This is a genomic window from Pantoea sp. GCM10028869, from assembly GCF_042666835.1.
GTDB classification, from domain to species: domain Bacteria; phylum Pseudomonadota; class Gammaproteobacteria; order Enterobacterales; family Enterobacteriaceae; genus Pantoea; species Pantoea leporis.
Map to the genome: position 1 here is coordinate 632,465 of NZ_JBHTGO010000003.1, position 55,567 is coordinate 688,031.

The 55,567-nt window shown below is 54.1% G+C and carries 54 protein-coding genes, 3 tRNA genes and 1 other RNA gene (2 of these 58 cut by a window edge); 31 read left to right on the plus strand and 27 right to left on the minus strand.

Features of this window, described 5'->3' with window-relative positions:
* The 4 genes in view from rsxD to nth are tightly spaced (at most 2 nt apart) and all read left to right on the plus strand, a layout consistent with a single transcriptional unit that may run on beyond the window.
* A protein-coding gene (rsxD, locus tag ACFQW4_RS10740; protein WP_101764527.1) for an electron transport complex subunit RsxD crosses the window boundary here: on the plus strand, nt 1-665 show its 3' portion. Its footprint begins 394 nt before the window's first position; 665 of the gene's 1,059 nt are visible here — the last part of the coding sequence; its start codon lies beyond the left edge, outside the window; it ends in the stop codon at nt 663-665.
* Between the two features lie 2 nt (nt 666-667).
* On the plus strand, nt 668-1,303 hold the full coding sequence (rsxG, locus tag ACFQW4_RS10745) for an electron transport complex subunit RsxG (RefSeq protein WP_101764528.1): 636 nt from the start codon (nt 668-670) through the stop codon (nt 1,301-1,303).
* The gene (locus ACFQW4_RS10750; RefSeq protein ID WP_008110261.1) at nt 1,296-1,997 is read left to right on the plus strand and encodes an electron transport complex subunit E; all 702 of its coding nucleotides are present in this window, start codon (nt 1,296-1,298) and stop codon (nt 1,995-1,997) included. The genes rsxG and ACFQW4_RS10750 overlap by 8 nt, the downstream gene beginning before the upstream one ends.
* Entirely contained in the window at nt 1,994-2,629 is a 636-nt protein-coding gene (nth, locus tag ACFQW4_RS10755; protein ID WP_137385695.1) for an endonuclease III, read from the plus strand. Before ACFQW4_RS10750 ends, nth begins: the two co-directional genes overlap by 4 nt.
* Before the next feature lie 141 nt (nt 2,630-2,770).
* Here nth and ACFQW4_RS10760 read toward each other — a convergent pair whose 3' ends face one another.
* Nucleotides 2,771-3,460: a CTP synthase gene (locus ACFQW4_RS10760; RefSeq protein ID WP_277974800.1), complete on the minus strand. Its 690-nt coding sequence runs from the start codon at nt 3,458-3,460 to the stop codon at nt 2,771-2,773.
* Nucleotides 3,461-4,113: 653 nt separating this feature from the next.
* Here ACFQW4_RS10760 and dtpA point away from each other — a divergent pair.
* From dtpA to gstA, 3 genes are all read left to right on the plus strand, one after another.
* Entirely contained in the window at nt 4,114-5,619 is a 1,506-nt protein-coding gene (gene dtpA, locus ACFQW4_RS10765) for a dipeptide/tripeptide permease DtpA (RefSeq protein WP_101764531.1), read from the plus strand.
* 147 nt (nt 5,620-5,766) lie between these two features.
* On the plus strand, nt 5,767-6,648 hold the full coding sequence (locus tag ACFQW4_RS10770) for a LysR family transcriptional regulator (RefSeq protein WP_377725250.1): 882 nt from the start codon (nt 5,767-5,769) through the stop codon (nt 6,646-6,648).
* A 99-nt stretch (nt 6,649-6,747) separates the two neighbouring features.
* Nucleotides 6,748-7,353: a glutathione transferase GstA gene (gstA, locus tag ACFQW4_RS10775; RefSeq protein ID WP_192234504.1), complete on the plus strand. Its 606-nt coding sequence runs from the start codon at nt 6,748-6,750 to the stop codon at nt 7,351-7,353.
* A 113-nt stretch (nt 7,354-7,466) separates the two neighbouring features.
* On the opposite strand, the gene pdxY is transcribed toward gstA, so the two are convergent.
* The 5 genes from pdxY to anmK form a co-directional block, all read right to left on the minus strand.
* On the minus strand, nt 7,467-8,327 hold the full coding sequence (gene pdxY, locus ACFQW4_RS10780; protein WP_377725252.1) for a pyridoxal kinase PdxY: 861 nt from the start codon (nt 8,325-8,327) through the stop codon (nt 7,467-7,469).
* 56 nt (nt 8,328-8,383) lie between these two features.
* Nucleotides 8,384-9,658: a tyrosine--tRNA ligase gene (tyrS, locus tag ACFQW4_RS10785; protein WP_008110275.1), complete on the minus strand. Its 1,275-nt coding sequence runs from the start codon at nt 9,656-9,658 to the stop codon at nt 8,384-8,386.
* A 140-nt stretch (nt 9,659-9,798) separates the two neighbouring features.
* Nucleotides 9,799-10,455 (minus strand): pyridoxamine 5'-phosphate oxidase, encoded by a 657-nt coding sequence (gene pdxH / locus ACFQW4_RS10790; RefSeq protein ID WP_101764536.1) that lies wholly within the window; start codon nt 10,453-10,455, stop codon nt 9,799-9,801.
* A gap of 20 nt (nt 10,456-10,475) precedes the next feature.
* Nucleotides 10,476-10,805 carry an MliC family protein gene (locus tag ACFQW4_RS10795; protein ID WP_192411930.1) on the minus strand — a complete coding sequence of 110 codons (330 nt, stop codon included), beginning with the start codon at nt 10,803-10,805 and terminating at the stop codon, nt 10,476-10,478.
* 9 nt (nt 10,806-10,814) lie between these two features.
* A complete protein-coding gene (anmK, locus tag ACFQW4_RS10800; RefSeq protein ID WP_192233669.1) occupies nt 10,815-11,936 on the minus strand; it encodes an anhydro-N-acetylmuramic acid kinase in 1,122 nt (373 codons plus the stop codon).
* 275 nt (nt 11,937-12,211) lie between these two features.
* Here anmK and slyB point away from each other — a divergent pair, with 275 nt between their 5' ends.
* On the plus strand, nt 12,212-12,679 hold the full coding sequence (slyB, locus tag ACFQW4_RS10805) for an outer membrane lipoprotein SlyB (protein WP_008110282.1): 468 nt from the start codon (nt 12,212-12,214) through the stop codon (nt 12,677-12,679).
* Nucleotides 12,680-12,719: 40 nt separating this feature from the next.
* Here slyB and slyA read toward each other — a convergent pair whose 3' ends face one another.
* Nucleotides 12,720-13,157 carry a transcriptional regulator SlyA gene (slyA, locus tag ACFQW4_RS10810; RefSeq protein WP_007892783.1) on the minus strand — a complete coding sequence of 146 codons (438 nt, stop codon included), beginning with the start codon at nt 13,155-13,157 and terminating at the stop codon, nt 12,720-12,722.
* Between the two features lie 151 nt (nt 13,158-13,308).
* On the opposite strand from slyA, the gene ACFQW4_RS10815 reads away from it, so the two are divergent.
* The 3 genes from ACFQW4_RS10815 to ACFQW4_RS10825 are packed head-to-tail and all read left to right on the plus strand — an operon-like array spanning nt 13,309 to nt 16,417.
* On the plus strand, nt 13,309-13,545 hold the full coding sequence (locus tag ACFQW4_RS10815) for a DUF1656 domain-containing protein (RefSeq protein WP_008110284.1): 237 nt from the start codon (nt 13,309-13,311) through the stop codon (nt 13,543-13,545).
* Nucleotides 13,546-13,551: 6 nt separating this feature from the next.
* Entirely contained in the window at nt 13,552-14,409 is an 858-nt protein-coding gene (locus ACFQW4_RS10820) for an efflux RND transporter periplasmic adaptor subunit (RefSeq protein ID WP_377725257.1), read from the plus strand.
* Nucleotides 14,410-14,416: 7 nt separating this feature from the next.
* Nucleotides 14,417-16,417, plus strand: coding sequence for an FUSC family protein (locus ACFQW4_RS10825; RefSeq protein ID WP_377725259.1), 2,001 nt, complete (start codon nt 14,417-14,419; stop codon nt 16,415-16,417).
* On the opposite strand, the gene ACFQW4_RS10830 is transcribed toward ACFQW4_RS10825, so the two are convergent.
* The 4 genes from ACFQW4_RS10830 to ACFQW4_RS10845 all read right to left on the minus strand — a co-directional run bounded on the left by ACFQW4_RS10830 (nt 16,418) and on the right by ACFQW4_RS10845 (nt 18,822).
* Complete coding sequence (locus ACFQW4_RS10830; RefSeq protein ID WP_101764541.1) at nt 16,418-16,885, minus strand: hypothetical protein; 468 nt, start codon at nt 16,883-16,885, stop codon at nt 16,418-16,420. It lies immediately after the preceding gene.
* A gap of 130 nt (nt 16,886-17,015) precedes the next feature.
* A complete protein-coding gene (gene sodC / locus ACFQW4_RS10835; RefSeq protein ID WP_354466024.1) occupies nt 17,016-17,534 on the minus strand; it encodes a superoxide dismutase [Cu-Zn] SodC in 519 nt (172 codons plus the stop codon).
* Between the two features lie 80 nt (nt 17,535-17,614).
* A complete protein-coding gene (locus ACFQW4_RS10840; RefSeq protein WP_377725263.1) occupies nt 17,615-18,511 on the minus strand; it encodes an aldo/keto reductase family oxidoreductase in 897 nt (298 codons plus the stop codon).
* Nucleotides 18,512-18,582: 71 nt separating this feature from the next.
* Nucleotides 18,583-18,822, minus strand: coding sequence for a DUF1289 domain-containing protein (locus tag ACFQW4_RS10845; protein ID WP_008110296.1), 240 nt, complete (start codon nt 18,820-18,822; stop codon nt 18,583-18,585).
* 228 nt (nt 18,823-19,050) lie between these two features.
* Here ACFQW4_RS10845 and eptA point away from each other — a divergent pair, with 228 nt between their 5' ends.
* The 5 genes from eptA to rnt all read left to right on the plus strand — a co-directional run bounded on the left by eptA (nt 19,051) and on the right by rnt (nt 23,757).
* Nucleotides 19,051-20,688, plus strand: a complete 1,638-nt coding sequence (gene eptA / locus ACFQW4_RS10850) for a phosphoethanolamine transferase EptA (protein ID WP_377725266.1) — start codon at nt 19,051-19,053, stop codon at nt 20,686-20,688.
* Nucleotides 20,689-20,727: 39 nt separating this feature from the next.
* Entirely contained in the window at nt 20,728-21,324 is a 597-nt protein-coding gene (locus ACFQW4_RS10855) for a TetR/AcrR family transcriptional regulator (protein WP_377725268.1), read from the plus strand.
* Nucleotides 21,325-21,373: 49 nt separating this feature from the next.
* Nucleotides 21,374-22,471: an alkene reductase gene (locus ACFQW4_RS10860; protein WP_350261855.1), complete on the plus strand. Its 1,098-nt coding sequence runs from the start codon at nt 21,374-21,376 to the stop codon at nt 22,469-22,471.
* Nucleotides 22,472-22,573: 102 nt separating this feature from the next.
* Nucleotides 22,574-22,981 carry a lactoylglutathione lyase gene (gene gloA / locus ACFQW4_RS10865; protein ID WP_007892766.1) on the plus strand — a complete coding sequence of 136 codons (408 nt, stop codon included), beginning with the start codon at nt 22,574-22,576 and terminating at the stop codon, nt 22,979-22,981.
* A gap of 107 nt (nt 22,982-23,088) precedes the next feature.
* The gene (gene rnt, locus ACFQW4_RS10870; RefSeq protein WP_377725271.1) at nt 23,089-23,757 is read left to right on the plus strand and encodes a ribonuclease T; all 669 of its coding nucleotides are present in this window, start codon (nt 23,089-23,091) and stop codon (nt 23,755-23,757) included.
* A 35-nt stretch (nt 23,758-23,792) separates the two neighbouring features.
* On the opposite strand, the gene ACFQW4_RS10875 is transcribed toward rnt, so the two are convergent.
* Nucleotides 23,793-24,128, minus strand: a complete 336-nt coding sequence (locus ACFQW4_RS10875; RefSeq protein WP_175501675.1) for a Grx4 family monothiol glutaredoxin — start codon at nt 24,126-24,128, stop codon at nt 23,793-23,795.
* A 364-nt stretch (nt 24,129-24,492) separates the two neighbouring features.
* On the opposite strand from ACFQW4_RS10875, the gene ACFQW4_RS10880 reads away from it, so the two are divergent.
* Nucleotides 24,493-25,287 (plus strand): C40 family peptidase, encoded by a 795-nt coding sequence (locus ACFQW4_RS10880; RefSeq protein ID WP_377725273.1) that lies wholly within the window; start codon nt 24,493-24,495, stop codon nt 25,285-25,287.
* Nucleotides 25,288-25,342: 55 nt separating this feature from the next.
* Here the strand turns inward: ACFQW4_RS10880 and ACFQW4_RS10885 are convergent, their stop codons facing one another.
* Entirely contained in the window at nt 25,343-25,432 is a 90-nt protein-coding gene (locus ACFQW4_RS10885) for a YnhF family membrane protein (RefSeq protein WP_007892756.1), read from the minus strand.
* A gap of 274 nt (nt 25,433-25,706) precedes the next feature.
* Between ACFQW4_RS10885 and purR the strand changes: the two genes are divergently transcribed.
* Entirely contained in the window at nt 25,707-26,732 is a 1,026-nt protein-coding gene (gene purR / locus ACFQW4_RS10890; protein WP_377725276.1) for an HTH-type transcriptional repressor PurR, read from the plus strand.
* On the opposite strand, the gene punR is transcribed toward purR, so the two are convergent.
* Complete coding sequence (gene punR, locus ACFQW4_RS10895; RefSeq protein WP_377725279.1) at nt 26,729-27,640, minus strand: DNA-binding transcriptional activator PunR; 912 nt, start codon at nt 27,638-27,640, stop codon at nt 26,729-26,731. The genes purR and punR overlap by 4 nt on opposite strands.
* Nucleotides 27,641-27,750: 110 nt before the next feature.
* On the opposite strand from punR, the gene punC reads away from it, so the two are divergent.
* Nucleotides 27,751-28,953: a purine nucleoside transporter PunC gene (gene punC / locus ACFQW4_RS10900; RefSeq protein WP_377725281.1), complete on the plus strand. Its 1,203-nt coding sequence runs from the start codon at nt 27,751-27,753 to the stop codon at nt 28,951-28,953.
* Nucleotides 28,954-29,255: 302 nt separating this feature from the next.
* On the plus strand, nt 29,256-30,404 hold the full coding sequence (gene cfa / locus ACFQW4_RS10905) for a cyclopropane fatty acyl phospholipid synthase (protein WP_110866031.1): 1,149 nt from the start codon (nt 29,256-29,258) through the stop codon (nt 30,402-30,404).
* Nucleotides 30,405-30,455: 51 nt separating this feature from the next.
* Here cfa and ACFQW4_RS10910 read toward each other — a convergent pair whose 3' ends face one another.
* Complete coding sequence (locus ACFQW4_RS10910) at nt 30,456-31,100, minus strand: riboflavin synthase subunit alpha (protein WP_101764552.1); 645 nt, start codon at nt 31,098-31,100, stop codon at nt 30,456-30,458.
* Nucleotides 31,101-31,297: 197 nt separating this feature from the next.
* Here ACFQW4_RS10910 and ACFQW4_RS10915 point away from each other — a divergent pair, with 197 nt between their 5' ends.
* From ACFQW4_RS10915 to ACFQW4_RS10940, 6 genes are all read left to right on the plus strand, one after another.
* Complete coding sequence (locus ACFQW4_RS10915) at nt 31,298-32,671, plus strand: MATE family efflux transporter (RefSeq protein ID WP_222233545.1); 1,374 nt, start codon at nt 31,298-31,300, stop codon at nt 32,669-32,671.
* Between the two features lie 134 nt (nt 32,672-32,805).
* Nucleotides 32,806-32,882: transfer RNA gene (locus ACFQW4_RS10920), tRNA-Val, on the plus strand.
* A gap of 3 nt (nt 32,883-32,885) precedes the next feature.
* Nucleotides 32,886-32,962, plus strand: a tRNA-Val gene (locus tag ACFQW4_RS10925).
* Between the two features lie 20 nt (nt 32,963-32,982).
* A tRNA-Val gene (locus ACFQW4_RS10930) sits at nt 32,983-33,059 on the plus strand.
* A gap of 342 nt (nt 33,060-33,401) precedes the next feature.
* Nucleotides 33,402-34,814: a pyruvate kinase PykF gene (gene pykF, locus ACFQW4_RS10935; protein ID WP_110866028.1), complete on the plus strand. Its 1,413-nt coding sequence runs from the start codon at nt 33,402-33,404 to the stop codon at nt 34,812-34,814.
* A 304-nt stretch (nt 34,815-35,118) separates the two neighbouring features.
* Nucleotides 35,119-35,355, plus strand: coding sequence for a major outer membrane lipoprotein (locus ACFQW4_RS10940; RefSeq protein ID WP_007892735.1), 237 nt, complete (start codon nt 35,119-35,121; stop codon nt 35,353-35,355).
* 75 nt (nt 35,356-35,430) lie between these two features.
* Here ACFQW4_RS10940 and ACFQW4_RS10945 read toward each other — a convergent pair whose 3' ends face one another.
* From ACFQW4_RS10945 to sufA, 7 genes are all read right to left on the minus strand, one after another.
* Nucleotides 35,431-36,417 carry a L,D-transpeptidase family protein gene (locus tag ACFQW4_RS10945; RefSeq protein ID WP_101764555.1) on the minus strand — a complete coding sequence of 329 codons (987 nt, stop codon included), beginning with the start codon at nt 36,415-36,417 and terminating at the stop codon, nt 35,431-35,433.
* A gap of 61 nt (nt 36,418-36,478) precedes the next feature.
* Nucleotides 36,479-36,895, minus strand: a complete 417-nt coding sequence (gene sufE, locus ACFQW4_RS10950; RefSeq protein WP_101764556.1) for a cysteine desulfuration protein SufE — start codon at nt 36,893-36,895, stop codon at nt 36,479-36,481.
* A gap of 20 nt (nt 36,896-36,915) precedes the next feature.
* Complete coding sequence (sufS, locus tag ACFQW4_RS10955) at nt 36,916-38,139, minus strand: cysteine desulfurase SufS (RefSeq protein WP_377725283.1); 1,224 nt, start codon at nt 38,137-38,139, stop codon at nt 36,916-36,918.
* A complete protein-coding gene (gene sufD, locus ACFQW4_RS10960; protein ID WP_377725285.1) occupies nt 38,136-39,413 on the minus strand; it encodes a Fe-S cluster assembly protein SufD in 1,278 nt (425 codons plus the stop codon). Before sufD ends, sufS begins: the two co-directional genes overlap by 4 nt.
* On the minus strand, nt 39,388-40,134 hold the full coding sequence (gene sufC / locus ACFQW4_RS10965; protein ID WP_377725287.1) for a Fe-S cluster assembly ATPase SufC: 747 nt from the start codon (nt 40,132-40,134) through the stop codon (nt 39,388-39,390). The genes sufD and sufC overlap by 26 nt, the downstream gene beginning before the upstream one ends.
* A gap of 34 nt (nt 40,135-40,168) precedes the next feature.
* Complete coding sequence (sufB, locus tag ACFQW4_RS10970; protein ID WP_101764559.1) at nt 40,169-41,662, minus strand: Fe-S cluster assembly protein SufB; 1,494 nt, start codon at nt 41,660-41,662, stop codon at nt 40,169-40,171.
* 7 nt (nt 41,663-41,669) lie between these two features.
* Nucleotides 41,670-42,044 carry a Fe-S cluster assembly scaffold SufA gene (gene sufA / locus ACFQW4_RS10975; protein WP_007892717.1) on the minus strand — a complete coding sequence of 125 codons (375 nt, stop codon included), beginning with the start codon at nt 42,042-42,044 and terminating at the stop codon, nt 41,670-41,672.
* A gap of 389 nt (nt 42,045-42,433) precedes the next feature.
* On the opposite strand from sufA, the gene ACFQW4_RS10980 reads away from it, so the two are divergent.
* Nucleotides 42,434-42,838 carry a hypothetical protein gene (locus ACFQW4_RS10980; protein ID WP_377725290.1) on the plus strand — a complete coding sequence of 135 codons (405 nt, stop codon included), beginning with the start codon at nt 42,434-42,436 and terminating at the stop codon, nt 42,836-42,838.
* Between the two features lie 30 nt (nt 42,839-42,868).
* On the opposite strand, the gene ACFQW4_RS10985 is transcribed toward ACFQW4_RS10980, so the two are convergent.
* On the minus strand, nt 42,869-45,922 hold the full coding sequence (locus ACFQW4_RS10985; RefSeq protein WP_377725293.1) for an FAD-binding and (Fe-S)-binding domain-containing protein: 3,054 nt from the start codon (nt 45,920-45,922) through the stop codon (nt 42,869-42,871).
* Between the two features lie 205 nt (nt 45,923-46,127).
* Between ACFQW4_RS10985 and ydiK the strand changes: the two genes are divergently transcribed.
* Nucleotides 46,128-47,240, plus strand: a complete 1,113-nt coding sequence (ydiK, locus tag ACFQW4_RS10990) for an AI-2E family transporter YdiK (protein WP_101764562.1) — start codon at nt 46,128-46,130, stop codon at nt 47,238-47,240.
* Between the two features lie 343 nt (nt 47,241-47,583).
* Nucleotides 47,584-47,691, plus strand: an RNA gene (gene rprA / locus ACFQW4_RS10995) — antisense sRNA RprA.
* A gap of 99 nt (nt 47,692-47,790) precedes the next feature.
* Here the strand turns inward: rprA and ppsA are convergent.
* The gene (ppsA, locus tag ACFQW4_RS11000) at nt 47,791-50,178 is read right to left on the minus strand and encodes a phosphoenolpyruvate synthase (protein ID WP_377725295.1); all 2,388 of its coding nucleotides are present in this window, start codon (nt 50,176-50,178) and stop codon (nt 47,791-47,793) included.
* 449 nt (nt 50,179-50,627) lie between these two features.
* Between ppsA and ACFQW4_RS11005 the strand changes: the two genes are divergently transcribed.
* Together ACFQW4_RS11005 and ACFQW4_RS11010 are read left to right on the plus strand one after the other, a co-directional pair.
* Nucleotides 50,628-51,455, plus strand: a complete 828-nt coding sequence (locus ACFQW4_RS11005; RefSeq protein WP_222181894.1) for a pyruvate, water dikinase regulatory protein — start codon at nt 50,628-50,630, stop codon at nt 51,453-51,455.
* A gap of 195 nt (nt 51,456-51,650) precedes the next feature.
* Nucleotides 51,651-52,697: a 3-deoxy-7-phosphoheptulonate synthase gene (locus ACFQW4_RS11010; RefSeq protein WP_137385667.1), complete on the plus strand. Its 1,047-nt coding sequence runs from the start codon at nt 51,651-51,653 to the stop codon at nt 52,695-52,697.
* Between the two features lie 7 nt (nt 52,698-52,704).
* Here the strand turns inward: ACFQW4_RS11010 and ACFQW4_RS11015 are convergent, their stop codons facing one another.
* From ACFQW4_RS11015 to ACFQW4_RS11025, 3 genes are all read right to left on the minus strand, one after another.
* Nucleotides 52,705-54,144, minus strand: a complete 1,440-nt coding sequence (locus ACFQW4_RS11015; RefSeq protein ID WP_377725298.1) for a YdiU family protein — start codon at nt 54,142-54,144, stop codon at nt 52,705-52,707.
* Nucleotides 54,145-54,242: 98 nt separating this feature from the next.
* On the minus strand, nt 54,243-54,986 hold the full coding sequence (locus tag ACFQW4_RS11020; RefSeq protein ID WP_377725300.1) for an EAL domain-containing protein: 744 nt from the start codon (nt 54,984-54,986) through the stop codon (nt 54,243-54,245).
* Between the two features lie 314 nt (nt 54,987-55,300).
* On the minus strand, nt 55,301-55,567 hold the 3' portion of the coding sequence (locus ACFQW4_RS11025; protein WP_101764568.1) for an NlpC/P60 family protein. It continues 192 nt past the right edge of the window; the window shows 267 of its 459 coding nt (coding positions 193-459); its start codon lies beyond the right edge, outside the window; the stop codon is at nt 55,301-55,303.

A 55,567-nucleotide genomic window follows, 5' to 3' on the forward strand; every position in this document is an offset into this window, starting at 1 on the left:
TGATCTCCTTCCCGGTGCAGATGACCAGCTGGCTGCCGCCCGATAGCCTGCAGGCGATTAAACCCGGCCTGCTGGATTCGCTCAGTATGATCTTCACCCATCACACGCTGGCCGGTGAAACCATGCAGCAGCTGCAGCTCGGCGTTGATGGCGTTAGCCAGGCGACACCGCTCGATACCTTTAAAACCGGCCTGCGTGCTGGGCACAGCGCTGAACAGCTGCTGGCGGAGCCGATCTACAGCGGCGTGTTAGCCGGTGTTGGCTGGCAGTGGGTTAACCTCGGTTATCTGCTGGGCGGTGCGCTGCTGCTGGCAAAGAATGCTATCCGCTGGCACATTCCGGTCAGTTTCCTCGTCTCGCTGGCGTTCTGCGCCACGCTGGGCTGGGTGTTCTCGCCGGAGTCGCTTAACTCACCGCTGATTCACCTGTTCTCCGGTGCCACCATGCTTGGCGCGTTCTTTATTGCTACCGATCCGGTGACTGCCTCCACCACCAATCGCGGCCGCCTGGTTTACGGCGCGCTGATTGGTTTACTGGTGTGGCTGATTCGCAGCTTTGGTGGCTATCCGGACGGCGTCGCCTTCGCGGTATTGCTGGCCAATATTTGTGTGCCGCTGATTGATTACTACACTCAGCCGCGCGTTTACGGCCATCGCAAGGATTGAAGATGATCGAAGCTATTCGTAAAAATGCGGTGACGCTGGCGGCCTTTGCGGTGATTACCACCGGCGTGACGGCGGTGGTTAACTATGTCACCAAGCCGACGGTGGAGCATCAGACCGCGCTACAACAGAAAAATTTGTTAGATCAGGTGGTGCCGACCGATCTGTACGACAATCACATCCAGCAAGAGTGTTATCTGGTGACCGATGCGCTGGCGCTGGGCAATGATCGCCCGCACCATCTCTATTTAGCGCGTAAAGGCGATCAGCCGGTGGCCGCCGCGCTTGAGACCACCGCGCCAGACGGCTATTCTGGGGCGATTCAGATGCTGGTCGGTGCCGATTTCCACGGCAAAGTGCTCGGCGTGCGCGTGGTTGAGCACCATGAAACGCCGGGCCTCGGCGATAAAATCGAACTGCGTATTTCAGACTGGATTAACAGCTTCAATGGCAAAGTGATCCACGGCGCGGATGACAAAAATTTTGCGGTGAAAAAAGACGGCGGTGAATTCGACCAATTTACCGGCGCAACCATTACGCCACGCGCGGTGGTCAACGCCACCAAGCGCACCGCGCTGCTGATTGAAACACTGCCAGCGAAGCTTGCTTCGCTGCCTGAATGTGGAGATGCAAATGAGTGAAGCCAAAAATTTACTGGTCGGCGGCCTGTGGAAAAATAACTCCGCGCTGGTGCAGCTGCTCGGTCTCTGTCCGCTGCTGGCGGTGACCTCAACCGCGACCAACGCTCTCGGTTTAGGCCTGGCGACCACGCTGGTGCTGACCATCACCAACAGCGCAATTTCCGCCTCGCGTCGTTGGGTGCCGGCCGAAATCCGTATTCCGATTTACGTGATGATCATCGCTTCAGTGGTGAGCTGCGTGCAGATGCTGATCAACGCCTATGCGTACGGTTTGTATCAGTCGCTCGGCATCTTTATCCCGCTGATCGTCACTAACTGCATTGTGGTGGGTCGCGCCGAAGCGGTCGCCTCAAAGAGCAGCATTCCGCTCTCGGCGCTGGACGGTTTTGCCATCGGCATGGGCGCAACCTGCGCGATGGTAACGCTGGGATCGATTCGTGAACTGATTGGCAGCGGCACGCTGTTCAACGGGGCGGATCAGCTGCTGGGGCCGTGGGCCAAAGCGCTGCGTATTGAAGTGGTGCACTTTGATTCGCCGATGCTGCTGGCGATGCTGCCACCGGGCGCGTTTATCGGCCTTGGCATGCTGCTGGCGGCAAAATACCTGATCGATCAGAAGATGAAACAGCGTGCGGCCACCCGTGCAGCAGCGCCTGAAGCGGAGCCGCAAGGCGCAACCGGGAAAGCGGTGTGAATAAAGAGAAACGCGCGCAGATCCTGACGCGCCTGCGTGATGAGAATCCGCATCCGACCACAGAACTGAACTTCAGCACGCCGTTTGAGTTGTTGATTGCGGTATTACTCTCCGCGCAAGCCACCGACGTCAGCGTCAACAAAGCTACCGCGAAGCTCTATCCGGTGGCGAATACCCCGGCAACGATGCTGGCGCTGGGCGTGGATGGCGTGAAGGAGTACATCAAAACCATCGGCCTGTTTAACAGCAAGGCGGAGAACGTCATCAAGACCTGCCGCATCCTGCTGGAACAGCACGGTGGCGAAGTGCCGGAAGATCGTGCGGCGCTGGAAGCGCTGCCGGGCGTCGGGCGTAAAACCGCCAACGTGGTACTGAATACCGCTTTCGGCTGGCCGACCATCGCCGTTGATACACATATTTTCCGCGTCAGCAATCGCACCCGCTTTGCGCCGGGCAAGAATGTGGAAGAAGTGGAAGATAAGCTGCTGAAAGTGGTGCCGGCGGCGTTTAAAGTCGATTGCCATCACTGGCTGATTCTGCACGGTCGCTATACCTGCGTGGCGCGCAAACCGCGTTGCGGATCCTGTCTGATCGAAGATCTGTGTGAATTCGATGCCAAAACCGAATTCTGAATCGCGGGCTCTGACACATCTGCTGCGTCACGGCAAATGTGCCCTTTTCAACTGCGCGCACTAAAGCTCATAGCGGGCCCCGGCCAGCGCACTCGCTGCTGGCTTAACTGACACGCATTACGCCATAGACCAGCTGCGTATTTAACCTGCGGCGGCCTGCAACCAGGCGACCACCAGCGGCGACAGCCGGTTTTGTAACGCCGCCCTTTCGGACTGGAACAAGGTGGCGACAAAGAACGGGTGATCGGTCAATTCAATGCCGCGCACGTCGCCTTCCAAATCCCATGACGTGATCTGCAGATTCTGCGTCGCCAGCGCGGCGCTGAACTCGGCGTTGACGCCAAAGTTGCAGTGGTAACCCTCATCGCTCTGTAACGCACCGTAAGCCCGAGCAATACGTGAACCCGGCTGGAAGGTCACGCTGCCACGCTGTTCCACCAGCGAACAGGCCAGTGGCGCAATCACCCAGCGACCGCTGGGATCGGTTTCCGCATGCGCCGCATCTTCCCAGCCCAGCACATTGCGCGCGTACTCAACGATGGCGTACTGAAATCCGCCGCACGAGCCCAAAAATGGCTTACCGCTTTCCCGCGCCCAGCGAAGGGTGGCAAACACGCCCGCATCATTGAGATAAGGACTGCCCGGAACCAGCCAAATCGCCTGGTAATCATTGAGGTTGTGCTGATTGAGTTCCGGCGTGGCGATCCAGTCGGCGCTGACGTTGAGTGAAAGGGTTTTTGCAGCGAGTTGTACAGCGGGAGGAATGGCCTGATGCGCAACGGCATTAGCACGGTAATCGCCAATCAGGGCGACACGAATCGACTTCATCATGACTACGTCCTTTCAGGGAAAAAAGGAGGTTACAGCAAAGTTAACCCGCTGTCTAAACGCCTTTAAACGTCGATTTATGCGGCTTTCGTTTCCACGCATTGCGCTTATGGACGCCTGTTTATCTGCCAAATAAGGTGTCAGACCGCGCTAATCTTCGCCAGATGTCAGCTACGCAAACGTTTTCTTCTTTTACCCTGATAATTAATTCGTGGTTTTGTGCGCAGGATCAACTAATTAGCGTTCTGGAATCTTTTGACTGCTTATTACGCTCACCAATCAAGCTGTTGTGCTTATATTGTGCACAACGGCAATAATAATCTCTGTATAAATTATGGTCTTTAGCGTTATATTCTGATAAATCCGCCATGAGCAGTTTATATCAGGAAAATAATCTTCCCGATCTGCATTTCACCTGTTTATCCTGATATAATGCCACTCAGCGAGATTTAACACTGATTTACAACTTTGTATAACGGCATTAACCCTACCTATTGCAAGTATTTCAGCGTGCAGAAAATGCTTGCCCTGTTGGACTGATTCAGCCAAATTAGTCGCCGTTTTTCCTTTCTAATAACAATGTTGCGCGGGATTACCCAGCCCGACGCAGACTTAATTCCTGTCGCAAAACAGGCTATGTTAAAACTGAGGTATACGTGTCAACTGCAAACAAACACACTGACGGGGCGCCAAGCCTCAACGCTTTTAAGCAACCGAAAGCGTTTTATCTGATCTTCTCCATCGAGCTGTGGGAACGTTTTGGTTACTATGGCCTGCAAGCCATCATGGCGGTTTACCTGGTTAAACAGCTGGGCATGTCCGAAGCGGACTCCATTACGCTGTTCACCTCGTTTAGCGCGCTAGTGTATGGTTTAGTCGCCATCGGCGGCTGGCTCGGCGATAAAGTGCTGGGTACCAAACGCGTCATCGTGCTCGGCGTAATGGTGCTGGCGCTGGGTTATGCGCTGATTGCCTTCTCCGGCCATGACACCTCAATGGTGTATATCGGCATGGCGACTATCGCGGTAGGTAGCGGTTTGTTTAAAGCTAACCCGTCTTCCCTGCTGTCGACCTGCTACGAGAAAGATGACGCGCGCCTCGACGGTGCCTTCACCATGTTCTACATGTCGATCAACATCGGTTCGCTGTTCTCGATGATGCTGACGCCGTGGCTGGCCGCGAAATATGGCTGGGGCGCCGCGTTCTCGCTGTCGGTTGTCGGTCTGGTGATCACGCTGCTGAACTTCCTGTTCTTCCAGCGTGTAGTGAAAAACTACGGATCCAAGCCGGATTTTGCCCCGCTGCAGATGGGTAAACTGCTGATGACGCTGATTGGCGTGGTAGCACTGATTGCGCTGGCGGCCTGGCTGCTACATCACCAGAGCATCGCACGTATGACGCTGGGCGTCATCGCCGCAGGTATCGTGGTGATCTTCGCTAAAGAAGCCTTCGCGCTGAAGGGGGCAGCACGTCGTAAGATGATCGTGGCCTTCCTGCTGATGGTTGAAGCGATTGTGTTCTTCGTGCTCTACATGCAGATGCCGACCTCACTTAACTTCTTCGCTATCCGCAACGTTGAGCACGCGATTCTCGGCATAACCTTTGAGCCGGAGCAGTTCCAGGCGCTGAACCCGTTCTGGATTATGCTGGCAAGCCCGATTCTGGCCGCGGTGTACAACAAGCTTGGCGATAAAATGCCGATGCCACACAAATTCGCCTTCGGTATGGTGCTGTGTTCAGCGGCCTTCCTGGTGCTGCCGTTTGGTGCCAAATTTGCCAACGAAGCCGGTATCGTCTCAGTGAACTGGCTGATCCTTAGCTATGCGCTGCAGAGCATTGGTGAGCTGATGATTTCCGGTCTGGGCCTGGCAATGGTGGCACAGCTGGTACCACAGCGTTTAATGGGCTTCATCATGGGTTCGTGGTTCCTGACCACCGCGGGTGCGGCAATGATTGCGGGTAAAGTCGCGAACCTGATGGCGGTGCCGAATGATGTGACCGATCCACACACGTCACTGGCGGTCTACAGCCATGTGTTCCAGCAGATTGGTATCGCCACCGGCGTGATCGCCCTGCTGATGTTAATCACCGCGCCACTGCTGAACCGCATGACGCAGGATGATAGTCAAACTGAACTGAAACGCGCCAGCGCCAATCAGTAAGCAGAAAGCCGGGCATGTCCCGGCTTTTTTCTACCGACTATTTCGCCGCCATTCACATTTCCTTTAACGATTTCTGCTACCCACACTTCGCTTTTTGCTCGCTTAACTTCATGATGTCGGCTCACTGTTAATCTGAGTGGAATAAGCATGGACAGGTTTGATGAGCTTGAGGTATTTGTCGCGGTTATCCAGCAAGGCAGTTTGGCCGGTGCCGCACGTTTGTTACAGCGATCGCCACCGGTGATCACGCGCACCCTCAACACCCTTGAAGCCCGCCTCGCCACCACTTTGATTGAACGCACCACGCGCCAGCTGGCACCCACCGAAGCTGGCTGGCAGCTGTTTGAGCAGGCACAGCGCGTGCTGAGCGATTATCAGCGCGCCATCGACAGCGCTCACCACAGCGGCCTGCATGGCTTGCTGCGTTTAACCGCGCCGGTGCAGTTTGGTCGTCGCCACGTCATGCCCCTGGCGAATGCCTTCCTGCAACAGCATGCGGAGATGCAGATTGAAGTGGTGCTCAGCGACAGCTATCAGGACCTGATCGAAAACGGCCTCGATATCGCGCTGCGCATTGGTGCATTGCAGGACTCTTCGATGGTGGCGCGTCAGGTTGGCACTGTGCGTTCAACGCTGGTTGCCAGCCCCGACTATCTGCAACAGGCTGGCACGCCTGTTCATCCCACTGAACTGACTCAACATGCGTTAGTGACGAGCTTGCGCCATACGCGCGAGTGGCGCTTCGCTCACGACCTGCGCGTGCGCATCACGCCGCGTCTGCGGGTTAATGACGTGGAGAGCCAGCTGGAAGCGCTACGCAGCGCACACGGCATCGGACGGCTGCTGTCGTATCAGGTTCTTGACGATATCCACAGCGGGAAACTGCTGCGCTTGCTGCCAGAATGGGAACCCGCGCCGCTTCCGGTGCAGTTAGTGACCCAGCGTGTGAAGAATATGACGCCTAAAGTGCGGCAATTTTGGGATTTTGCGCTCGAAAAGCTGCCGTTACTGCCATGCTTTGCTGAATAAACCTGAACGGTGACCGCAATTCCTGATCGCAGTCACGGGTAAATATCCCTGGCAGACTTATGCTGCTTTGATCACCACAACATTCAAGGAGAAGCCATGATGAAACTCTATTGTAAGCCCGGTGCCTGTTCGCTATCACCGCATATTGTCGCGCTGGAATGCGGGCTCGACTTCACCCAGGTGAACGTGGACCTGCAGAAGAAAGTGACCGAGCAGGGAGAAGATTACTGGCAGATTAACCCGAAAGGACAAGTGCCGGCGCTGCAGTTTGACGATGGCAGCATCCTGACCGAAGGCGTGGCGATTGTGCAATATCTGGCGGATCTCAAGCCGGATCGCCATCTGCTGGCACCGACCGGCAGCCTGACGCGCTATCACACGCTGGAGTGGTTGAGTTTTGTCAGCAGCGAACTGCACAAAAGTTTTAGCCCGCTGTTCCGTCCGGATACGCCGGAAGAGTACAAAACCATTGCCCGTGCGCAGCTGGAGAAAAAGTATCAGCAGGTGAATGAGGCGTTGCAGGATAAACAGTGGCTGCTGGGATTACGCTTTACCGTTGCCGATGTGTATCTGTTCGTGGTGACGCGCTGGGCTAAAGCCATCAAGCTGGATTTAGCGGGGCTGGATGCGCTGGAAGCCTGGTTTAATCGGGTTGCAGAGCGCCCAGCGGTGCAAGCGGCATTGAAGGCGGAAGGTTTGGTTTGATCCGGCGCTATTCTTCGTCGGGTCGCTATCAGTGCGTACGCCCCAGATCGTTGGATCGTCATTCATGGTGAGCTGAATGGCAGGTGCGCAGGACTGCGCACCTCACGGGGAATTTACAGCTTTTCAGCGGCGAAATGCTGTGTCGGCTTGGCAATCGCATCCTGCGCGGCCACCAACTGCAATTCGTACTCGCCCATTTCGTGGGTTTTCAGCATCACTTCATAAACCGCCGCGGTGATGTGCTGGAGCGCATCCTGCAGCGACTTGCCGTGCAGCAGATCGACCAGCAGCAGACCGCTGGTGAGATCGCCCACGCCAACCGGCTGACGCACGCCAAAGTCCACCAGCGGACGGCTGATGTGCCAGCACTCATCGGCGGTCACCAGCAGCATCTCAAAACGATCGCTACGACGTCCGGCACGCGCCAGATGTTTCACCAGCACCACTTTCGGGCCTTTGCTAATCAGTTCTCGTGCCGCAACCACCGCTTGCTCGACGTTGGCCACTTCATGGCCGCTGAGCATCTCCAGCTCCAGCAGGTTTGGGGCGATGATGTCACTGGCGGGCAACGCCATTTTACAGTGAAACTCCGCCACGCCCGGCGCCACGATGCAGCCTTTCTCCGGATGGCCCATCACCGGATCGCAGAAGAACCACGCATGCGGATTGGCTTCCTTCACCAGACGCACGATCTCCAGAATCTGTTCGCCCTGCTCCGCCGATCCCAAATAGCCACTTAGCACCGCATCACAGGTTTTCAGGCGGTCAACTGCCGCAATGCCTTTAACGATGTCGGTCAAATGCGTGGCGGGCATTACGGTGCCGGTCCAGTGTCCATATTGGGTGTGATTAGAAAATTGCACGGTATTCAGCGGCCAAACGTTTGCGCCCATGCGGCGCATCGGGAATTCGGCAGCGCTGTTACCGGCGTGTCCGTAAACAACGTGAGATTGAATTGCGAGAATATTTTTCATTTTGCCCTGTACTGCTGTCTTGCCATAAAAAAGGGCCGGAAGCCGGCCCTGAACGCTTACTGCCAGTTAATCAGGCAGTAATGTTTTTTACCGCGACGCAACAACGTGAAACGTCCAAACAGTTTATCGCTGTCGCTGAAACGGTACTCCGCATCTGACTGTTTTTCGCCATTCAGCGATACCGCGTTAGAACCGATCATGGTGCGCGCCTGGCCGCGTGATGGCACCAGCTCAGCCGCCACCAGCGCCTGCTGCAAATCGTCTTCTGCCGTCAGCGTGATGGTTGGCATGCCGTCCTGCGCCAGTTGCTCGAAGTCCGCTTCGGTCATCGCGCTCAGGCTGCCGGAGAACAGGCTCTCGGTGATGCGTTTTGCCGCAGTTAAGCCGCTTTCGCCGTGCACCAGACGCGTCACCTGCTCAGCCAGCACGTATTGCGCGCGTGGCGCTGTGCCGCTGTTTTTGTCTTCTTCTTCCAGCGCATTGATCTCTTCAATGCTCATGAAGGTGAAAAACTTCAGGAAACGATATACGTCGGCATCCGCAGTGTTGATCCAGAACTGGTAGAACTTGTATGGACTGGTTTTCTTCGCATCCAGCCACACTGCGCCACCTTCAGTTTTACCGAACTTGGTGCCGTCAGACTTGGTGATCAGCGGTACGGTCAAGCCCCACGCCTGCTGCTGATGCAGACGACGCGTCAGATCGATACCGGAGGTGATGTTGCCCCACTGATCGGAACCGCCAATCTGTAGCACCACATCGTGACGCTTGTTCAGCTCCGCAAAGTCATAACCCTGCAGCAGGTTGTAGGAGAACTCGGTGTAAGAGATGCCCTGATCTTCGCGGTTCAGACGCTGTTTCACCGCTTCGCGGTTGATCATCTGATTCACTGAGAAGTGCTTGCCGATGTCACGCAGGAAGGTCAGCACGTTCATGCCGCCAAACCAGTCGTAGTTGTTCGCGGCAATCGCGCTGTTGTCGCCGCAATCGAAGCTGAGGAAAGGCGCGACCTGGTTGCGGATCTTATCCACCCACTCGCCAACGGTTTCAGCGGTGTTAAGTTTACGTTCTGCTGCTTTAAAGCTGGGATCGCCAATCAGACCGGTGGCGCCACCCACCAGCGCGACCGGCTTGTGTCCGGCATCCTGAAAACGTTTCAGGCAGAGCAGCGGCACCAGATGGCCCAAATGCAAGCTATCAGCGGTAGGATCGAAGCCGCAATAGAGTGCAATTGGCCCTTGCGCCAGTCGCTCTGCTAACGCTTCTTCATCCGTTACCTGGGCGACTAAGCCCCTTTCTTGCAATTGTTGTATCAGGTTACTGCTGGTCATCACTGACTCCAAATTGATCAGACTGCACCTAGGCTGGTACACAGCTTTCCGCTGACGTGCGGAGACGAAAAAAAAAGAGGGCTATAGCATAAAGCGCTGACGCCAACTGCGCCAGCGTTGAAAGGGGATAAAACGCAGTTTTACGGGGCTAAACGGTCAATCGACCAGCCATTGTCATTACGCTGGTAGAGGAAGCGATCGTGCAGACGATGTTCGCCGCCCTGCCAGAACTCCACGGTGTGGAATCTGACACGGTAGCCGCCCCAGAAACTCGGCAGCGGCACGTCGCCCTGCTGGAATTTCTGTTTGAGTTCGAGGAACTTGCCTTCCAGCACGCCGCGCGCCGAGATGCGGCTTGATTGCTTCGACACCCATGCGCCAATCTGGCTATCACGCGGGCGGCTGCTGAAGTACTTCAGTACCTCCAGCGGCGACAGTTTTTCCACTTCGCCCAGCACCATCACCTGACGCTCAAGGAAGTGCCATGGAAAGTGCAGCGAAATACGCGGATTCTCTGCCAGCTGCAGCGCCTTGCGGCTGCCGAGATTGGTATAGAACACCATGCCTTGCTCGTCGTAATGCTTCAGCAGCACGATGCGCTGATAAGGTTGGCCGCTGCTGTCAACGGTGGCGACCGTCATTGCCGTCGGATCCGGCAACTGCGCGGTGCAGGCCTGCTGCAGCCACTGCTCAAACAGCGCCAAAGGGTTATCGGGCAGATCTTTACGTCGCAGCCCGCCGCGGGTGTATTCACGACGCAGATGGGCAATATGTTGCAAGCTGTCACTGTCGCTCATGCTGTTTCTCTTTCTCACGTTTACTGAACGGAGGTATCCGCGTTCTGCAATTCACAATCATTAATCACGATTTTGTTATTACGTTCAACAAAAGCGCCATTGCCTTTTGACCAGAAGACGTAAGTGCCGTCGCTGTAGCGCGCGCCAGAGGCCGACACCGTTTGTGCCAGCGTCAGGGGCTTACCATCCAGAATAAAGCTCACCTGCTGCTTCGCGTTATCCTGAGTAACCGTCAGCGGCAAAGTGCCGCACTGATAGCGCAGCTGTTGCGGCGCCTCTTCCTGCTTATGCATCATGCCGCAGCCACTTAATAGCGCCACGCTGCTCAGTATCATCATTATTTTTTTCATTTTTACCTCTTAACGACCAAGTCGGGGATTGGCGGGGTAAATTGCGCCCAATACGCTCATGTCCCGCGCGCCCGTTACCGCTGGCAGGTTGCCCGGTAACCCATTTAATGTGCGAAACGCCAGCCACGCAAAGGCCAGCGCTTCCATATCATCACCACTGATGCCCGCTTCGTCGGTGGTACCGACTTCCGTTCCCGACAGATGCGTGGCCAGCCGCGCCATCAGCAGTGGATTTCGGCTGCCACCACCGCAGACCAACAGACGATCGCAACCGTCGTTGAGCTGCACCTGCTGCGCAATGGTTAACGCCGTCAGCTCGGTCAGCGTAGCCTGTACATCCTGTGGCGCCAGCGCCGGGAAACGCTGCAACTGCTGCTCGATCCAGCTGAGATTGAAATATTCGCGCCCGGTGCTTTTTGGCGGCGGCAGTGCAAACCACGGATCGCTGAGCATCAACTCCAGCAGCGCTGGAACCACCTGTCCGCTGCGCGCCCAGGCGGCATCTTTGTCGTAAGGCAAACCTTTGTTGCGCCAAATCCACGCATCGATCAGCATATTGCCCGGCCCGGTATCAAAACCGCGTACCGGCTGGCCGGGGATCAGCAGTGACAGATTAGCGATGCCGCCGATGTTCAGCACCATGCGGCGCTCAGCGCTGTCCATCAACAGCGCCTGATGGAAAGCCGGCACCAGCGGCGCGCCCTGCCCGCCGAGCGCCATATCGCGGCGACGAAAATCCCCAATCACCGTGACGCCGGTTGCCGCCGCGATCTGGTTGTTATCGCCAATTTGCAGTGTATTCGGCGCATCACTTTGCGGCTCATGCCACACCGTTTGTCCGTGGCAGCCAATCGCCATAATGTCGCTGGCCTCCAGCGACTGCTGGTGCATCAAGGTTAAAACCGCCTCGGCGAACAGCTTGCCCAGCCGCGTATCCAACTGCCCGAGCTGCGACAGCGTCAAGGTTTGCCCCTGACAAATGGCCAGCACCTGCTGGCGCAATTCCTGCGGGATGGGATGACAATAGCTGGCTTGCTGCGCCACCATTTGACCATCAATGGCCGCCAGTACCACGTCCACGCCATCAAGGCTGGTGCCGGACATCACGCCAATATAGCGTCCTGATTTCATAGCGGTTCACTCCCTTAACATCGTCTGGCTTAAGCCTGGCAAATTACCGGGTCTAATTCTATGATAAAATTCCGCTTTTCAGCGTCACTGCACAGTGCATTCCAGCTCAGCAATATTTTCGTTGGGTAATTGAATTTTTGTTGAGGGACGATGGTCTATGCTTCGCCCCAGCCGCGTTTTATACGGACTTAGCGTCATTTGCCAGTTTTCTGTCTTATACTCTGTGCAGTACAGGATGAGAAATATGGCGTTTTTTTGCATTAAGGAGCGTTCTGATGATTAAGCGTTTTGTAGCCGTGGCGTTGACCGGCTTAACTCTGGCAGGTTGTGCCAACGACAGCACCCTTTCCGGTGACGTTTACAGCGCCAGCGAAGCTAAACAAGTACAAAGTGTTTCCTATGGCACGCTGGTTTCTGTTCGTCCGGTGAAAATCCAGGGCGGCGATGAAAACAACGTGATTGGCGCAATTGGTGGTGCAGTACTGGGCGGTTTCCTCGGTAACACCATTGGCGGCGGCAGCGGTCGCAGTCTGGCAACCGCCGGCGGTGCGGTACTCGGTGGCGTAGCCGGTCAGGGCGTTCAGGGTGCGGTCAACAAATCTGACGGTGTCGAGCTGGAGATCCGCAAGGATGATGGCAACACCATCATGGTGGTGCAGAAGCAAGCTGCCACCCGCTACTCGGTTGGCCAGCGCGTCGTGATGGCGTCAAACGGCAGCCAGGTTACCGTTTCGCCACGTTAAGCGGACAGATAAAAAAAACCGACGCCTGGCGTCGGTTTTTTTATTTCTCGCGGTTATGAAACTCAAGAATGTTTTTTTCCAGCCGCGCAATCAGCGTCACCATCTGATTGATCTCCTCCAGGCTGATGCCGGAAAGGATGTCATCGCGCGTGGCATCAATCACATTCTCAACCTGCTCGATAATCGGCTCAGCCTGCTTGGTCAACTTGATGCGCTTGGCGCGACGATCGTTGGCGCAGGTCGCGCGGGTGATCAATCCTTTCTCTTCCAGCTGATCCAGCGTGCGCACCAGTGAAGGCTGCTCAATGCCGATCGCTTTGGCCAGCTGAATTTGAGACTGCTCTGGCGGGAGTTGATGAATATTGTGTAGCGTCACCCAGTGTGTTTGTGTCAACTCAAGCGGTTTCAAGCGCTGATCGATTAACGCGCGCCAAATGCGCACCAGACGAGACAGATCGGTTCCCAAGGGCGTATCCATTGCATCTCCTTATAATTAGCTTGCTAGCTATTAAGCCAGATTTTACACTATTCTGCGAGTTTACCTGGCAAATTACAAATACCAGGCCTGCATATACGCTTGCCGTCTACGCGCTATTTAGATGATTCCCGGTCAAAAAGGATGATGACACGTGTCCCTAACCGCCTTTTCCCCCAGCGCGCCGCTTACCGACCTGGTGTTCGGTGCGTCGCTGTTTTTTCCGCCGCTGTTTAAAGCGGTGTTACTCGGTTTCTTTTTCTGGTTGTTGATTCACCCGCTGATACGCGGCTGGATCTACTCTGGCGATGTCTGGCATCCCACCTTGATGGACCTTTCCCTGTTTGTACTGTGCGTCGCTGGCGCATTGTGGTTACTGAGCCTCGGATAAATCACTATGAAATTCAACCCTTTTAAGTATTTTTCAACCCTGGTGATTTTTGCGCTGGCCCTGCTTGCCGGATGGTGGATGTGGAATTACTACATGCAATCGCCATGGACGCGTGACGGCAAAGTGCGCGCCGAGCTGGTGGATATCACGCCGGAAGTGTCCGGTCGCATCATCGCTCTGGAAGTGCGCGACAATCAGTTTGTGCATAAAGGCGACGTGCTGCTGAAGCTCGATCCGGTGCCGTGGCAAATTGCGCAGGCCAATGCCGAAGCCCAACTGGCTAAAGCGCAGGCCGATCTGGCCAAAGCGCAGCATGAAGCCAATCGCCGCGCCAGCCTGCCGCGCAACGTCATTTCAGCGGAAGATATGGATGCCGCCCGCTTAACCGCCAATGCTGCCGCAGCGACGGCAAAAGCGGCGCAGGCTAGCCTCGATCAGGCACGCTGGAATCTTGATCAAACCACCATTACTGCGCCCACCGATGGCTGGATCAGCAACCTGACGCTGCGCACCGGCAACTATGCCAGCGCCGGTACGCCGCTGTTTGCGCTGGTCGACAGCCACTCTTATTACGTGATGGGCTATTTCGAAGAGACCAAGCTGCGCCATATTCAGCCCGGCGCTGCCGCGCAAATTGTGTTGTACAGCAACGGCGCACGCTTGCAGGGTAAAGTGGAAAGTATCGGACGCGCCATTTATGACCAAAGCGTCGCCAGCGATGGCGGGCTGGTGCCGGATATCAAGCCTAACGTGCCTTGGGTGCGCCTGGCGCAGCGCGTGCCGGTACGTATTCGCTTAGACGCGTTGCCGGAAGGTGTGCCGCTGGTGGCAGGCACCACCTGCACCATCTCCATCGCCCACTGAGGTTGTGATGAATTTTCAGTGGCTGGCGTGGCAAAATCTGCCGTGGATAAAAGCAAGTGGGGGCGAGTGGCGCTACGCGCTGCGTAACGGCATTGCGATGTGTCTCGCCTTGACCATCGCCTATGCGCTGCAACTCGACCAACCTTACTGGGCCATGACCTCGGCGGCGGTGGTGAGTTTTCCCACCGTCGGCGGCGCCATCAGTAAAAGTCTGGGGCGCATCGTTGGCAGTTTGCTCGGTGCCAGCGCCGCGCTGCTGATCGCCGGACACACGCTGAACGAACCCTGGCTGTTTGCCTTTTTCATGGCCGGGTGGCTGGCGTTCTGTACCTGGATCGCCAATCACTACCAAAATAACGTGGCCTACGCGTTTTCGCTGGCGGGTTATACCGCCGCCATCATCGCTTTTAGCAGCGTCAACATCACCGATGTCACTCAGCTGTGGGATATCGCCCAGGCGCGCGTGTGCGAAGTGATCTCCGGCATCCTGTGTGCCGGATTGATGATGATGATTCTGCCCAGCACCTCAGATGGCAACGCGCTGATGAGTTCACTGCGTCAGATGCACGCGCGTTTGCTGGATCATGCGGTGTTATTACTGCAGCAAAGCAGCACTGATAACGTGCGCACCGCCCATGAGAATGTCATTAGCCAGATTCTCACCATGAACCTGCTGCGCATTCAGGCGTTCTGGAGCCACTATCGCTTCCGCCGCCAGAACAACGTGCTGAACTATGTGCTGCACCAGCAGTTGCGTCTCACCAGTGTACTCTCCAGCCTGCGCCGCATGTTGGTGAATTGGCCCGATGCGCCACCCGAACTTTACGACGCCATGGCCAAACTGTTGCAGGAACTGGCGCAGCCGCAGTGCGACAAATACCGTTTGGCGCTGATTCTGCGTGGCATCACGCCATCAGCAACCGGTGATTACCGTCAACGCGCCTTCGTCCAGCGACTGCGTTATTTCTGCTGGGTGTATCTCAATGTGAATCGCTGGATTCGCCTGATTGAACGCGCCGATGCCGATACCCGTTTTCAGCCGCCGTATGCGCCCTCGCTGGCGCGCGAAAGCGACAGTGCTGAAGCCGGCTGGAGCGCGCTGCGCACCTTCAGCGTCATCATGCTGGGAAGCGCCTTTTGGATCACCACGCAATGGGATTCCGGTGCCGCCGCCCTGACGCTTACCGCCATCGCCTGCGTGCTATACTCCTCCGCGCCCTCGCCCAGTGGCAGCGTCTCGCTGTTGCTGAAAACCTTGCTGTGGCTGTCGCTGTTTAGCTTTGTGCTGCAGTTTGGTTTGATGGTGCAAATCAGCGCGCTGTGGCAGTTTTTACTGGTGCTATTCCCGCTGCTGCTCACCTTGCAGTTGTTCAAACTGCAGCAGAAGAAACGCGCCGGGATGTGGGGGCAATTCATTGTTTTTATGGGATCCTTTATCGCCGTCACCAATCCGCCGGACTGGGATTATCAAAGCTTCCTCAATGATAATATCGCCAAGGTATGCGGCGTAATGCTAGCGTGGCTGGCGTTTCAGGTGCTGCGTCCCAGTTCCGATGCGCGTCGCAGTCGTCGGCATATTCGTGCCCTGCGCCACGCGTTTCTCGATCAGCTTCGCCGCCATCCGCGCCTGAGCGAAAGCCACTTCGAATCACAGATTTATCATCATATTAGTCAGCTCAGTAACAGTCGTGACGAGCAAGCGCGCGTCTGGCTGCTGCGCTGGGGCGTGGTGTTACTGAACTGTTCCCACATTGTCTGGCAGCTGCGCCAATGGCAGCCGACGTCGGCTACGCTCAGGCAAATGCGTGATAGCAGCCTGCAGGATCTGCAACGAATTATAAGTCTGCGCGGCGTGCATCACACCGCGCTGCAGGCCACGCTGGATGAGCTGGAAACCCTGATTGAGCAACTGCAGCAGCAACAGGAGAGCGAAGCCAATACGCTGGCGGGCATTTTGTGGCGCCTGCGCTGCTCACTGGCCCAGTTAGCGCAGGCGGTACCGGATTGATTACTGACAATATTGCGTGGTCTGACGATTAAAATCATCCTGCAACTGCTGCAGCGATTTCTGTCCTTCAAAGCGGGTTTTATCCTGATCGGACATCGGTTCAATTACCAGCGCCTTCTCTTCTGAAGAGTAGATAAAGCGGCGATACAAAGTGGTGCCGGTGAAACTTTTGCCCTGAATACCGCCGCACACCACTGTCATCGCATGACGATAAGTTTCGCTGTGGGTGAAGTTGGTTTCGGTGGCGCTGCGCAAGACATTTTCGCAGCCATTGGCTTCGAGCCGATGAAGGGTGTGCTGGGTCAGCCATTCACGGCCACGCGCAATTTTCTCACAGCCGACGCGCAGCGGATTGGTATCAATGGTGCGTTGCAGTTGTCGACTGGCATCTAAACGCAGCTGTGTGTCGTTGGGTTGATCGCATCCCACCAGCAATAAACATAACAACATCATCCCACGCGCTTTCATTTCTGCCCCTGAAGGTTTTATTCCTGAATCAATATCATAGGATGGAAAAACCGCGGAGAGTAGCAAGAAAATGGGTCAACTTTTTTCAGCGTGAGGAAAGGGGGGCGACAAGCTGCTGCCGCCCAAAGCATTAAATTACGCCGCAGGCAAAACGCGCCCCGCCGCCGCCAAGCGGTTGCGGATGGTCGGCATGATTATCGCCGCCCACATGCACCATCAAGGCTTTACCTTTGATTTCACTCAGGGATTTGATGCGTGGCGCAACGACCGGATACGTCGCCTTGCCATCTTCTGTGACAAACAGCGCGGGTAAGTCACCAAGGTGACCAACGGCATACGGGCCAAGATGCTTGCCGGTTTTTTGCGGATCGAGATGTCCGCCCGCCGCACCGGCCGCCACTGTTTTACCGTCCGACTCGCCCGGTTCACAGCTGCCTTTAGCATGGACGTGGAAACCATGAATGCCGGGTTTCAGGCCGCTTAACGCTGGGGTAAATTGCACACCGTATGGCGTTTCGCTAAGCGTGACGGTGCCAATCGCTGCCCCGATGCCTTGCGCCGTGGTTTCATGCAGCGTGACTTCTTCTGACGCCGCCTGCGCACCCGCGGCGCAGGCCAGAGCCAGCATAACAATGAGGGTTTTCTTCATAACGTCTCCTTACGGTTAGATTCCCTCTAAGCCTGGACTGCTTTCATCCAGGCTGCCGTAATTTGACGCAGCTTTACGCTTTAGGGCACATCGTAGCCGATGGCGGCTTTACGGATGCGGAACCATTGCTGGCGATCCAGCGTCAATTGGCACGCGCCAACCGCCTCTTTAACACGTTCGATTTTACCTGATCCAATAATCGGCAGCGGACGGCTTGGCAGTTTCATCACCCATGCATACACCACCTGCTCGATATTGCTGGCGCCGATCTCCTGCTTAACCTGCTCCAGCTCATCGCGCAGCGGCTGATAATGCGGATCGTTAAACAGGCGACCGCCGCCGAGGCATGACCACGCCATTGGGCGAATGCGATTTTGCTGGCACTGATCGAGTGAGCCATCCAGCAGCGACGTTTGCTCCAGCGGAGAGATCTCCAGTTGATTGGTGACCAGACTGAACGGCAAACGCGATTGCAGCAGCGTGAACTGCGAGGCGGTGAAGTTGGAGACGCCAAAATGGCGTACTTTGCCGCTCTGATGCAGCGCCGTAAAGGCTTCGGCAATCCCATCAGCGTCCATCAACGGATCCGGGCGATGAATCAATAGCAAATCGAGGTAATCGGTATGGAAATGGCGCAGCGAATTTTCGGCGCTGTGCAGAATGTGGCTGGCTTCGGTGATGTAGTGACCAATACGGTGTTCAGGCTTTGCGCGCGTCGCAATGCCGCATTTGGTGACGATTTGCAGCTTCTCACGTAACCCTGGCGCGAGGCACAGCGCGGCACCAAAGGCGGCTTCACATTGGTAATCGCCGTAGATGTCGGCGTGATCGACGGTGGTGATGCCCAGCGCTAAATGGTGCTCAATAAACTGCACCACTTGCTGCGGCGTCATGCCCCACTCAATTAAACGCCAGTAACCGGCGATCAGCGGTGAAAATGAGGGTCCCTGCGGTGCAATAGCCTGCGCTTGTAACATGGTTAAACTCCCTAAACACGGTTCCAGATGACGAAAGCGGGAGTATAACGGAAAGGCAAATCATCGTTTTCTTAAAACAGTTCCGGTTGTTGTGGATCATGATCTTCATCCACTTTTTGCTGCCGTTGCAGGCGCAAAAAGCGTTGCCGGCACAAGCGCAGCACATCGCGCTTTTGCGCATCGCTGAATTTCATCCAGTTAAAGCGCTCTTCCCGGCTGCGTAAACAGCCACGACAATAACCACGCGCGTCACTCTGGCAAATACCACGACACGGGCTGGGAACGGGGAAGAACTCAAGTTGCTCGGCCACATCCACTCCGCAATTAACATCTCATATCATATTGATAACAGCTTAATGACATTGTGCAAAGCGTAGACGCCCATTGTGCATAATCAAGCCATTACGCTGTCTGGTTACGCCTGTTTACCAAATAGCCAGCATTTATCGGATTTGGATGGTTTATGTTTACTCTTGGTTAAGGTTTTCCTCAGCTTGTCTTCATACGATTGTCACACGACTTCTTACCGTTGAGTTTTCATGAGATTCCCGACCACCCTGCAGTGCGGCACCAGCGGATTTAACCTTATCGCAGCGCTGTTCTTCACATTAGTTTTGAATGCCCTGTTCTTGCTGCGTGCCTGGGAAATGATTCCTTACGATCATCCCCACGATTATCTGTTCGCCGCCAGTATTCCGCTGGTGCTGGCCTCGGCTTTCTATTTTATTTTCTCACTTGCTGCCTGGCCTTATCTGCGCAAGCCGTTGCTGATTGTGCTGGTGTTCGTCAGCGCCGCCGCCAATTACTTCATGCACAGTTTTGGCACGGTGATCGACACCAATATGATGCAAAACGTCTTTGAATCCGACCCGCAGGAAGCCTCAGCGTTGTTTAGCAGCCGCTATCTACTCTGGATGCTATTGATGGGAATGGTGCCGGTGGCGTTGATTTGCGGCGTGCGTATTCGTCGTGGACCGCGCTGGTGGTGGAATCTGCTGCAACGCCTGACGGGCGCACTGGGCGCAATATTGGTGATACTGCTGATGGCGGCGCTGTTTTACAAAGATTACGCCTCGCTGATTCGCAATAATAAAAACCTGATCAAGATGATTACTCCGGCCAATATCGTCAGCGGCACCGGCCACTATGTCGATCAACGCTATCTGCAAGGTAGCCAGGCGCTGGTGAAAATCGGTGAAGATGCTCATAAAGGTGCGTTAATCTCCGCCGCAACCCGTAAAACGCTGGTGGTGTTAGTGGTAGGTGAAACGGCGCGCGCCGAGAACTTCTCGTTGGGTGGTTACGCGCGAGAGACCAATCCAGAACTAAAAAAACAGCAGGTGATTTACTATCCCAACGCCAGTTCCTGTGGCACAGAAACCGCCATCTCGGTGCCCTGTATGTTCTCGAATATGCCTCGCATGCATTACGACGCCAATCTGGCGCACCACCAGGAAGGCGTACTCGACATCCTCGCCCATGCGGGCGTAAGCGTACTGTGGCGCGAAAATGATGGTGGCTGCAAAGGCGCCTGTGACCGCGTGCCGCACACCGATATGACGCAGTGGAAACTGCCGCAATATTGTCACGATGGTTTTTGCCAGGATGAGGTGTTGCTGCATCGTCTTGATAACTATGTTGCCAGCCTGCACAACGACGGCATTATCGTGCTGCATCAGATGGGCAGCCACGGCCCAGCCTATTATCAGCGTTATCCGGCTGAGTTCCGCCGTTTCACGCCCACCTGCGACAGCAAGCAGATTCAGGATTGCGATCATCAGGCGCTGGTGAACACCTACGATAATTCGCTGCTGTATAGCGACGACATGCTGAGCCGCACCATCGATAAGCTTAAAGGCCTAAGCGATCGCTTCAATGTGGCGCTGGTTTATCTCTCCGATCATGGCGAATCGCTTGGCGAGAGCGGGATGTATCTGCACGGCGCGCCTTACCTGTTTGCGCCTGCGCAGCAAACACACATTCCTCTGCTGATGTGGATGTCACCGGGATACGCGGCGGCGTACCACATCAATGATACCTGTTTACGCCAGCAAGCGGCTGACGCCAAGGTTTCGCAAGATAATCTTTTCCATACGGTTTTAGGCATGTTCAATATCCAGACGCAGCAGTATCAGCCGCAGCTAGACATGATCAGATCGTGCCAAACTGCCGCCTGAGGGTTGCGTTAGACTGACTGGTCTAATAACCTGCCCCCCATGAATAAGACTCTGCAACGCAACGATACCCGTGAACACCTGCTCGCTATTGGCGAGCAGGTTTGTTTACAGCGCGGCTTTACCGGCATGGGTTTGATCGAGATGCTGGCGCTGGCGGAAGTCACTAAAGGCTCGTTCTACCACTATTTTGGTTCAAAAGAGGCCTTTGGTGTGGCGCTGATTGAGCGCTACTTCAGCCATTTCCAGCAGCAGATTGATCAGCAGTTGAGTCTGCCCGATTTAACGCCGACCGAGCGCCTGTTAGCGCATTTCCGCTATGGCGAACGGCTGTTTATCGAGCAAGGTCATATTGTTGGCTGTCTTGGCGTAAAGTTGTCAGCCGAAGTGTGCGATCTCTCTGAGCCGATGCGCGATGCACTGCAACAGGGTGCCAACGCCATTATCGCTGCCTACACGCGCTGTTTGACTGAGGTGGCGGCTGAGCAGCCGCTGCCGTTTGGGCAAACGCCGCAGCAGCTGGCGCAGCGCTGCTACTTGCTGTGGCTCGGAGCCAGTTTGCAGAGCAAGATTTCCCGAGAGCCGGGCCCGATTAGCCTGGCACTCGACACCATCGAACAGTGGCTGATAAGTCGCTGATTTTTAAAACCCCATTTACTAGACGACCGGTCTTCCTGGAGCAATCAATATGGCGAGTAAGCAGCTGTTCTCTCCACTTAAAGTGGGCGCGATTACCGTACCGAACCGCATTTTCATGGCCCCGTTGACGCGTCTGCGCAGCATTGAGCCGGGCGATATCCCTACGCCGCTGATGGCAGAATATTATCAACAGCGCGCCAGTGCCGGTTTGATCATCACCGAAGCCACCCAGATCTCTTTCCAGGCGAAAGGCTATGCCGGTGCGCCGGGTCTGCACACACAGCAGCAAATTGCCGCGTGGAAAGTGATTAACGAAGGCATTCATGCCGCCAACGGTCACAGCGCTGTACAACTGTGGCACACCGGCCGCATATCTCATAACAGCGTGCAGCCCGAAGGCAAAGCGCCGGTCGCCCCATCCCCACTAGCGGCAGGTACGCGCACGTCCCTGCGCGCCGCGGATGGTTCTGTTTATCGTGAAGACACCTCCGTGCCACGCGAGTTGTCAGTGGCTGAAATTCAGCAAATCGTAAAAGATTTTGGTCAGGCCGCCGCCAATGCGCGCGAAGCCGATTTCGACCTGCTGGAGCTGCACTCCGCGCACGGCTATCTGATGCACCAGTTCCTCGCACCAGGTTCAAACCAGCGTACCGATGAGTACGGCGGTTCGATTGAAAAGCGTGGCCGTTTCGCGCTGGAAGTGGTGGATGCGGCGATTGCCAACTGGTCTGCCGATCGTATTGGTATCCGCGTTTCACCAATCGGTGCTTTCCAGAATCTGGAAAATGGCCCGGAAGAAGAAAAAGCGGCGCTGTGGTATATCGCCGAGCTGGGTAAACGCGGCATCGCCTATCTGCACCTTTCTGAGCCAGACTGGGCGGGCGGACAGCCTTACAGCGATGCATTCCGTGAAAAAGTGCGTGCCCTGTTCCCAGGCGTGATCATCGGTGCCGGTGCTTACACCGTTGAGAAAGCCGACGATCTGATTGCGCGTGGCCTGATTGACGCCGTGGCCTTTGGTCGCGACTTTATCGCCAACCCGGATCTGGTTGCCCGTCTGCAGCAGGATGCGCCACTCAATCCGCAGCGTCCTGAGAGTTTTTACGGTGGCGGCGCGGAAGGTTATACCGATTATCCAACCCTGTAAGAAAATGGCTGCCGCGGCGGATAAGCGGCAGCGTTGTTTCATCAGTGTCTATACTAAGTTGCTTGTCATGCACTGATGACGTTTTAAAAAAAAGAGGATGTTATGCGTTTACTTCACACCATGTTACGCGTTGGCGATTTACAACGTTCAATCGATTTCTACACCCGCGTGCTCGGCATGCGCGTACTGCGTCAAAGCGAAAACACCGAGTATAAGTACACCCTGGCATTCGTTGGCTACACCGAAGAGAGCGAGGGCGCGGTGATTGAGCTGACTTACAACTGGGGCGTGGATAAATACGATCTCGGCAACGCTTACGGCCATATCGCGCTGGGCGTGGACAATGTCGCTGACACCTGCGAACGCATTCGCAGCGCAGGCGGCAACGTGACGCGTGAAGCGGGCCCGGTAAAAGGCGGTTCGACTATTATTGCGTTTGTTGAAGATCCAGACGGCTACAAAATCGAGCTGATTGAAAACAAACATGCCGGTCACGGCTTAGGCAACTAAGGTTGCCCGTCAGCCTGCTATTTGCAGGCTGACTTCCCTCTCCTGCTGCACCCTCCTGCGATTTTTGCCATAATGCGCGTTGCCCTATTTATTGCCATGAGATCCTGATGTCTGAATCGAACGCTTTAAACGCTCTCCACCAACGCTTTCGCGGTTTTTATCCTGTTGTGATCGACGTTGAAACCGCGGGTTTCAATGCACAAACCGATGCACTGCTGGAAATTGCAGCCACCACGCTGAAAATGGATGAAGACGGCTGGTTGCACCGCGATGAAACGCTGCACTTCCATGTGGAACCGTTTGAAGGCGCCATTCTGAATCCTGCGGCGCTGGCGTTTACCGGCATCGATCCCACCAATCCGCTGCGCGGTGCGGTAAGCGAATATGAAGCCCTGCATGCGATTTTTAAAATGGTGCGCAAAGGCACCAAAGATAGCGGCTGCAATCGCGCCATTATCGTGGCGCACAATGCCACTTTCGATCTCAACTTCGTGATGGCGGCCGCCGAGCGCGCCAGCCTGAAGCGCAATCCGTTCCACCCGTTTGCCACTTTTGATACCGCGGCACTGAGCGGTTTAGTGCTGGGGCAAACCGTGTTGGCGAAAGCCTGTAAAGCGGCGGGAATGGAGTTTGATAGCACGCAGGCGCATTCGGCGCTGTATGACACCGAGCAAACCGCGACGCTGTTCTGTGAGTTGGTAAACCGCTGGAAACGCATGGGCGGCTGGCCGCTGGCTTTTAGTGAAGAATCCGCAGACGAGGCGTCTGCCGAGTAACTAAAGAAAAGGCCGACATGTGTCGGCCTTCTGCATTATTCCGCTTCTTTATACTTCTCAGCGGTCTCTTTCAGCAGTGGCTGAAGTTCACCGCGCTGGAACATCTCAACGATGATGTCGCAGCCGCCGACCAGTTCACCGTCGACCCACAGCTGCGGGAAGGTTGGCCAGTTAGCGTATTTTGGCATTTCAGCGCGAATATCCGGGTTCTGCAGAATGTCCACGTAAGCGAAACGCTCGCCACACGCAGAAAGCGCCTGCACGGCTTGCGCCGAAAAACCACAGCTTGGCAGCTTTGGCGAACCTTTCATGTACAGCAGAATCGGGTTTTCTGCGATCTGACGCTGAATTTTTTCAACAGTACTCATTATTGCCTTCCTTAATCTTCTACTTCGTGTTTGTTTATTGTAGCGATTTCGCTCCCGGACTGAAAACGGGATTTTGCGTTTGCACTGGCTAATCGCCATGTTTGTTAAGTTAACGCATGACAAATAACATTTTCATATCATTAATTGGCATTAATAAATTAATAATTAGCAATAATTTCGCTGTGTTAACCAGCTGAAATCGCTCATTTTTGCTACAGAATCAATCTGGTAACATATTAATAGAAAAAGGCCTTACCTTTTGTAAAAAAAGTGGATTAGAATTGCCTCGGCGCTGGTCACTTGATCAGATTTCTCTCACTTTTACGCAGTCTGCTTTGATTCAGCCTGCTTAACCTGTAACCGGATTATGCGTCTACTAATTACGCTTTTCATACTGGCTTTTGCCCAACTGTTCTTTAATGTGGCCGCTGCATCTCCGCATGCGCCCGTTAACGCCAGTTCGCTTAAAGCAGAGAAAAAGAGCGCACGTGAAGACGAGCGCCGCAAACGACGTCCGGTAAAAACCTCCACCACCAAAAAATCGCGTCTGACCGCTGTTCAAAAATTCAAACTCAAAAAACAGAGCAAAACAGACATCGCGCTGCACAAAACCACCAGCAAAAAATCCCCACTGAAACTCTCTGCTAAGAAATACGGTCATCAACGTTTAGCGAAGAAAACGCCCGAGATCGCCGTCGATGATGAAGCGTTAGCGCTGACCGGCATCAAAATGAGTAAAGCGCACCGCCAGCGTTATCAAAAAGCGCGTGAAACGGCGATGACCAAATTAATGGGTCAACTCGGCAAACCTTATCAGTGGGGCGGCGCTTCGCCACACACTGGTTTCGATTGCAGCGGCCTGGTATGGTACGCCTACAAAGATCTGGTGAAATTCAAACTGCCACGCACCGCCAATGAGATGTATCACCTGCGTGATGCGGCACCGATTAAGCGTGAAATGCTGGAGAAAGGCGATCTGGTGTTCTTCCGCATCAACAATCGCGGTACCGCCGACCATGTGGGCGTTTATCTTGGCAATGGCAAATTCATTCAGTCACCGCGTACCGGCAAAGATATTCAGATTAGCGCATTGGGTGAGGATTACTGGCAGAAGCACTATGTGGGCGCGCGTCGTATGATGACCCCAAAAACCATTCGCTAGTTGTTGCGCAACAGACATAAAAAGCCGGATGCTGTTCTCAGCTCCGGCTTTTTTGTTAATGCATGATCGCGGTAAAGCTGAAGGCGATAATCATCAACAGTGCGCCAACAGTGGTCATTAGCGCCAGCTTCAGGTCGGTATTCATCACAACTCCTTAGTCACACAATTATTAGGGTTAAGGCGATTTTCGCATAGCAATAGGCAAAAATCTCGTGTTATCCGCGCCAGCTTGCTAGAATCGCCGCCTTTCGTTGCGCAACAGATTTTGCGCAGGCTGTATTTACAGCGTGATGAAGTGATTTTACCTGCTTGAACATGCCGTTTTGCCCGCTTTTTTGGGCTGTAAAAGCATTAGCAGACGCAAACGTTTAACAATATACTTATCAGTAAGTTGCGATAAGCCCAGGAGCACCATTTTCATGGCAACAATTAAAGATGTCGCAAAACGCGCGGGTGTCTCAACCACCACGGTTTCGCATGTCATCAACAAAACGCGTTTCGTTGCGGAAGAGACGCGTAACGCCGTATGGGAAGCGATCAAAGAATTACACTACTCGCCGAGTGCCGTGGCGCGTAGTCTTAAAGTCAATCACACCAAAACTTTGGGTCTGCTGGCGACCTCCAGCGAAGCGCCCTACTTCGCTGAAATTATCGAAGCGGTGGAGAACCGCTGCTTCGAACGCGGCTATACGCTGATTCTCGGCAATGCGCACAACGATCTGCAAAAGCAGCGCGCTTACCTGTCGATGATGGCGCAAAAGCGCGTCGATGGTCTGCTGGTGATGTGTTCGGAATATCCAGACAATTTGCTGCAGATGCTGGAAGAGAACCGCAATATCCCCATGGTGGTAATGGATTGGGGCGCGTCACGCGGTGATTTCACCGATACCGTGCAGGACAATGCATTTCAGGGCGGCTATCTCGCCGGGCGTTATCTGATTGAACGTGGCCATCGCGATATCGGTGCCATTCCTGGCCAAATGGAGCGCAACACCGGCGGTGGACGTCATGCTGGCTTCCTGCAGGCAATGAACGAAGCGGGCATTACGGTGCGTCCGGAGTGGGTGGTTCAGGGCGACTTTGAGCCTGAATCGGGCTATCTGGCGATGCAACAGATCTTAAATCAGAAACAGCGTCCAACCGCGGTGTTCTGCGGTGGCGATATCATGGCGATGGGCGCGATTTGCGCTGCTGATGAGATGGGTTTGCGCGTACCGCAGGATATCTCGGTGATTGGCTACGATAACGTGCGCAACGCGCGCTATTTCACACCAGCGCTCACCACCGTGCACCAGCCGAAAGCTGAACTGGGTGAAAAAGCGCTGGAAATGCTGCTGGATCGCATCACCAGCAAGCGCGAAGATCCGCAAACTATCGAAGTCCAGCCAACGCTGATTGAACGCCGTTCGGTGGCGTACGGTCCGTTCCGCGACTACCGCCGCTAAGCCAACACTTCGCTGAGCCATTCGTGGTTCAGCGTTTCCGCATCCCCGAGATAAGCCAGTAACCACGCCAGCGCCGGTGACGCGCGCTGTTCTGACCAGCTGACGCAGCACGGACTGTCCGGAAACGCCTGCGGTAGCGCCAGCTCGACCAGTTTTTGGCTGTCCAGCAGTGGACGCGCCAAATGGCCAGGCACCATGCCGACGCACAATCCTGCCAGCAAACAATCCATCCCGGTTTCCCACTCTGGCACCACCAACCGCCGCTGATTATCCAGCGTCCATGTCATACGGCGCGGTAACGCACGCGAGGTATCTTCCAGCACCAGCGATGGCCACGCCCGCAAGGTTTCATCATCCAGATCCTTGCTATTAACCAGCGGATGATCAGGACTCACCACACAACGCCAGTTCAGCGCGCCCATATCCTGAAAGGCAAAACGTCCGCCCACCGGGATGGCCTGAGTTGCGCCAATCGCCACATCCACCCGACCATCAGCCAACGCATCCCACACGCCGTTGAACACTTCGTAGCTGATAATCAGCTCCATGTCGGGAAAATGGCGGTAGAAGTCTTTCACTAACTGTCGCGTACGCTGCGGTTTTACTATGCAGTCAACCGCGATGCTCAACTCGCCGCGCCAGCCATTTGCCAGTTGCTGACACTGGCGGCGAGTTGCCAGCATTTTTTTGATAACAGACCGGCCTTCGCGCACAAAATGCTCGCCCGCCGCTGTCATCACCACTTCCCGATGCTGGCGCTCAAACAGCGGCACCGCCAGCCAGGTTTCCAGCTGGCGCACAGTGTAACTGACGGCAGAGGGCACGCGATGCAGCTCCTGCGCTGCCGCGCTAAAACTGCCGGTGCGCGCTACTGCATCCACCACCTCAAGCGCATATTCTGACCACATAATTTTGCCTTCAAAAATTTTAACAGCACCATGCAAATATTAGCGTTTCACAAAGCGCGCTGCATCCTTTTACACTCCCCGGCGTTCACCCTGCCCAAAAGAGAATCAACATGTTGTCGTCTAAAGCATTTATGCCTTATCTCGCCGTGCTCAGCATGCTCGGCTTTCTTGCCACGGATATGTATTTGCCCGCCTTTGGCGATATGCAGCGTGATTTTGCTAGCGCACCCGGCACCATCAGCGCCAGCCTGAGTCTGTTTCTCGGCGGTTTTGCCTGTGCCCAGGTATTTTGGGGACCGCTATCAGATCGTTATGGACGTAAGCCGATTTTGCTGGCGGGCCTTGCCATCTTCGCCCTCGGTTGTCTGGGAATGCTGTGGGTGACCGATGTCCGCCTGATGCTGGCGCTGCGTTTTATGCAGGCGATTGGCGTGTGTGCGGCTGCCGTAAGCTGGCAGGCGCTGGTGGTGGATCACTACCCAAAAGCGAAAGCCAATAAAGTGTTTGCAACGATTATGCCGCTGGTTGCGCTGTCTCCGGCGCTGGCACCGCTGCTCGGCGCCTGGCTGATCGGCCACTTCCACTGGCGCAGCATCTTTATCACGCTGACGCTGGTTGCCGTGGTGTTGCTGATCGGTACGCTGCAATTAACCTCGCCTAAGCGCGAGAAAGTTGCCTCAGGCAAACAACCCGGCTGGTTGACTTTGCTGGGTACCCGCGTATACAGCGGTAACGTCTTAATCTATTCGGCATGTTCGGCGAGCTTTTTCGCGTGGCTGACGGGCTCACCTTTCATTCTCGCCGCAGCTGGCCTGACGCCGGGCGATATTGGCCTGAGCTATATTCCGCAGACCATTACGTTTCTGATTGGCGGCTTTGGCTGCCGCGCGCTGTTAAATCGTTATCAGGGCGCGCAACTGCTGCCGTGGTTGCTGGTGCTGTACAGTCTGAGCATCCTAAGTCTGTTTGTCATCGCCCTGATGTCTTCAGCGCCGCTATTTGTGCTGCTGATGCCCTTCTGCGGCATGGCGCTGGCCAATGGCGCGATCTATCCGATTGTGGTGGCCAGCGCATTAGCGCCCTTCCCGCACGCCACCGGTAAAGCGGCAGGATTACAGAATTTATTCCAGTTAGGATTGTGCTTTGTCGCCAGCCTGCTGGTCTCCGCCGGCCTTGAGCAGGCGCTGTTCAACACCACATTAGTGATGGTGGCCACCGTGGTACTGGCGTGGGCGGGCTTTGTCTGCCAGCGATCGGCAAACGCACAAAGTGATATTGCCCACACTTCCCGTCCCTGCGAAGATAATCTCTAAGCCAACGCTTTTCGTTAGCAAACTAACGATAACCCGTTGAATATTGACCCACGTGAGCATATACTCAGTGGGTCAGTAATTCTGTATTAAATCAATAATATAAATGTAATACCTTTAGCGACTCTGTCGCGGGATGGCGTCTGCACGATACTCCAGTGCTGCGTCCAACTTTTCTATTCAAATTCATGCCTCTGTAAAACGTCGGATTTCTGGCGCACGGATTTTCCGTGAGTTCTCTCACAGGTCTTGGGAAATTGGCTATTCTTTTTCTCAGGTTCAGATCGGAAGGTGATGGAGAAGCTATGAGTTCATCTGTTATAGAAGAAGTGAGCCTTGAAGAAAACCACTGGTTTCGGATCGTCAATGAACTGCTAGAGCGTGCTGATATTGCAGTTAATGGCACTCGTCCCTGGGATATTCAGGTAAAGCATCCAGATTTTTTTAAACGCGTGCTCGAGGAAGGATCGCTCGGATTAGGTGAAAGTTACATGGATGGTTGGTGGGAGTGCGAACAGCTTGATATGTTCTTCCATCGCGTTTTAAAACACCATCTGGATAAACAATTACCGCGGCATTTTAAAGATACGTTGCGCATCGCCGCCGCGCGTCTTACTAATTTGCAATCGAAAAAACGCGCCTGGATTGTGGGTAAAGAGCATTACGACCTGGGTAATGATCTATTCTCACTGATGCTTGACCCCTATATGCAATATTCCTGCGGCTACTGGAAAGATGCTGATACGTTGGAAAACGCGCAGCAGGCCAAACTGGATATGATTTGCCGCAAGTTACAACTTGAACCGGGCATGACGCTGTTGGATATCGGTTGTGGCTGGGGCGGACTGGCGGAATATGCCGCACGCCATTATGGCGTCACGGTGCATGGCGTCACAATTTCTGCTGAACAACAAAAACTGGCACAACAACGCTGTGAAGGACTGGATGTCACAATATTATTGCAGGACTATCGCGACCTGAATAATCAATATGATCGCATTGTTTCTGTCGGAATGTTTGAACATGTCGGGCCGAAAAACTATGCCACTTATTTTGATGTTGCTGACCGCAATCTCAAACCAGACGGCATATTTTTACTGCACACCATTGGTGCCCTCACAACGGATATGAATGTCGATCCGTGGATTGATAAATATATCTTCCCGAACGGTTGTCTGCCGTCGGTACGTCAAATCGCTGATGCCAGTGAGCCACATTTCGTCATGGAAGATTGGCACAACTTTGGCGCAGATTACGATACGACGTTAATGGCCTGGTATGAACGTTTTCAGGCGGCGTGGCCGCAGCTGGCTGAGAAATATGGCGAACGTTTTAAACGGATGTTCGACTATTATCTCAACGCCTGCGCCGGTGCGTTTCGTGCCCGTGATATTCAGCTGTGGCAGGTGGTATTCAGTCGTGGCAAGGATGGCGGATTACGCGTAGCGCGTTAATGAGCTTGCAGAAATAAATCAAGGCGCCGCAGGGCGCCTTTTTTAGCGCCATTATTCTGCGCTGGCAATCTGCGCCAGTGCAGCGGCTTCACGCTGCGCTAATACGCGTTCAACGGTTTCCACAATGGCCTGCGTATGAGGATCAATCTCAATATTGACCTTCTGACCAAACTTCTTCGCGCCTAACGTGGTGCGCTCGAGGGTTTCCGGAATCAGATGCACACAGAACTTGCTTTTGGTAACGTCGCCAACGGTCAAACTAATTCCGTCGATACCCACAAAACCTTTATGCAGAATATATTTGATCTGCGTGGCGTCCTGTAATTTAAACCAGATTTCGCGGTTGTTTTCTGACTGGATGATTTTGCAGATTTCCGCCGTGGTCATAATATGGCCAGACATTAAATGGCCGCCAATTTCATCACTGAACTTCGCTGCACGCTCAATATTCACCACATCCCCGACCTGTAATTCACCCAGGTTGGTAATGCGCAATGTTTCTTTAATCAGATCGAAGCTAACCCGATCGCCATTAATCTCAGTCACAGTCAGGCAGCAGCCGTTGTGGGCTACCGATGCGCCCAGCGCCAGTCCCGGTAACAGGTCATCCGGTAAGCGCACAATATGGGTACGAAACAGATCTTTCTCTTCAATGCCGACAATTTCTGCCGTGCCTTGCACAATTCCAGTAAACATAATCTTAGCCTCTGCAAAGTTTGCGTCAGTTTATCACAGCTTGTCGGCGGCAGCTTAATTTGGCGGAGTTCAAACTTTACACAAATTGCTAAACAAAATGCGATCAACGTTTGGCGGAAGCCAGCGCTGCCGCTACACTGTGCGCGCATTCTTTGGGGATTTCGCCCCACTCTCTTCATTAATTAAGCAGGTGTAACGTGCAGAAGTATTTTACCGAAGCGCGTCAATTGCTGGCCCTCGCGATCCCGGTCATCCTTGCTCAGGTGGCCCAGACTGCGATGGGATTTGTAGATACTGTTATGGCCGGTGCGGTAAGCGCCACGGATATGGCCGCCGTCGCTGTCGGCACCTCTATCTGGCTTCCCGCCATTCTGTTTGGTCATGGTCTTCTACTGGCTTTGACGCCTACCGTTGCGCAACTCAACGGTTCAGGACGACGCGAACGTATCGCGGAACAAGTGCGCCAGGGATACTGGATGGCAATCGGTGTTGCACTCCTGATTATGGTGGTGCTGTGGAACGCTGGTTATCTGATTAACACCATGCATGATATCGATCCTGAATTGGCCGCCAAAGCCGAAGGGTACCTGCATGCGTTGCTGTGGGGCGCTCCGGGTTACCTGCTGTTCCAGGTGATGCGCAACCAATGCGAAGGTTTGTCGAAAACCAAACCGGCGATGCTGCTCGGCTTCCTCGGCCTGATGGTGAACATTCCGCTCAACTATGTGTTCATTTACGGCCATTTTGGTATGCCGGCCTTAGGCGGCGTCGGCTGCGGCGTGGCGACGGCATCGGTCTATTGGGTGATGTTCCTGGTGATGCGCTTCTGGGTGAAACGCATGGCAAGCATGCGCGACATCCGTATGAAAACGCGCTGGTCTGCACCGTCACGCGCGATTTTGTCACGCCTGTTCACGCTGGGTTTGCCGGTGGCATTGGCGCTGTTCTTTGAGGTGACGCTGTTTGCCGTGGTGGCGCTGTTGGTATCACCGCTCGGTATCGTGAAAGTGGCCGGACACCAGATTGCGCTCAACTTCAGTTCGCTGATGTTCGTGTTGCCGCTGTCACTCGGCGTCGCCACTACCATTCGCGTTGGCTATCGGCTGGGACAAGGTTCGGCCGAACAGGCGCGCGTTGCTGCGTGGACCGGGCAAGGCGTCGGCATCAGCATGGCGGCCATCACCGCACTGTTTACCGTGATTTTCCGTCACGATATCGCCGGCCTGTACACGGCAAATCCAGAAGTCATTACCCTTGCGGCACAGCTGATGTTGCTGGCGGCGATTTATCAGTTCTCAGATTCAATTCAGGTGATTGGCAGCGGTATCTTGCGCGGTTATAAAGACACGCGCTCGATCTTCTTCATTACTTTTATCGCCTATTGGGTGCTGGGTTTGCCGGTGGGTTATGTACTGGCGATGACGGATTGGGTCTTGCCGAAGTTGGGTCCCGCCGGCTTCTGGTGTGGCTTTATTATCGGCCTGACCTCCGCAGCAGTGATGATGATTTGGCGCATCCGTCGTTTGCAGCGCCTGCCTGCGCAGGTCATCCTGGCGCGCGCCGCGCGCTAAGTGGCTGGTAACGGCGAAAAAAACGACGCATAGCACAGTTGCTGGTCAGTCGTAGGGGAAAAACACTTTTTCCCCTTGCCAGCATCACGGCCTGCCGTTAATATTCGTCCCCGCTGTCGCCCTGACAGCGTATTGCGCTCTTAGCTCAGTTGGTTAGAGCACCACCTTGACATGGTGGGGGTCGATGGTTCGAGTCCATTAGAGCGCACCAAGTGCGTCCGTAGCTCAGTTGGTTAGAGCACCACCTTGACATGGTGGGGGTCGGTGGTTCGAGTCCACTCGGACGCACCAATTTTGTGAATTTCCTGAATGCGCTCTTAGCTCAGTTGGTTAGAGCACCACCTTGACATGGTGGGGGTCGATGGTTCGAGTCCATTAGAGCGCACCACTCTGGTTTTATCTCCTTGCGCAACACCTTTTTCTTGATCTGCATCGTCTATATCGCGCCGCTTTTATATTGGTTTTCGCATACTTAGCGACTATACTATGCCGCGTTGTTCCACCTGAAAGGTTTCAGCGCTAACGTGCCTATGCAAACAACTCCAATGATTTGCGCAACACTGATCACTCAGTTCCCTCGCGTACTGCATAACTTCTCTGCACGCTTTGCTTTCGTCTCCTATTCTTATTTCTGTGAAATCCGATCCAACACCATAAATATTCTCACTTCGGTGCCGTGCGCATCGAATCCCGACCTTTATCATCCATCACAACTTATAGAAAACCTGACATGAAAAAGACCAAAATCGTTTGTACTATCGGTCCAAAAACCGAATCTGAAGAGATGCTGACCCAACTGCTGGAAGCGGGCATGAACGTGATGCGCCTTAACTTCTCGCACGGGGATTACGCTGAACATGGCCAACGCATTACCAACATGCGTGCCGTTATGGAAAAAACCGGTCGTCAGGCCGCTATTCTGCTGGACACCAAAGGTCCGGAAATTCGTACCATGAAACTGGAGGGCGGCAACGATGTGTCGTTGAAAGCCGGCCAGACCTTCACCTTCACCACCGATCAGTCAGTCATTGGTAACAGCGAACGTGTTGCCGTGACCTACGCCGGCTTCACTGAAGACCTGAAAATTGGTAACACCGTTCTGGTCGACGATGGTTTGATCGGTATGCAGGTCACAGAAGTGACTGAGAATTCAGTAATCTGTAATGTCCTGAACAATGGCGATCTGGGTGAGAACAAGGGCGTTAACCTGCCAGGTGTCTCCATTCAGCTGCCTGCATTGGCGGAAAAAGATAAGCGCGACCTGATCTTTGGTTGCGAGCAGAACGTTGATTTCGTCGCCGCTTCGTTTATCCGTAAGCGTTCTGACGTGCTGGAAATCCGTGAGCACCTGAAAGCGCATGGCGGCGAGCATATTCAGATCATCTCGAAAATCGAGAACCAGGAAGGCCTGAACAACTTCGATGAGATCCTCGAAGCCTCAGACGGCATCATGGTTGCTCGTGGCGACCTCGGCGTTGAGATCCCGGTTGAGGAAGTGATCTTCGCGCAGAAGATGATGATTAAGAAATGTAATAAAGCACGCAAAGTGGTCATCACCGCGACGCAGATGCTGGATTCCATGATCAAGAACCCACGCCCTACCCGTGCGGAAGCCGGCGACGTGGCGAACGCCATCCTCGATGGTACCGATGCGGTCATGCTGTCTGGTGAGAGTGCTAAAGGTCGTTATCCACTGGAGTCGGTCACCATCATGGCGACCATCTGTGAGCGTACCGACCGCGTGATGAAATCGCGCATTGACTCGCTGCAGGACTCACGCAAGCTGCGCATCACCGAAGCGGTATGCCGCGGTGCCGTTGAGACTGCAGAGAAGCTGGAAGCACCACTGATTGTTGTAGCCACCGAAGGTGGTAAATCTGCTAAAGCTATCCGTAAGTATTTCCCGGATGCCACCATTCTGGCGCTCACCACCAACGAAACCACCGCTCGTCAGCTGATTCTGAGCAAAGGTATCGAAACTCATCTGGTGAGAGAAATTGCCTCAACTGATGATTTCTACCGCATTGGTAAGGAAATGGCGCTGGAAAGCGGATATGCGCAGAAAGGCGATGTGGTGGTAATGGTTTCAGGTGCATTAGTACCAAGCGGAACGACTAACACCGCGTCTGTACATGTAATCTGATTAGCAAATGAATTTTTATTTAAAAGCGCCTTTTAAAGGCGCTTTTTTTATTGCCGAGGTAATACAAAAGCCAGAAATTTCCAATCGAAATTAACTATTCAAAATCTCGTATGATTAAGGTTAGTCCGATTAAATCTCTCTGTTTTAGCTAATTATTTTCATCATGTTCTGTTAAATGCTGTTTCTTTGAGCGAACGATCAAATTTAAGCATGTTCTCATCAAAAATTTATTCTCAACTCAAAAAGCTTTGTGTAATACTTGTAACGCTACATGGAGATTAACTCAATCTAGAGGGTATAAAGAATGAATCGCACTAAACTGGTACTGGGCGCTGTAATCCTGGCTTCAACTATGCTGGCTGGTTGCTCAAGCAACGCTAAAATCGACCAACTGTCTTCAGACGTTCAGACTCTGAACGCTAAAGTTGATCAGCTGAGCAACGACGTGAACGCAATCCGTTCTGACGTTCAGGCTGCTAAAGATGACGCAGCTCGTGCTAACCAGCGTCTGGACAACCAGGCTCACTCTTACCGTAAGTAAGAGTTCTGGTTTGAAAAATGGTGCCCATGTGGCACCATTTTTTTTGTCCTGATTCTGCGATTCTCTGGTCCGAATTCAGGGCTGCGCCACGGCCTCACCACGCTGCTCCATTGGTACTGCGCTTTCATCTGTCACCGGCTCACCGCTGCTCACTAATACCGGCATCCCTGAACGTCGGGCTATCGCTTCCTTGATCAACGCCGTATCACTCTTCTCGCTCTTCGAGAAGGCTTTAAGCTGCGCTGACTGCGCAATCGGCATGGTTTGCGGATCGTCCTTATCATTACGTGATAACGGCTGATGCACTTCAACGTAGCGCTTACCGTCGGGTTCAATCGCATATTTGATGGGCTGATTGATCACCTGCACCCGCGTCCCTTTCGGCACGCTGTTGAACAGCGCTTCAATATCATCCGGGCGCAAGCGAATGCAGCCAGAACTTACGCGCATGCCAATACCAAAGTCAGCATTGGTGCCGTGAATCAGATACTGACCGGTCCCACGCGCCAGACGCATCGCAAACAGCCCCATCGGGTTATCTGGCCCGGCTGGCACCACGCCCGGCAAGGTAATACCCTCTTTGGCGTAGCGCTTGCGGATATTGGTGGTTGGCGTCCAGGTAGGATTCGGGATTTTCTGGCTGATGCTGGTGACCATGGTTGGCGTCATAGCGCCTAACTGACCGATCCCGATCGGATAGACGACCACACGATCTTCACCTTTCGGATAATAGTAAAGTCGCAGTTCCGCGAGGTTAATCACGATACCTTCCCGTGGTGCATCGGGTAGCAGCATCTGCAGTGGCACGGTTAATTGTGTGCCAGCCTTGGGTAGCCAGGGATCAACGCCTGGATTAGCTTCAAGCATGCCGAGCATGCCTATCTTATAACGTGCGGCAATGCTCTCCAGCGGCCGCTTGTCATCCGGCACGGTGGTTAGGGTGTTTTCGCCAATCAAACGGCTGTTATCGGCTGGTAGGGGATATTCCGTAGCAAATGCAGGTGCAGAGAGTCCGCAACAGGACAACAGCAATGCACCGGCTAAACGTAAGGCTGGTTTCATGCAATTTTCTCTTTGTCGGATAGAACAGACCCCGGTCAAGCCGGGGTCTGGAGAGTGTAACTTAGCTGAGGGTCTGAGCGTTATGCCGGATCGCGCGGATCATCGCTTCCAGCCCCTGCGAACGCGAGGGAGTGAGATGTGAGGTCAGCGCCAATTCGCCGAACCAGTGGCGCACATCGAGATCGAGAATCTCTGAAGCCTTAAGCCCTTGATACAGGCTAAATACCACTGCAATCAACCCTTTAACGATGGCGGCATCGCTGTCGCCTTCGAGGGCGATGGTGCCATCGGCCTGCGGGGTCATGCGTATCCACACCTGGCTCTGACAACCTGAAATCACGTGTTCCGGCTGCTGTAAGCTTTCGGAGGATTCTGGTAATTTCCCACCGAGTTCAATGATGTAGAGGTACTTCTCTTCCCAGTTAGCGCAACGATTAAAGTTACGCACTAATCTCTCTTTATCTGGCAAATTCGCCATGAATCACTCCTGAAGTCTGCTCAACCGCCCAGCAGACGATGAATACGGGTCAAACCTGCGGCCAGACGATCGGCTTCTTCTTCGGTGTTGTACAGCGCGAAGGAGGCACGACACATTGCCGGCACCGCATAATGACGCATCAGCGGCATCGCACAGTGATGGCCGGTGCGGATCGCAATACCGTATTGATCAAGGAAACTGCCGACATCAAAGGCGTGATGGTTGCCGAGGTTGAAGGCCACCACGCCGCTGCGACTTTCCGGACCGTAAATCACCAGATCCGGCACCGAAGCCAGTTTGTCCAGCGCATAACGCATCAGCATCGATTCGCGCTGATGAATCACGTCCAGGCCCAGTTCGCTGATCCACGTTAACGCCGCACCCAAACCAATGATGCCGCCGGTATTCGGCGTGCCCGCTTCGAAACGCCATGGCGTAGTGTTAAAGGTGGTGCCGGTTGGCAGCACAACCTCCGAAATCATCGAACCGCCGCCTTCCCAGGGTGGCATGATCTCCTGCAACGCTTTACGCGCATACAGCACACCAATGCCAGTTGGACCATAAATTTTATGGCCGGAGAAAGCGTAGAAGTCGCAGTCGATATCCTGCACATCCACCTTGTGATGCATCACCGCCTGCGCGCCATCCAGCAACGTAATCACACCAGCGGCTTTCGCTTGTGCCACGATAGCTTTTACGGGATTGACGGTGCCGAGCACGTTAGAAACGTGGGTGACTGCCAGCAAACGGGTGCGGCTATCGATCAAACCACTCAGCTGTTCCAGCGCCAGCTCGCCCTGCGCATTCAGCGGCAAAACGCGAATTTCTGCGCCAGTGCGCTGCGCCACCATCTGCCACGGCACGATGTTAGCGTGATGCTCCATCTCGGTGACGATGATGTTGTCGCCCGGCTGCAACTGACTGCCGCCCCAACTGTTCGCCACCAGATTGATGGCTTCCGTGGTGCCTTTGACGAAAATAATCTCTTCTGGCGAAGCGGCGTTAAGAAAACGCGCGGCCTGATGACGTACGTTCTCCATGTCGGTGGTCGCCTGCGCGCTCAACGAATGGATACCACGGTGCACGGCCGCATAGCCGTGCTGGTAGAAATAACTTTCCGCATTGATGACCGCGAGCGGGCGCTGTGCGCTGGCCGCGCTATCAAGGTAGGCCAGCGGATGTCCGTTGACCTCACGTTTCAGAATCGGAAATTCCGCTCTGATGCGTTCGAGATCGAAACTCATGACTCAACTCCCGGGATACGCGCGGCAATGCGCTGCAGCACCACCTGACGCAATACCGGATTCTCCAGCGTTTCGGTGAGTTCAGCGGCAAAGGCATGGATGATCATACGCTGTGCGGCAGTCTCATCGATGCCGCGCGAGCGCAGGTAGAACATCTGCTCTTCATCAATACGACCAATGGTCGCACCGTGGCTGCACTTCACGTCATCCGCATAGATTTCCAGCTGCGGCTTGGTGTCCACTTCAGCCAGACGGCCCAGCAACAGGTTGTTGTTGGTCATCTGTCCATCGGTTTTCAGCGCGTGCTGCGCCACTTTGATCATGCCGTTGAACACCGCACGACCTTTATCGCGCGCGATGACTTTATGCATCTGACGGCTGGTGCAGTAGCCTTTGTTGTGTTCCAGATAGCTGCGGGTATCGCACACTTCCTGATTCACCGGCAACGACAAGCTGTTGATCGCCAGATTGGTATTTTCGCCATTCAGCTGCGCGCTGGTGTTGTGACGCGATAAGCCCGCACCCAGCAGGAAGCTGGTAGTGGCCACATTCGCATCGCGGCCCATCACCACATCATTGTGCGCGAAGTGGTAAGCCTTCTCGCTCTCAAATGACAGTTTGATGTGCTGCAGTTTGGCATTGTCGGCCACGTCGAAAGTGAAACGCGCGCCGGTAAAGTGCGCCACGTCATTCAGCGTGACATAGTGCTCAATCACTTCCGCTTCTGCGCTGGCTTCCAGCTGCAGATGGTGGCGATGGTGCACGGTGTTAGTGCCCGCATCCTGACCGCTGGTGATGTGCAACAGATAAAGCGGTTTAGCCGCTGATTTACCACGCGCCAGACGAATTGTCGTGGCTTCTTCTGCCAGACTTTCAGTCAGATGCAGGAACACTTCTGGCTGAATCGGTGCCGGCAGCGGACGACGATTAGAAGCCTGCGCATGCTGAATTTCAAACAGGCCGGTATCACGGCTGCTCAATTCAGCCTGAAAACGGCCGTCAACAAACACCAGACGCACCGCATCAACCGGCAGCGCCAGCGCTTCAACTTGTTCCGCGCTCACTTCCTGCGGCTGCGGCAGCACAAACTGCTGCGCCAACAAGCCATCAAGCGGCGTGTATTTCCAGTTTTCATGCTTACGCGTCGGCAGGCCGACACGCATCAGTTGCTGCCAGTGCTGCTGCGCCTGCAAAGAACGCACGTCACCGCGCGATTCAAACAGATGATGCCACTGCTGCAGGGCGTTATCACTCCTGGTCGGTAAGCCAGCCATAGCCTTGCTCCTCCAACTGTTTCACCAGCGAGAAGTCGCCAGATTTAACGATCTTGCCCTGATACAGCACATGTACGTGGTCCGGTTTGATGTAATCCAGAATACGCTGGTAGTGCGTCACGATGATGAATGAACGCTTACCGTCGCGCAGGCTGTTTACGCCTTCTGCCACGATTTTCAGCGCATCGATATCCAGACCGGAGTCGGTTTCATCAAGGATGCACAGCTTAGGTTCCAGTGCCGCCATCTGCAGGATGTCGTTGCGCTTCTTCTCACCACCAGAGAAGCCCACGTTCACTGAACGGGTCAGCAGATCTTCTGGCATCTTCAGCAGCTGGATTTTATCTTCGATGAAATCCTGGAAGTCGAAACGGTCCAGCGGCTCCTGCTCACGGTATTTACGTACCGCGTTGACCGAGGTCTGCAGGAAAAACTGGTTGCTGACGCCCGGAATTTCTACCGGATACTGGAACGCCATGAAGATGCCTTCACCGGCACGCTCTTCTGGCTCAAGTTCCAGCAGATCTTTGCCCTTGAAGGTGACAGAACCGCCAGTGACTTCGTAATCTTCACGGCCAGCCAGCGTTGCAGACAGGGTACTTTTACCTGAACCGTTCGGTCCCATAATGGCGTGGACTTCGCCCGGTTTCACTTCGAGGTTCAGACCGCGCAAAATCTCTTTGTCTTCAACGCTAACCTGCAAATCTTTAATGCTTAACATACTCTTTCCTTCACATTGCTTCCGGCAACGGGCATCAGCCCACACTGTGCTCAAGGCTGATAGCTAACAATTTTTGCGCTTCCACGGCGAATTCCAGTGGCAGCTCGGAGAAAACGTCTTTGCAGAAGCCGTTGACGATCATTGAGATCGCATCTTCTTCGCTGATGCCACGCTGCAGGCAGTAGAACATCTGATCTTCACCGATGCGCGAGGTGGTGGCTTCGTGCTCCAGATGGGCGGTGTTGTTGCGCGTTTCCACATACGGGAAGGTGTGCGCACCGCACTCGGCACCAATCAGCATCGAGTCACACTGGGTGAAGTTACGCGCGTTGGTCGCGGTTGGCATAATTTTCACCAGGCCACGATAGGTGTTCTGACTCTTACCGGCAGAGATACCTTTAGAGATGATGGTCGACTTGGTGTTTTTACCGATGTGAATCATCTTGGTACCGGTATCCGCCTGCTGGCGGCCTGCGGTCAGTGCGACCGAGTAGAACTCACCGATCGAGTAATCACCGCGCAGAATGCAGCTTGGATATTTCCAGGTGATCGCCGAACCCGTCTCAGACTGCGTCCAGGACATCTTGCTGTGATCGCCTTCGCACAGGGCACGTTTGGTCACGAAGTTGAGGATACCGCCCTCGCCTTCGCCGCCTGGGAACCAGTTCTGTACGGTGGAGTATTTCACTTCAGCGTTTTTATGGATGATCACTTCTACCACTGCGGCGTGCAGCTGATAGGTGTCACGCACAGGCGCAGAGCAACCTTCGATGTAGCTGACGTAGCTGTCTTCATCGGCGATCAAAATGGTGCGCTCGAACTGACCGGTTTTTGCCGCGTTGATACGGAAATAGGTCGACAGCTCCATCGGGCAACGTACGCCTTTCGGGATATAAACGAAGGTACCGTCAGAGGCCACAGCGGAGTTCAGCGCAGCGAAGAAGTTATCGTTTGGCGGCACGACGGTGCCGAGATACTTCTGCACCAGCTCAGGGTGATCGTGAATCGCTTCGCCGAACGAGCAGAAGATGATGCCCTGCTCCGCCAGCTTGCCGCGATAGGTGGTTGAAACGGAGACGGAGTCGAAAATCGCATCCACCGCCACTTCACGACCTTCACGCACCGGAACGCCTAACTGGTTGAACGCGTCTTCCACTTCCTTCGTCAGGTAGTCGCTGGACGCGACGCTGCCGGAGGTTTGCGTGGCACCGGGTTCAGAAGCACAGCTGTCATCGCAGTTGCCGCAGGACGGCGCGGAATAATAGCTGTAATCCTGATAATCCAGTTTCTCGTAGTGCGCTTTCAGCCAGTGCGGCTCTTCCATTTGCTCCCAGGCGCGGAACGCCTTGAGACGGAATTCAAGCATCCATTCAGGTTCGTTACGTTTAGCCGAAATGGCGCGCACCACATCTTCATTGATGCCGTGGGCAAATTCTTCAGTTTGTAACTGGGTAAAGAAGCCCTCTTTATAGTTGAGCTTACCTTCCCACATTTGTACATCGTCAGATGCTTCGCTGTGTCGTGACATATTTCACTTACTCGACGCCAAAGCTTTCACCGCACCCGCAGGCGTGTTGAGCTTTAGGGTTGTTGAATTTAAAAATCTGGTTAAGACCTTCGCGGACATAATCCAGCTCGGTACCGTCAACAAACGGCATCGCCTGAAGTGGCACAAACAGTTTTGCGCCGAATTGCTCAAACTGCAGGTCGTCATCGGCAGGATCTTTCACCAGATCCATAACGTACCCAAAACCGGCACAGCCGGACGTTTTCACACCCAGTTTCAAGCCCTTGACTTCAGGGTCTTGTTCTACCAGGTTAAGAATCTGTTTCGCTGCCGATTCGGTCAGCGTGAGCCCTTTCCAGACGAAATCTTCGGGTGAAAAAGAGTCGGCATTTACTGATGACATTGTGCTACCTCATATGTCTGGGCCTTTTCAGGCTATCCCCCTATGGTAGTGATATCAGATATCACTTCAACCTCTTGTTTTGCAGGGATAATCATCTCGTGCTGTTTTTTACTGCTGCTTTATTAAGCATAGTCGCTTCAAAGCAGATTGATGGCAGCATTCCCGTGCGCGTCTGACCAACGTAACCCGTTAAATTGTCGTAAAATTTCCAAAATCAATTTTACGTTTCCATCCTGATTGATAGGTTACGCCTTTCTACTATGTAAAGAAATTGTTATTACCGATTTTAGTAACAGGCAGAGGAAATCAATAAAATTTCACAGCGGGAATTGCATTCCTGACGCGGTTTAATATGATAATGATTATCATTAACCTAAAAAGGTGGCGATATGACGCTTACCGTCTCAGCCTGGTTACAACATAAAATCGACGAATATAAGTTTTCGGTGCGCGATATCACCGTTGACTTCTACATGGCTCAGGCAAAGCTCAACCGCACTGATTGCACACTCGACCAACTGCGTCGCTTTAACGACACCTGTCTTGATATGGCAGAAATCTGCGAAATCAACGGCGACGATCACAGCTTTCTGCATGCCATGGGCAAGCTCCATCACCGCTTAGTGCAGGAGATGGGCAATACCGATCGTGACCGTTTGTTCCGGATTCAGGCCTATCAACTGGCGCGCCTGTCATTAACACGCTTGTGTCATCAACTGGCGCTCAGCGGCGAGTGGGATCAAGCCACCCGCCTGCAGAGTGATTTTGTTCGCCACGCAGGCTGGATATTCTAATCCAGCTTTGTGACGTCTCCTACAATTTGTTTACATCATTTCCAGTAATGCTTGCAGTGGATGACGCATGCCATTGCCTTCTGCGCGTTTTACCTGGCTACGACACGAAAAACCGGTTGCCAGACAGCGCTGACGCGGCAGCTTTTGCAATTGCGGATGCCAGGACAGCTCATAAATCCCCAGCGAATTCTCCAGGTTTACGCTTTCATGGCCATAGGTTCCCGCCATTCCGCAGCAGCCCACATTGACGTTTTCAAGCTTCGCACCAAAGCGCGCAAAAATGCTCTGCCACTGATTCGGCGTGGACGGTAGCGCGGTCACTTCGGTGCAGTGCGCAAACAGATACCAGGCTTCGCCGCTGGCGGTTTGCTCCGCACGTGCCGACAAGGCGGTTTGCAGCCACTCATGCACCAGCTGCACGTTAAACTCGCCGCGCTGCTCGCCCAGCACCTGATGGTACTCATCGCGGTAACAGAGCACGGTCGCCGGATCGACACCGACCATCGGCATGCCCAGTTTTGCCACGCGATTGAGAAAATCAGCGGTTTTGCTGGCGGTGCGCGCAAAGCGCTGCAGGAAGCCTTTCACATGCTGCGCCTTGCCATTCGGTGAGAACGGCAGCAGCACCGGACGATAACCGAGTTTCTCAATCAGCTTGACGAAATCGGTGACCAGCTGTGCCTCGTAATAGCTGGTAAAGGGATCTTGTACCACCAGCACGCAGTTTTCGCGTTGCGCCGCATCCAGCGCTTCTAACTGCTCCAGCGTCAGGTTCATCGCTGGGTGGCCGCCTAACTGCTGCTTGAGGCTCGGCGATGACAGCAGCGGCAAATCCACCATGCCGATATGCTTTTTGCTCAGCTCGCGCATCCACGGCTGCTTGAGGAAAAAGTTGAACACCTTAGGCGCTTTGGCCATCAGCGGCGCGTAACTCTCCACGGTGGCTACCAGATGATCGCTCATCGGGCGCAGATAGCGGGTGTGATACAGCTGCAGGAAGCGTGAACGGAAGTTCGGCACATCGATCTTGATTGGGCACTGCGTCGAGCAGGCTTTACACGCCAGGCAGCCCGACATCGCCTCTTTCACTTCGTGCGAGAAGTCATATTCGCCCTGATTTGCGTGCCAGGTATTACGCGTGCGCTGAATCAGCGTACGCAAGCTGGCGCCCTGTTTCGGCAGCGCCTGCTCAAGTTGGGTAGGATCCACGCCCTGCTCGGAGAGCAAACGCAGCCATTCACGCGTGAGTGTGGCGCGCCCTTTCGGCGAGTGAATGCGGTTGCGGGTAATTTTCATCGACGGGCACATTGGGCTACGTGCATCGAAGTTGAAGCACAAACCGTTGCCATTACACTCCATCGCACCGCGCCACTCGTTGCGCACCGTAACCGGAATCTGCCGATCGTAGGTGCCGCGTTTCACCGCATCAACCTGCATCATCGGTTCATCACTGCCGAGCGGCGTACAGATTTTGCCGGGATTCATGCGGTTGTCAGGATCGAACGCGGCTTTGATGCGGCGCAGCTCATTGAATAACGTTTTGCCAAAGAATTCCGGGCTGTACTGCGCGCGAAAACCTTTGCCGTGCTCGCCCCACAATAAACCGCCGTAGCGCGCGGTCAGCGCCACCACTTCATCGGAGATCTGCTTCATCAGCAGCTCCTGCTGCGGATCGCACATATCCAGCGCCGGACGCACATGCAGCACGCCCGCATCCACGTGCCCAAACATGCCGTAGCTCAGGCCGTGGCTGTCAAGCAGCGCGCGAAAATCGACGATGTAATCCGCCAGCTGTTCTGGTGGCACCGCGGTATCTTCCACAAACGGAATCGGCTTGGCGCGCCCTTTGGCGTTCCCCAACAGGCCAACCGCTTTTTTGCGCATATTATAGATGCGCTCAATGCCGCCTAAATCGTCACACAGTTGATAGCCAATGACGCCGCCCATCTGCTGCTGCATCAGCTCATCCAAGCGCTGACATAGCGTGCTAATCTGCTGCTCAATCACTTCGCCATCATCACCGGCAAACTCCACGATGTTGAGCCCCAGCATCTCTGTATCCGGCACATCGGTAATCAATTCATTTACCGAATGCCAGACGATATCTTCTCGCGCCAGATTCAGGACTTTCGAGTCAACGGTTTCCACCGACAGCGCTTTGGCTTCCACCATTAAAGGGGCGTTACGCAGGGCCGAGTCGAACGAATCGTATTTGATGTTAACCAGACGGCGCACTTTAGGGATGGGCGTGATGTCGAGGCGCGCTTCGGTAATAAAGGCCAATGTGCCTTCCGCGCCGCACAGCAAACGCGTCAAATCAAACGTCTGCAAATCGTCGCTGAACACATGACGCAGATCGTATCCAGTCAGGAAGCGATTGAGCTTGGGGAATTTCTCCAGAATCAGATCGCGCTGTTCGCGGCAGCGACTCAACACCTGCTGGTAAATGCGCCCTTCCGCGGTCGGCGTGCTGGCCAGCTGTTCCGCCAGTTCAGTCGGCATGGCGCGCGTATCAAGGATATCGCCACCCAGCAGCACTGCACGCAGGCCTTCAACATGATCGGAGGTTTTGCCATACACCAGCGAACCCTGGCCTGAAGCATCGGTGTTGATCATGCCGCCGAGCGTGGCGCGGTTGCTGGTGGAGAGCTCCGGCGAGAAGAAGAAGCCATACGGCTTGAGCCACGCATTGAGCTGATCTTTCACCACGCCCGCTTCAACCCGCACCCAACCTTGCTCGGTGTTGATTTCCAGGATGCGGTTCATGTAGCGCGACATATCCACCACGATGCCCTGATTCAGCGACTGTCCGTTGGTGCCGGTGCCGCCACCGCGTGGCGTAAACACCAGGCTGGTAAAACGGGTTTCACCGGCAAGGCGCGCAATCAACGCCACATCCGCCGTCGAGCGCGGAAACAACGCCGCATCAGGCAGCAGCTGATAAATACTGTTGTCGGTGGCAAGCGAGAGGCGATCGGCATAGCTGGTGGCGGTATCGCCGGTAAAGCCTTGCTCTTTCAAGGACTGCAGGAATGTCAGCACCAGTTGAACGAGGCCCGGTGCCTGAGAAATCTGTGGGATCATTATTGAGTGACCGAGATGTTGTAAACGTTTGCGTCGTGATTTTTTTCAGCCCTTGGTTTTATCATACTTTTCTGCTGGCTGCTGTTTTTTCAGGAAAGCGCGCCGCCGTCGCTGCTTTTCCTGTTTAATTTTCAGGAAATAGATCATCATTAATCAGGGCTGTTCAGCCCCACTCTGAAGGATTCAATCGAGGTTAACCGTTGTGATGAAAGACCTGCAACGCGGTATGGATTTACCGCAAATGCTGTTTTCACTGATGTTCATTCTAATCATGATCATCGCCAGTCTGTGGGTGGTGCAGCCCTTTATTCTTGGCTTCGCCTGGGCCAGCATGGTGGTGATCGCCACCTGGCCGTTGATGATTCGTCTACAGCACATGTTGTGGGGACGCCGCTCGCTGGCGGTGATCGCCATGACCATTTTGCTATTACTGTTGTTTATTATTCCTATCGCCCTGCTGGTCAGCAGCCTGATTGATAACAGTGCGCCGGTGATCGCCTGGGCAACGCAGCGCCATCTGGTAATGCCTGACTTCGATTGGTTGCGACAGATTCCCTACGTCGGCAGGAAACTCTACTCGAGCTACCACAAATTAGTGGATGGCGGCGGCGCGGCGATGCTGAATCAGGTGCAGCCTTATATTGGTCGCACCACCGGCTTCTTTGTGGCGCAGGCCGGCCACTTCGGCCGCTTTATGATGCACCTCATCGTGATGCTGTTGTTCAGCGTGCTGCTCTACTGGCGCGGCGAGCAGGTGGGCCACGGCATTCGTCATTTTGCCTATCGCATGAGTGGACGCCGTGGCGATGCCGCAGTGCTGCTGGCCGGTCAGGCGATTCGTGCTGTGGCGCTAGGCGTGGTGGTCACCGCGCTGGTTCAGGGCGTGCTCGGCGGTATTGGTTTAGCCATTTCCGGCATTCCTTACGCCACGCTGTTAACCGTGTTGATGATTCTGACCTGCCTGGTGCAGCTCGGGCCGCTGGTAGTGTTAGTGCCAGCGATTATCTGGCTGTACTGGAGCGGCGATACCACGTGGGGCACGGTGCTGCTGGTGTGGAGTTGCGTGGTCGGCACGCTGGACAGCGTGTTGCGTCCGGTGTTGATTCGCATGGGTGCCGATCTACCGATGATCCTGATTCTTTCCGGCGTTATTGGCGGATTGATTGCTTTCGGTATGATTGGGCTGTTTATCGGTCCGGTGGTCCTGGCGGTTTCTTATCGTCTGGTTTCAGTGTGGATGCATGAAGCGCCCGAACCGGATGACGATGTGCAGACCGCCATCGAAGCGTTGGCCGATCACGAAGAAGAACTACATTAAGCGATCCCCGCCGGGTCGCCATTCATGGCGACCTCATTCACATTAACGCCCACTCAGCGAAGATGCACGATCTCTCAGTTTTACACTGGCCTTACTTTAACCCGCCTAATGCCCCAACATCGCCCCCGCGCATTTCTTACTGATAATAATTTTTTTCCTTAAGCGATTTTTAAGAAAAAACGCAGTTTTAGGCGCTTTAGGCGGAATTCTCTTACGGAATGATTATTTTTACAGCTGAATTGCCGCTTAGCAGGGAAGAAAAAGGCCACGAAAGGTTATCAGCTTTAAACTAATAAGAGGATTCTTAAAGACGCCAGCGAGCCTGATCAATAACATGTTTCCTATGTTTTGAATCAAGCTACTGATTTCTAAACAACCTTATTCCCCTGAGTAAAGTGAAGAATTGCTGTGTGTAGTCTTTGCCCATCCCCTGTGATGGGCTTTTTTTTGGCTTTTTTTCAGACAAAAAAACAAGGCCAGCAGCGCTGACCTTGATAATTACATTAATGACACGTCAAATTCTCATCTGATGCATCAAATTACCGCCTGGTTAATGTTTGGAAGCGTTCAGCTCTGCCAAACTCAACCAGGTTTCAACCACGGTATCCGGATTAAGCGACAGGCTATCAATGCCCTGCTCCATTAACCATGCCGCAAAGTCCTGATGATCCGACGGTCCCTGACCACAAATACCGACGTATTTGCCCTGTTTTTTCGCCGCTTTGATCGACATCGATAACAGCGCTTTCACGGCATCATTACGTTCATCAAACAGCGCGGACACCACGCCAGAGTCACGATCGAGGCCCAGAGCCAGCTGTGTCATGTCGTTAGAGCCGATGGAGAAGCCATCGAAGTGCTCGAGGAACTGCTCAGCCAGCAAGGCGTTGGACGGGATCTCACACATCATGATCACTTTCAGGCCATTCTCGCCGCGCTTCAGACCGTTTTTCGCCAGCTCGGCGACCACCGCTTCGGCTTGATCGACGGTACGCACGAACGGAATCATGATTTCAACGTTGGTCAGCCCCATTTCGTTACGCACGCGCTTCACCGCTTCGCACTCCAGCTTGAAGCAGTCGCGGAAGTTGTCAGCAACGTAGCGACCGGCGCCACGGAAACCGAGCATCGGGTTCTCTTCTTCCGGCTCATAACGCTCGCCACCCACCAGGTTGGCGTATTCGTTGGTTTTGAAATCGGAAAGACGAACAATCACCCGTTTCGGCGCAAATGCGGCACCCAGCGTCGCAATCCCTTCGGTTAGACGGCCGATGTAGAACTCAATCGGGTCATCAAAGCCTTTCATCATCTGACGAATCTGCTGCTGCAATTCCGGCGTTTGCTGATCAAACTCCAGCAACGCTTTGGGATGCACGCCAATCATACGGTTGATAATAAACTCAAGACGCGCCAGGCCAACACCTTCGTTCGGCAAGCAGGCGAAATCGAACGCACGATCCGGATTACCGATGTTCATCATGATCTTCAGCGGCAGTTCCGGCATGGTATCGACCTGCGAGCTGGTAACTTCGAAGTCCAGCAGTTGGTCATAGACATAACCGGTATCACCTTCGGCGCAGGAAACCGTGACTTTATGGCCATCTTTCAGGTGATCGGTGGCATCGCCACACCCCACTACCGCTGGAATGCCCAGCTCACGCGCGATGATCGCTGCGTGGCAAGTACGACCGCCGCGATTGGTGACGATGGCTGAGGCTTTCTTCATGATCGGTTCCCAATCGGGATCGGTCATGTCGGTTACCAGCACATCGCCTTTTTCAATGCGATGCATCTCGCTGATGTCGTGGATGACTTTGACTTCACCGGCGCCGATGCGATGACCAATGGCGCGGCCTTCGACCACCACGTTGCCTTTGCCCTGCAGCGTATAACGTTCCATCACCTGACCGTTGGAGCGCACCGTTTCCGGACGCGCCTGCACGATGAACAGTTTGCCGGTGTGGCCATCTTTCGCCCATTCAATGTCCATTGGGCGTTTGTAGTGCTGCTCAATCAGCACCGCCTGTCGCGCCAGCGCCTGCACTTCGTCATCGGTTAAGCTGAAGCGATCGCGCTGTTCCTGCTCGACATCTTCAATCCGCACCTGCTCGCCATGCTCCTGCGAATCCGCATACACCATGCGCAGCTTTTTTGAGCCCATGGTGCGGCGCACAATCGCCGGACGATTGGCGGCCAGCGTTGGTTTGTGCACGTAGAACTCGTCGGGGTTCACCGCGCCCTGCACCACCATTTCGCCCAAACCAAAGGCAGACGTGATAAACACCACCTGATCAAAGCCCGATTCGGTATCAATGGTAAACATCACGCCCGACGAAGCGAGGTCCGATCGCACCATGCGCTGAATACCGGCCGAGAGCGCCACGCCGCGATGGTCGTAGCCCTGATGCACACGGTAGGAGATGGCACGATCGTTAAATAAGGAGGCATAAACGTGCTTCACCGCGATGATGACCGCGTCATAACCCTGCACGTTAAGGAAAGTCTCCTGCTGGCCGGCAAACGAGGCGTCGGGCATATCCTCGGCGGTGGCTGACGAGCGCACCGCAAAGGAGGCGTCGGCATCATCAGCAGAGAGTTGTTCGTAGGCGCTACGAATTGCCGCTTCCAGTTCAGGCTGGAATGGCGTGTCGATCACCCATTGACGAATCTGTTTACCCGCTTGCGCGAGCTCAGCAACATCATCAACATCCGTTTTATCCAGCAAATCATAGATCCGCTGGTTCAGTCCGCTTTGATCGAGGAACAGATTAAACGCGTAAGATGTGGTCGCATAACCGTTTGGTACGGAAACACCCAGCGACGACAAATTCGTAATCATTTCTCCAAGGGAAGCATTCTTGCCTCCCACCCGATCAACATCATGCATGCCAAGCTGGTTGTACCAGAGCACTAGCGACTGTTGGTCTTGATTGGACATTGAGATTATCCTTTTAAATGATGTGAATACACATGGAACATTTTGCTATTCGCCAAACCAGCCTGGCACAACCGATTAATAAAGACTAAGTGTTGAATCGTTAAAGCAGGAAAAGAAAGACAAAATCGGATTAGTACTTAGAATTAATTGTGTTGCGCAACCGCCCTATTTCACGCTAATAGATTGCTGTAGCGATATTTTTCCCCTTTTCAGAGGGTTAGCGATAGATTTTTGTTGCGCAACGCCCTCACACTTTATTTCATGCGCGAAAAGGAAAATGCGCGAAAATAATGCTTTTCAAAACAGCATTTCATCTAATATTGATTATTCACTGATTCATCTTTGTGAGCGCAATAGCGGACAATATGGATATTTCATTTTATTATTATTTAAAATGAAATGTTGTCATCGATAATTTGGGCATTGCTACGCAAGAGGATATTTGCACTATGAACACTGAACGCAGCGTATTCTACATCTCTGATGGCACCGCCATTACCGCCGAAGTGCTGGGCCATGCGGTGTTGTCCCAGTTCCCGGTGATGACCCACACCGTGACGCTGCCATTTGTCGAGAATGTGCAACGCGCTCAGGCGGTTAAAGCGCAGATCAACGCGCTCTACCAGCAGAGCGGCGTGCGCCCGCTGGTGTTCTTCTCCATCGTCACACCCGACGTCCGTGAAATTATTCTCGAAAGCGAAGGCTTTTGTCAGGACATCGTGCAGGCGCTGGTAGCGCCGTTGCAGAGCGAGCTCGGCGTGGCGTCAATGCCGGTGGCGCACCGCACGCACGGTTTGACCGCCAGCAACCTCGGCAAATATGACGCGCGCATCGCCGCCATTGATTACACCCTTGCGCATGATGATGGCATTTCCCTGCGCGGCCTCGAAGATGCGCAGGTGATTCTGCTCGGCGTGTCTCGCTGCGGGAAGACGCCCACCAGCTTATATCTGGCAATGCAGTTTGGCGTGCGTGCCGCTAACTATCCGTTTATCGCCGATGATATGGATAACCTGAAACTGCCGCCGGCGCTGCGTGCACATCAGCATAAGTTGTTTGGTTTAACCATCGACCCGGAACGCCTGGCGGCGATTCGCCAGGAGCGCGCGGAAAATACCCGCTACGCTTCGTTGCGCCAGTGCCGTCTCGAAGTAGGCGAAGTGGAAGCGCTGTTCCGTACCAACCAGATTCGTTATCTCAACAGCACCAACTATTCGGTGGAAGAGATCGCCACCAAAATCCTCGATATCATGGGTCTGAGCCGCAGCATGTATTAGGTTTCTCTGCCGGTCGCCATAAATGGCGACCTCCCGCCACATACCGGGCCTGTATTGCAATCGTAAAGTCTGGCTTCCGTCTGGTTTTAAGACCTTTGTTTTTAGCAGGTTGAATTCGCAGGCTATTAGTTTATTGTGATCACCATCACTTCCCGGTATTTCACCGCTGCGAAGAACAAATTTTTGAGAATCTCAATGAACAAGACTGATGAACTGCGTACCGCGCGCATCGGTAGCCTACTGACTCCGGCTGCGCTCGCGCATGAACACCCTATTTCGGCAGAGATTGCCGCCAACGTCACCGCTTCCCGCCAGCGCATCGCACGCATTCTGACCGGTGAAGATCCGCGTCTGCTGGTGATTATTGGCCCTTGCTCGCTGCACGATCCTAAAGCGGCGATTGAGTATGCTGAACGTCTGAACGTGCTGCGTGAGCGCCATAAAGATCGTCTGGAAATCGTGATGCGTGCCTATTTCGAAAAACCGCGCACCGTGATTGGCTGGAAAGGCCTGATCTCCGATCCCGATCTGGATGGCAGCTACGATGTAAACCGCGGCATCGCCATTGCGCGCAAACTGCTGCTGGATATCAACGCGCTGGGCTTGCCAACCGCCACTGAATTCCTCGATATGGTGATCGGCCAGTTTATTGCCGACCTGATCAGCTGGGGCGCGATTGGCGCGCGTACCACCGAAAGCCAGATTCATCGTGAAATGGCGTCAGCGCTCTCCTGTCCGGTCGGTTTCAAAAACGGCACCGACGGCAACGTGCAAATTGCGGTCGATGCGATTCGCGCCGCGCGTGCCAGCCACATGTTCCTGTCACCGGATAAAAACGGTCAGATGACCATCTATCAAACCAGCGGTAATCCGCATGGTCACGTGATCCTGCGCGGCGGTCGACAGCCGAACTATCACGCCGAAGATGTGGCGGCGGCAGCGGCCAATCTGCGCGACTTCAATCTGCCGGAGCAATTGGTGATCGACTTCAGCCACGGCAACTGCCTGAAGCAGCACGGTCGCCAGCGTGACGTTGCCGATGATGTGGCGGCGCAAATCCGTGCCGGATCGCGCGCGGTTGCGGGCGTGATGATCGAGAGTTTCCTGCAGGAAGGGAATCAGAAAGTGGTGAGCGGTGCGGCGCTGACCTATGGTCAGTCAATCACCGATCCGTGCCTCGGCTGGGAAGACAGCGCCGAGGTGCTGGCAAAACTGGCTGCCGCGGTCGACAGCCGTTTTTAATGCTGATCTAGCTGGAACAGCTCACTTCCAGCGTTTTGCCCCACTCTGGTGGCCGTTGGCGCAACTCTGCGCTGACGGCTACATCGCTAAACGGTTGCTGTAACGCGCTATGCAGCTTCGCTAACGCCGTGGTCTCGCCGTTCTCGACCTCTTCAATCACCTGCTGTGCCAGATAGTTGCGTAACACCAGCGCCGGATTCGCCGCCTTCATCACCGCCTGACGCTGCGCATCGCTGGCGTGGTCTTGCAACAAACGCTGGCGATAATCGCTGTACCAGCGATCAAAGGCCTCACGATCAATAAACTCATCACGCAACGGCGAACGGCTTTCATCTTGCTGCGTGTTGCTCAGCATGCGGAAGGTCAGCGTGTAATCACTGTGTTCCGCCGTCATCATCGACAGCAAGCCGGTCAGAAGCGTGTTGTCATTGGCATCCGCCGTCAGCAATCCGAGTTTGGCACGCATTTTCTCCCCCCAAACGCGCATCAGCTCACCTTCATAATGACCCAGCGCCTGCTTAAGCTGCTCGGTGGTCATCAAGCCCGACAAGGCATGCGCCAGGCGATTAAGGTTCCACAAGCCAATCATCGGCTGATTTTCGAAAGCGTAGCGGCCCTGATAGTCACTGTGATTGCAGATGTAATCCGGCTGATAGTCGTCGAGGAAACCGTAAGGGCCGTAATCCAGCGTTAAGCCCAGAATCGACATGTTATCGGTGTTCATCACGCCGTGCGCAAAGCCAACGCTCTGCCAATGGGCGATCAGGCTGGCGGTGCGTTTAACGATATCGGTGAACCACAGCAGGTAACGACCCGCTTCATCCTTGAGCTGCGGCCAGTGATGGCGAATGGCGTAATCCGCCAGCTGGCGCACTTTGTCTTGTTCACCGCCGTAATAGAAATGCTCAAAATGACCGAAACGCAGATGGCTGTCGGCAATGCGCATCAGCATCGCACCGCGTTCCTGGGTTTCGCGTAGCACCGGCTCATCGCCAATGGCTAACGCCAGCGCGCGCGTGGTGGGAATGCCCAGATGGTGCAGCGCTTCAGACGCGAGGAATTCGCGTACGCTGGAGCGGATCACCGCGCGACCGTCGCCCATGCGCGAATAGGGCGTTAATCCGGCCCCTTTTAAGTGCCAGTCGAGCTTGCGACCGTTGGCCAGCTGCTGTTCACCCAGCAGAATGCCGCGCCCATCGCCCAGCTGTCCGGCCCAGACGCCAAACTGATGGCCACTATAAACCTGCGCCAGCGGCGACATGCCGGGCAGCATTTCGCGTCCTGACCACACGCCATGCCCGTTGCCGGCGAACAGCGCATCGTCTAAACCCATCTCTTGTGCCAGCGGGGCGTTGTGATAAAACAGCCGTCCACCCGCTAATGGCGTTGGGTCCAGCGCGGTGTAGAATCCGGGTAATTCTTGCTGCCAGCTATTGGTAAATTGCATCGACACTCCGGAAGGTGCGCTTAAATCAGGCACCCGCAATGAGTTATAAGATAACAGAGAGTGTAACGCCGACGCGGCGCGGAAGACAGGCGAAAGGGTTACTGCTGCGAAGGCGTGTGTAAATTCAGGTCGGAATAGATGAGATCGTTAAGACGTTCAGCTTTCACCACCGGGAACAGGCTGCCCTGTAGCTGCGCACCACTCAACGTAGTCATCTTTTCCATCATGTGGTTATCGTCAATACCACAAATAATGATCTGGTCCGCAAAATCGGAAAAATTATTGATAACTGTCTGAATAAAAGGCGTAAACGAGGCTCGCTTGGCCAGGTTGTGAATAAAGGCTTTATCCAGTTTTAACACGCTAAACAGATTATCGTACACCGCGGTTGCCGGTGCTTTTCCTGCGCCAAATTGTGAAAGCGATAAACGAAATTCACTTTGTAATGCTGCGAGCAATGGATGGGATTTACCCAAAGATAATTGCGGAAACGTTTCGCTGATATCTAAAACAATAAAAGGGATTTGTCGGAATTTCCTTAACAGAAGTTCACTGGCTAAAAGTGTATTGGCCATAGAATCATCAATACGTACCAACGCGGTAATTTGATTAATCTCAAAAAAGTCGCGGTACTTTTCCAGCAATGAAAGCTGGCTCTGCAGCAAACGTAATTGCTGCGCATCGTCCAATTGCGGCAACAGCAAATCCTGCGGCAGCGTAATAGGTGCGCTGTCGTGGACAAATTGCGTCACCAGCTCGACCGCAGTCAGCTGGCCCGCCAGAGAGTAAACTGGATAAAACCAGGTTTCCGACTGATAGTCGGCAGACAAATGGACTTTCATTTTTCAAGCCAGAAGCAATGGCAATTGGCGCATCGTATATCAACGAATTCTACCAGGCAATAGGACCAAACGTTTGAAGAGGTGCCGTTTTAGGTCTTATTACGCTGATTTAAGCCGCAAATAATACTTAAGCCAAATAAGCCGGGGTTAATGTCCATACCAATTAAATAAATTTAGCTTTATTATTAGTATTAAATCGATAACGGGTAAAGTGCCATTTTAAATGATAGTTAAATATCGGCAGAATTCAGATTTAATTCAGGGTGAAATACCCTTTCTTTTTTCGCGTCTTTATTAAGCGATAACAACGCTATTTAGATGCGACGCGCCTGCCAAAATACTTTACGCCAGTAAACATTATCCAGCGACGAGCGGATCACACCCTGGCTGGTCGAGGCGTGAATAAAGGTGTTGTCGGTATCGTAAATACCGACGTGCAAACCGTTTTCTCCACTGCCAGTTTTGAAAAACACCAGATCGCCAGGCAGTAGATCGCCTTTGTCGATGCGCGTACCAATGTCAGTTTGATCAATGGTCGAGCGTGGCAGCTGCATATCGAATTTATCGCGGAAGGTGAGATA

What these genes read in the sequence shown, in the direction of transcription:
- pdxH (WP_101764536.1), bottom strand. Translation starts at nt 10,455, where the DNA reads ATGAGCGACAGTGACAGCTTGCAACATATTGCCCATCTGCGTCGTGAA.
- sufD (WP_377725285.1), bottom strand. Translation starts at nt 39,413, where the DNA reads ATGGCTGGCTTACCGACCAGGAGTGATAACGCCCTGCAGCAGTGGCAT.
- ACFQW4_RS10750 (WP_008110261.1), top strand. Translation starts at nt 1,296, where the DNA reads ATGAGTGAAGCCAAAAATTTACTGGTCGGCGGCCTGTGGAAAAATAAC.
- sufE (WP_101764556.1), bottom strand. Translation starts at nt 36,895, where the DNA reads ATGGCGAATTTGCCAGATAAAGAGAGATTAGTGCGTAACTTTAATCGT.
- slyA (WP_007892783.1), bottom strand. Translation starts at nt 13,157, where the DNA reads ATGGATACGCCCTTGGGAACCGATCTGTCTCGTCTGGTGCGCATTTGG.
- ydiK (WP_101764562.1), top strand. Translation starts at nt 46,128, where the DNA reads ATGAAAGACCTGCAACGCGGTATGGATTTACCGCAAATGCTGTTTTCA.
- eptA (WP_377725266.1), top strand. Translation starts at nt 19,051, where the DNA reads ATGAGATTCCCGACCACCCTGCAGTGCGGCACCAGCGGATTTAACCTT.
- sufA (WP_007892717.1), bottom strand. Translation starts at nt 42,044, where the DNA reads ATGTCATCAGTAAATGCCGACTCTTTTTCACCCGAAGATTTCGTCTGG.
- ACFQW4_RS10940 (WP_007892735.1), top strand. Translation starts at nt 35,119, where the DNA reads ATGAATCGCACTAAACTGGTACTGGGCGCTGTAATCCTGGCTTCAACT.
- ACFQW4_RS10770 (WP_377725250.1), top strand. Translation starts at nt 5,767, where the DNA reads ATGGACAGGTTTGATGAGCTTGAGGTATTTGTCGCGGTTATCCAGCAA.
- ppsA (WP_377725295.1), bottom strand. Translation starts at nt 50,178, where the DNA reads ATGTCCAATCAAGACCAACAGTCGCTAGTGCTCTGGTACAACCAGCTT.
- ACFQW4_RS11010 (WP_137385667.1), top strand. Translation starts at nt 51,651, where the DNA reads ATGAACAAGACTGATGAACTGCGTACCGCGCGCATCGGTAGCCTACTG.
- ACFQW4_RS10945 (WP_101764555.1), bottom strand. Translation starts at nt 36,417, where the DNA reads ATGAAACCAGCCTTACGTTTAGCCGGTGCATTGCTGTTGTCCTGTTGC.
- sufB (WP_101764559.1), bottom strand. Translation starts at nt 41,662, where the DNA reads ATGTCACGACACAGCGAAGCATCTGACGATGTACAAATGTGGGAAGGT.
- ACFQW4_RS11015 (WP_377725298.1), bottom strand. Translation starts at nt 54,144, where the DNA reads ATGCAATTTACCAATAGCTGGCAGCAAGAATTACCCGGATTCTACACC.
- ACFQW4_RS10885 (WP_007892756.1), bottom strand. Translation starts at nt 25,432, where the DNA reads ATGAATACCGACCTGAAGCTGGCGCTAATGACCACTGTTGGCGCACTG.
- ACFQW4_RS10880 (WP_377725273.1), top strand. Translation starts at nt 24,493, where the DNA reads ATGCGTCTACTAATTACGCTTTTCATACTGGCTTTTGCCCAACTGTTC.
- tyrS (WP_008110275.1), bottom strand. Translation starts at nt 9,658, where the DNA reads ATGACCAGCAGTAACCTGATACAACAATTGCAAGAAAGGGGCTTAGTC.
- ACFQW4_RS10910 (WP_101764552.1), bottom strand. Translation starts at nt 31,100, where the DNA reads ATGTTTACTGGAATTGTGCAAGGCACGGCAGAAATTGTCGGCATTGAA.
- sodC (WP_354466024.1), bottom strand. Translation starts at nt 17,534, where the DNA reads ATGAAGAAAACCCTCATTGTTATGCTGGCTCTGGCCTGCGCCGCGGGT.
- pdxY (WP_377725252.1), bottom strand. Translation starts at nt 8,327, where the DNA reads ATGAAAAATATTCTCGCAATTCAATCTCACGTTGTTTACGGACACGCC.
- cfa (WP_110866031.1), top strand. Translation starts at nt 29,256, where the DNA reads ATGAGTTCATCTGTTATAGAAGAAGTGAGCCTTGAAGAAAACCACTGG.
- pykF (WP_110866028.1), top strand. Translation starts at nt 33,402, where the DNA reads ATGAAAAAGACCAAAATCGTTTGTACTATCGGTCCAAAAACCGAATCT.
- ACFQW4_RS10820 (WP_377725257.1), top strand. Translation starts at nt 13,552, where the DNA reads ATGAAATTCAACCCTTTTAAGTATTTTTCAACCCTGGTGATTTTTGCG.
- ACFQW4_RS11020 (WP_377725300.1), bottom strand. Translation starts at nt 54,986, where the DNA reads ATGAAAGTCCATTTGTCTGCCGACTATCAGTCGGAAACCTGGTTTTAT.
- punC (WP_377725281.1), top strand. Translation starts at nt 27,751, where the DNA reads ATGTTGTCGTCTAAAGCATTTATGCCTTATCTCGCCGTGCTCAGCATG.
- ACFQW4_RS10980 (WP_377725290.1), top strand. Translation starts at nt 42,434, where the DNA reads ATGACGCTTACCGTCTCAGCCTGGTTACAACATAAAATCGACGAATAT.
- gloA (WP_007892766.1), top strand. Translation starts at nt 22,574, where the DNA reads ATGCGTTTACTTCACACCATGTTACGCGTTGGCGATTTACAACGTTCA.
- anmK (WP_192233669.1), bottom strand. Translation starts at nt 11,936, where the DNA reads ATGAAATCAGGACGCTATATTGGCGTGATGTCCGGCACCAGCCTTGAT.
- rnt (WP_377725271.1), top strand. Translation starts at nt 23,089, where the DNA reads ATGTCTGAATCGAACGCTTTAAACGCTCTCCACCAACGCTTTCGCGGT.
- punR (WP_377725279.1), bottom strand. Translation starts at nt 27,640, where the DNA reads ATGTGGTCAGAATATGCGCTTGAGGTGGTGGATGCAGTAGCGCGCACC.
- purR (WP_377725276.1), top strand. Translation starts at nt 25,707, where the DNA reads ATGGCAACAATTAAAGATGTCGCAAAACGCGCGGGTGTCTCAACCACC.
- ACFQW4_RS10840 (WP_377725263.1), bottom strand. Translation starts at nt 18,511, where the DNA reads ATGTTACAAGCGCAGGCTATTGCACCGCAGGGACCCTCATTTTCACCG.
- sufS (WP_377725283.1), bottom strand. Translation starts at nt 38,139, where the DNA reads ATGAGTTTCGATCTCGAACGCATCAGAGCGGAATTTCCGATTCTGAAA.
- ACFQW4_RS10795 (WP_192411930.1), bottom strand. Translation starts at nt 10,805, where the DNA reads ATGAAAAAAATAATGATGATACTGAGCAGCGTGGCGCTATTAAGTGGC.
- ACFQW4_RS10985 (WP_377725293.1), bottom strand. Translation starts at nt 45,922, where the DNA reads ATGATCCCACAGATTTCTCAGGCACCGGGCCTCGTTCAACTGGTGCTG.
- sufC (WP_377725287.1), bottom strand. Translation starts at nt 40,134, where the DNA reads ATGTTAAGCATTAAAGATTTGCAGGTTAGCGTTGAAGACAAAGAGATT.
- ACFQW4_RS10855 (WP_377725268.1), top strand. Translation starts at nt 20,728, where the DNA reads ATGAATAAGACTCTGCAACGCAACGATACCCGTGAACACCTGCTCGCT.
- rsxG (WP_101764528.1), top strand. Translation starts at nt 668, where the DNA reads ATGATCGAAGCTATTCGTAAAAATGCGGTGACGCTGGCGGCCTTTGCG.
- gstA (WP_192234504.1), top strand. Translation starts at nt 6,748, where the DNA reads ATGAAACTCTATTGTAAGCCCGGTGCCTGTTCGCTATCACCGCATATT.
- ACFQW4_RS10860 (WP_350261855.1), top strand. Translation starts at nt 21,374, where the DNA reads ATGGCGAGTAAGCAGCTGTTCTCTCCACTTAAAGTGGGCGCGATTACC.
- ACFQW4_RS10825 (WP_377725259.1), top strand. Translation starts at nt 14,417, where the DNA reads ATGAATTTTCAGTGGCTGGCGTGGCAAAATCTGCCGTGGATAAAAGCA.
- ACFQW4_RS11005 (WP_222181894.1), top strand. Translation starts at nt 50,628, where the DNA reads ATGAACACTGAACGCAGCGTATTCTACATCTCTGATGGCACCGCCATT.
- slyB (WP_008110282.1), top strand. Translation starts at nt 12,212, where the DNA reads ATGATTAAGCGTTTTGTAGCCGTGGCGTTGACCGGCTTAACTCTGGCA.
- ACFQW4_RS10760 (WP_277974800.1), bottom strand. Translation starts at nt 3,460, where the DNA reads ATGATGAAGTCGATTCGTGTCGCCCTGATTGGCGATTACCGTGCTAAT.
- ACFQW4_RS10830 (WP_101764541.1), bottom strand. Translation starts at nt 16,885, where the DNA reads ATGAAAGCGCGTGGGATGATGTTGTTATGTTTATTGCTGGTGGGATGC.